59 protein-coding genes and 3 pseudogenes (1 of these 62 only partly in view) are annotated in these 54,648 nt (G+C 56.6%); 37 read left to right on the plus strand and 25 right to left on the minus strand.

Translation table 11 applies throughout. The features are described 5' to 3' along the window. Window positions 1-173 precede the first annotated feature (173 nt). Window positions 174-1,067, minus strand: a complete 894-nt coding sequence (locus AC2FLU_RS00810) for a LysR family transcriptional regulator (protein WP_480521479.1) — start codon at window positions 1,065-1,067, stop codon at window positions 174-176. Between the two features lie 106 nt (window positions 1,068-1,173). Here AC2FLU_RS00810 and AC2FLU_RS00815 point away from each other — a divergent pair, with 106 nt between their 5' ends. From AC2FLU_RS00815 to AC2FLU_RS00845, 7 genes and pseudogenes are all read left to right on the plus strand, one after another. Continuing rightward, entirely contained in the window at window positions 1,174-2,142 is a 969-nt protein-coding gene (locus AC2FLU_RS00815) for an NAD(P)-dependent oxidoreductase (protein ID WP_496809260.1), read from the plus strand. A 66-nt stretch (window positions 2,143-2,208) separates the two neighbouring features. Next, on the plus strand, window positions 2,209-2,808 hold the full coding sequence (locus AC2FLU_RS00820; protein ID WP_496809261.1) for an HD domain-containing protein: 600 nt from the start codon (window positions 2,209-2,211) through the stop codon (window positions 2,806-2,808). Window positions 2,809-2,813: 5 nt separating this feature from the next. Further along, window positions 2,814-3,656: a 3-methyl-2-oxobutanoate hydroxymethyltransferase gene (locus AC2FLU_RS00825; RefSeq protein ID WP_480521485.1), complete on the plus strand. Its 843-nt coding sequence runs from the start codon at window positions 2,814-2,816 to the stop codon at window positions 3,654-3,656. 95 nt (window positions 3,657-3,751) lie between these two features. Beyond that, window positions 3,752-4,687 (plus strand): sterol desaturase family protein, encoded by a 936-nt coding sequence (locus AC2FLU_RS00830; protein ID WP_480521487.1) that lies wholly within the window; start codon window positions 3,752-3,754, stop codon window positions 4,685-4,687. 8 nt (window positions 4,688-4,695) lie between these two features. Beyond that, the gene (locus AC2FLU_RS00835) at window positions 4,696-6,123 is read left to right on the plus strand and encodes an aldehyde dehydrogenase family protein (protein ID WP_496809263.1); all 1,428 of its coding nucleotides are present in this window, start codon (window positions 4,696-4,698) and stop codon (window positions 6,121-6,123) included. Window positions 6,124-6,149: 26 nt separating this feature from the next. Then, window positions 6,150-7,775, plus strand: coding sequence for an ABC transporter substrate-binding protein (locus AC2FLU_RS00840; RefSeq protein ID WP_496809264.1), 1,626 nt, complete (start codon window positions 6,150-6,152; stop codon window positions 7,773-7,775). A gap of 46 nt (window positions 7,776-7,821) precedes the next feature. After that, window positions 7,822-8,531 (plus strand): annotated as a pseudogene (locus AC2FLU_RS00845) (IS6 family transposase). A 215-nt stretch (window positions 8,532-8,746) separates the two neighbouring features. Here AC2FLU_RS00845 and AC2FLU_RS00850 read toward each other — a convergent pair. After that, window positions 8,747-9,610 (minus strand): LysR family transcriptional regulator, encoded by an 864-nt coding sequence (locus AC2FLU_RS00850; protein ID WP_496809265.1) that lies wholly within the window; start codon window positions 9,608-9,610, stop codon window positions 8,747-8,749. A gap of 123 nt (window positions 9,611-9,733) precedes the next feature. Here AC2FLU_RS00850 and AC2FLU_RS00855 point away from each other — a divergent pair, with 123 nt between their 5' ends. The 4 genes from AC2FLU_RS00855 to AC2FLU_RS00870 all read left to right on the plus strand — a co-directional run bounded on the left by AC2FLU_RS00855 (window position 9,734) and on the right by AC2FLU_RS00870 (window position 11,433). Beyond that, window positions 9,734-10,147 (plus strand): GFA family protein, encoded by a 414-nt coding sequence (locus AC2FLU_RS00855; RefSeq protein WP_480556067.1) that lies wholly within the window; start codon window positions 9,734-9,736, stop codon window positions 10,145-10,147. Window positions 10,148-10,172: 25 nt separating this feature from the next. Further along, window positions 10,173-10,367: a DUF1059 domain-containing protein gene (locus AC2FLU_RS00860; protein WP_480556068.1), complete on the plus strand. Its 195-nt coding sequence runs from the start codon at window positions 10,173-10,175 to the stop codon at window positions 10,365-10,367. A gap of 195 nt (window positions 10,368-10,562) precedes the next feature. Then, window positions 10,563-11,246 carry an IS6 family transposase gene (locus AC2FLU_RS00865; RefSeq protein ID WP_496809267.1) on the plus strand — a complete coding sequence of 228 codons (684 nt, stop codon included), beginning with the start codon at window positions 10,563-10,565 and terminating at the stop codon, window positions 11,244-11,246. A 40-nt stretch (window positions 11,247-11,286) separates the two neighbouring features. Beyond that, window positions 11,287-11,433, plus strand: coding sequence for a hypothetical protein (locus AC2FLU_RS00870; protein ID WP_480520684.1), 147 nt, complete (start codon window positions 11,287-11,289; stop codon window positions 11,431-11,433). A gap of 16 nt (window positions 11,434-11,449) precedes the next feature. Here the strand turns inward: AC2FLU_RS00870 and AC2FLU_RS00875 are convergent, their stop codons facing one another. The 3 genes from AC2FLU_RS00875 to AC2FLU_RS00885 are packed head-to-tail and all read right to left on the minus strand — an operon-like array spanning window position 11,450 to window position 14,040. Continuing rightward, window positions 11,450-12,850, minus strand: a complete 1,401-nt coding sequence (locus AC2FLU_RS00875; RefSeq protein ID WP_496809268.1) for an MATE family efflux transporter — start codon at window positions 12,848-12,850, stop codon at window positions 11,450-11,452. Between the two features lie 12 nt (window positions 12,851-12,862). Continuing rightward, window positions 12,863-13,450: a helix-turn-helix domain-containing protein gene (locus AC2FLU_RS00880; RefSeq protein ID WP_480478040.1), complete on the minus strand. Its 588-nt coding sequence runs from the start codon at window positions 13,448-13,450 to the stop codon at window positions 12,863-12,865. 11 nt (window positions 13,451-13,461) lie between these two features. Continuing rightward, window positions 13,462-14,040, minus strand: a complete 579-nt coding sequence (locus AC2FLU_RS00885) for a carboxymuconolactone decarboxylase family protein (protein ID WP_496809269.1) — start codon at window positions 14,038-14,040, stop codon at window positions 13,462-13,464. A gap of 316 nt (window positions 14,041-14,356) precedes the next feature. On the opposite strand from AC2FLU_RS00885, the gene AC2FLU_RS00890 reads away from it, so the two are divergent. From AC2FLU_RS00890 to AC2FLU_RS00910, 5 genes are all read left to right on the plus strand, one after another. After that, window positions 14,357-15,103 carry an amino acid ABC transporter ATP-binding protein gene (locus tag AC2FLU_RS00890; protein WP_480478035.1) on the plus strand — a complete coding sequence of 249 codons (747 nt, stop codon included), beginning with the start codon at window positions 14,357-14,359 and terminating at the stop codon, window positions 15,101-15,103. Window positions 15,104-15,105: 2 nt separating this feature from the next. Next, entirely contained in the window at window positions 15,106-15,948 is an 843-nt protein-coding gene (locus AC2FLU_RS00895; protein ID WP_496716074.1) for an amino acid ABC transporter permease, read from the plus strand. Between the two features lie 36 nt (window positions 15,949-15,984). Next, window positions 15,985-16,818 (plus strand): transporter substrate-binding domain-containing protein, encoded by an 834-nt coding sequence (locus tag AC2FLU_RS00900; RefSeq protein ID WP_480478031.1) that lies wholly within the window; start codon window positions 15,985-15,987, stop codon window positions 16,816-16,818. A gap of 55 nt (window positions 16,819-16,873) precedes the next feature. Then, window positions 16,874-17,755, plus strand: coding sequence for an amino acid ABC transporter permease (locus AC2FLU_RS00905; protein WP_480496294.1), 882 nt, complete (start codon window positions 16,874-16,876; stop codon window positions 17,753-17,755). 110 nt (window positions 17,756-17,865) lie between these two features. Then, window positions 17,866-18,387: a glutathione S-transferase N-terminal domain-containing protein gene (locus tag AC2FLU_RS00910; RefSeq protein ID WP_496809305.1), complete on the plus strand. Its 522-nt coding sequence runs from the start codon at window positions 17,866-17,868 to the stop codon at window positions 18,385-18,387. A 12-nt stretch (window positions 18,388-18,399) separates the two neighbouring features. On the opposite strand, the gene AC2FLU_RS00915 is transcribed toward AC2FLU_RS00910, so the two are convergent. The 3 genes from AC2FLU_RS00915 to AC2FLU_RS00925 all read right to left on the minus strand — a co-directional run bounded on the left by AC2FLU_RS00915 (window position 18,400) and on the right by AC2FLU_RS00925 (window position 20,902). Beyond that, window positions 18,400-18,717: a non-heme iron oxygenase ferredoxin subunit gene (locus tag AC2FLU_RS00915; RefSeq protein ID WP_480520678.1), complete on the minus strand. Its 318-nt coding sequence runs from the start codon at window positions 18,715-18,717 to the stop codon at window positions 18,400-18,402. A gap of 3 nt (window positions 18,718-18,720) precedes the next feature. After that, entirely contained in the window at window positions 18,721-19,662 is a 942-nt protein-coding gene (locus AC2FLU_RS00920) for a fatty acid desaturase family protein (RefSeq protein WP_480520676.1), read from the minus strand. Window positions 19,663-19,816: 154 nt separating this feature from the next. Next, window positions 19,817-20,902, minus strand: coding sequence for a hypothetical protein (locus AC2FLU_RS00925; protein WP_480520674.1), 1,086 nt, complete (start codon window positions 20,900-20,902; stop codon window positions 19,817-19,819). 96 nt (window positions 20,903-20,998) lie between these two features. Here AC2FLU_RS00925 and AC2FLU_RS00930 point away from each other — a divergent pair, with 96 nt between their 5' ends. Further along, window positions 20,999-21,928 (plus strand): LysR substrate-binding domain-containing protein, encoded by a 930-nt coding sequence (locus AC2FLU_RS00930; protein ID WP_496809270.1) that lies wholly within the window; start codon window positions 20,999-21,001, stop codon window positions 21,926-21,928. Between the two features lie 96 nt (window positions 21,929-22,024). After that, window positions 22,025-23,071 carry an aromatic ring-hydroxylating dioxygenase subunit alpha gene (locus AC2FLU_RS00935; RefSeq protein ID WP_480623852.1) on the plus strand — a complete coding sequence of 349 codons (1,047 nt, stop codon included), beginning with the start codon at window positions 22,025-22,027 and terminating at the stop codon, window positions 23,069-23,071. On the opposite strand, the gene AC2FLU_RS00940 is transcribed toward AC2FLU_RS00935, so the two are convergent. Both AC2FLU_RS00940 and AC2FLU_RS00945 read right to left on the minus strand, forming a co-directional pair. Beyond that, window positions 23,049-23,573, minus strand: coding sequence for a GNAT family N-acetyltransferase (locus AC2FLU_RS00940; RefSeq protein WP_480623851.1), 525 nt, complete (start codon window positions 23,571-23,573; stop codon window positions 23,049-23,051). The genes AC2FLU_RS00935 and AC2FLU_RS00940 overlap by 23 nt on opposite strands. A gap of 214 nt (window positions 23,574-23,787) precedes the next feature. After that, window positions 23,788-24,576 (minus strand): phytanoyl-CoA dioxygenase family protein, encoded by a 789-nt coding sequence (locus AC2FLU_RS00945; protein WP_480555231.1) that lies wholly within the window; start codon window positions 24,574-24,576, stop codon window positions 23,788-23,790. Between the two features lie 308 nt (window positions 24,577-24,884). On the opposite strand from AC2FLU_RS00945, the gene AC2FLU_RS00950 reads away from it, so the two are divergent. The 7 genes from AC2FLU_RS00950 to AC2FLU_RS00980 are packed head-to-tail and all read left to right on the plus strand — an operon-like array spanning window position 24,885 to window position 31,212. Continuing rightward, window positions 24,885-26,135: an FAD-dependent oxidoreductase gene (locus AC2FLU_RS00950; protein WP_480496288.1), complete on the plus strand. Its 1,251-nt coding sequence runs from the start codon at window positions 24,885-24,887 to the stop codon at window positions 26,133-26,135. Window positions 26,136-26,149: 14 nt separating this feature from the next. Next, the gene (locus tag AC2FLU_RS00955; RefSeq protein WP_480496286.1) at window positions 26,150-26,407 is read left to right on the plus strand and encodes a sarcosine oxidase subunit delta; all 258 of its coding nucleotides are present in this window, start codon (window positions 26,150-26,152) and stop codon (window positions 26,405-26,407) included. Next, window positions 26,394-29,264 (plus strand): 2Fe-2S iron-sulfur cluster-binding protein, encoded by a 2,871-nt coding sequence (locus tag AC2FLU_RS00960; protein WP_496809272.1) that lies wholly within the window; start codon window positions 26,394-26,396, stop codon window positions 29,262-29,264. The genes AC2FLU_RS00955 and AC2FLU_RS00960 overlap by 14 nt, the downstream gene beginning before the upstream one ends. Before the next feature lies 1 nt (window position 29,265). Continuing rightward, a complete protein-coding gene (locus AC2FLU_RS00965) occupies window positions 29,266-29,763 on the plus strand; it encodes a sarcosine oxidase subunit gamma family protein (RefSeq protein ID WP_496809273.1) in 498 nt (165 codons plus the stop codon). 13 nt (window positions 29,764-29,776) lie between these two features. Continuing rightward, window positions 29,777-30,190 carry a RidA family protein gene (locus AC2FLU_RS00970; protein ID WP_480555228.1) on the plus strand — a complete coding sequence of 138 codons (414 nt, stop codon included), beginning with the start codon at window positions 29,777-29,779 and terminating at the stop codon, window positions 30,188-30,190. Window positions 30,191-30,241: 51 nt separating this feature from the next. Next, window positions 30,242-30,994, plus strand: coding sequence for an AEC family transporter (locus AC2FLU_RS00975; protein ID WP_496811763.1), 753 nt, complete (start codon window positions 30,242-30,244; stop codon window positions 30,992-30,994). After that, on the plus strand, window positions 30,976-31,212 hold the full coding sequence (locus AC2FLU_RS00980) for an AEC family transporter (RefSeq protein WP_480520656.1): 237 nt from the start codon (window positions 30,976-30,978) through the stop codon (window positions 31,210-31,212). Before AC2FLU_RS00975 ends, AC2FLU_RS00980 begins: the two co-directional genes overlap by 19 nt. Before the next feature lie 8 nt (window positions 31,213-31,220). On the opposite strand, the gene AC2FLU_RS00985 is transcribed toward AC2FLU_RS00980, so the two are convergent. The 7 genes from AC2FLU_RS00985 to AC2FLU_RS01015 are packed head-to-tail and all read right to left on the minus strand — an operon-like array spanning window position 31,221 to window position 38,824. Beyond that, window positions 31,221-32,504: an amidase gene (locus AC2FLU_RS00985; protein ID WP_480520654.1), complete on the minus strand. Its 1,284-nt coding sequence runs from the start codon at window positions 32,502-32,504 to the stop codon at window positions 31,221-31,223. Continuing rightward, window positions 32,501-33,691, minus strand: a complete 1,191-nt coding sequence (locus tag AC2FLU_RS00990; protein WP_496715901.1) for a YlbE family protein — start codon at window positions 33,689-33,691, stop codon at window positions 32,501-32,503. The genes AC2FLU_RS00985 and AC2FLU_RS00990 overlap by 4 nt, the downstream gene beginning before the upstream one ends. After that, complete coding sequence (locus AC2FLU_RS00995; RefSeq protein ID WP_496715899.1) at window positions 33,691-34,317, minus strand: hypothetical protein; 627 nt, start codon at window positions 34,315-34,317, stop codon at window positions 33,691-33,693. Before AC2FLU_RS00995 ends, AC2FLU_RS00990 begins: the two co-directional genes overlap by 1 nt. After that, entirely contained in the window at window positions 34,317-34,949 is a 633-nt protein-coding gene (locus AC2FLU_RS01000; RefSeq protein WP_496809275.1) for a hypothetical protein, read from the minus strand. Before AC2FLU_RS01000 ends, AC2FLU_RS00995 begins: the two co-directional genes overlap by 1 nt. After that, window positions 34,946-36,316 (minus strand): Rieske 2Fe-2S domain-containing protein, encoded by a 1,371-nt coding sequence (locus AC2FLU_RS01005; RefSeq protein ID WP_480520646.1) that lies wholly within the window; start codon window positions 36,314-36,316, stop codon window positions 34,946-34,948. The genes AC2FLU_RS01000 and AC2FLU_RS01005 overlap by 4 nt, the downstream gene beginning before the upstream one ends. A 24-nt stretch (window positions 36,317-36,340) precedes the next feature. Next, the gene (locus AC2FLU_RS01010) at window positions 36,341-37,801 is read right to left on the minus strand and encodes an aldehyde dehydrogenase (RefSeq protein WP_496715896.1); all 1,461 of its coding nucleotides are present in this window, start codon (window positions 37,799-37,801) and stop codon (window positions 36,341-36,343) included. After that, window positions 37,802-38,824 (minus strand): succinylglutamate desuccinylase/aspartoacylase family protein, encoded by a 1,023-nt coding sequence (locus AC2FLU_RS01015; RefSeq protein ID WP_496715895.1) that lies wholly within the window; start codon window positions 38,822-38,824, stop codon window positions 37,802-37,804. A 129-nt stretch (window positions 38,825-38,953) separates the two neighbouring features. Here AC2FLU_RS01015 and AC2FLU_RS01020 point away from each other — a divergent pair, with 129 nt between their 5' ends. Genes AC2FLU_RS01020 through AC2FLU_RS01030 form a run of 3 tightly spaced genes read left to right on the plus strand, consistent with a single transcriptional unit; the run spans window position 38,954 to window position 41,165 of the window. Next, the gene (locus AC2FLU_RS01020) at window positions 38,954-40,048 is read left to right on the plus strand and encodes a pyridoxal phosphate-dependent aminotransferase (protein ID WP_496809276.1); all 1,095 of its coding nucleotides are present in this window, start codon (window positions 38,954-38,956) and stop codon (window positions 40,046-40,048) included. Further along, window positions 40,048-40,596 carry a decarboxylase gene (locus AC2FLU_RS01025; RefSeq protein ID WP_480477985.1) on the plus strand — a complete coding sequence of 183 codons (549 nt, stop codon included), beginning with the start codon at window positions 40,048-40,050 and terminating at the stop codon, window positions 40,594-40,596. Before AC2FLU_RS01020 ends, AC2FLU_RS01025 begins: the two co-directional genes overlap by 1 nt. Beyond that, window positions 40,593-41,165, plus strand: coding sequence for a thiamine pyrophosphate-dependent enzyme (locus AC2FLU_RS01030; protein WP_496715892.1), 573 nt, complete (start codon window positions 40,593-40,595; stop codon window positions 41,163-41,165). Before AC2FLU_RS01025 ends, AC2FLU_RS01030 begins: the two co-directional genes overlap by 4 nt. Here the strand turns inward: AC2FLU_RS01030 and AC2FLU_RS01035 are convergent. The 5 genes and pseudogenes from AC2FLU_RS01035 to AC2FLU_RS01055 form a co-directional block, all read right to left on the minus strand. Beyond that, the gene (locus AC2FLU_RS01035) at window positions 41,152-42,042 is read right to left on the minus strand and encodes a LysR substrate-binding domain-containing protein (protein WP_480520636.1); all 891 of its coding nucleotides are present in this window, start codon (window positions 42,040-42,042) and stop codon (window positions 41,152-41,154) included. The genes AC2FLU_RS01030 and AC2FLU_RS01035 overlap by 14 nt on opposite strands. Before the next feature lie 119 nt (window positions 42,043-42,161). Next, window positions 42,162-42,740 (minus strand): helix-turn-helix domain-containing protein, encoded by a 579-nt coding sequence (locus AC2FLU_RS01040; protein WP_496715891.1) that lies wholly within the window; start codon window positions 42,738-42,740, stop codon window positions 42,162-42,164. 380 nt (window positions 42,741-43,120) lie between these two features. Beyond that, window positions 43,121-43,612, minus strand: coding sequence for a formylglycine-generating enzyme family protein (locus tag AC2FLU_RS01045; RefSeq protein WP_496715890.1), 492 nt, complete (start codon window positions 43,610-43,612; stop codon window positions 43,121-43,123). Further along, entirely contained in the window at window positions 43,612-43,923 is a 312-nt protein-coding gene (locus AC2FLU_RS01050) for a formylglycine-generating enzyme family protein (protein ID WP_496809277.1), read from the minus strand. Before AC2FLU_RS01050 ends, AC2FLU_RS01045 begins: the two co-directional genes overlap by 1 nt. A gap of 11 nt (window positions 43,924-43,934) precedes the next feature. Beyond that, a pseudogene (locus AC2FLU_RS01055) lies at window positions 43,935-44,117 on the minus strand (DDE-type integrase/transposase/recombinase); the annotation flags it as partial. A gap of 106 nt (window positions 44,118-44,223) precedes the next feature. On the opposite strand from AC2FLU_RS01055, the pseudogene AC2FLU_RS01060 reads away from it, so the two are divergent. The 5 genes and pseudogenes from AC2FLU_RS01060 to AC2FLU_RS01080 form a co-directional block, all read left to right on the plus strand. Beyond that, window positions 44,224-44,408 (plus strand): annotated as a pseudogene (locus AC2FLU_RS01060) (DDE-type integrase/transposase/recombinase); the annotation flags it as partial. A 616-nt stretch (window positions 44,409-45,024) separates the two neighbouring features. Next, a complete protein-coding gene (locus tag AC2FLU_RS01065; protein WP_480607040.1) occupies window positions 45,025-46,653 on the plus strand; it encodes a peptide ABC transporter substrate-binding protein in 1,629 nt (542 codons plus the stop codon). A gap of 66 nt (window positions 46,654-46,719) precedes the next feature. Further along, window positions 46,720-47,643 carry an oligopeptide ABC transporter permease OppB gene (gene oppB / locus AC2FLU_RS01070; RefSeq protein ID WP_496811764.1) on the plus strand — a complete coding sequence of 308 codons (924 nt, stop codon included), beginning with the start codon at window positions 46,720-46,722 and terminating at the stop codon, window positions 47,641-47,643. Between the two features lie 10 nt (window positions 47,644-47,653). Continuing rightward, window positions 47,654-48,583: an ABC transporter permease subunit gene (locus tag AC2FLU_RS01075; protein ID WP_480478073.1), complete on the plus strand. Its 930-nt coding sequence runs from the start codon at window positions 47,654-47,656 to the stop codon at window positions 48,581-48,583. Window position 48,584: 1 nt separating this feature from the next. Further along, on the plus strand, window positions 48,585-50,390 hold the full coding sequence (locus tag AC2FLU_RS01080) for an ABC transporter ATP-binding protein (RefSeq protein WP_480520627.1): 1,806 nt from the start codon (window positions 48,585-48,587) through the stop codon (window positions 50,388-50,390). A gap of 92 nt (window positions 50,391-50,482) precedes the next feature. Here AC2FLU_RS01080 and AC2FLU_RS01085 read toward each other — a convergent pair whose 3' ends face one another. The 3 genes from AC2FLU_RS01085 to AC2FLU_RS01095 form a co-directional block, all read right to left on the minus strand. Then, window positions 50,483-51,544 (minus strand): YeeE/YedE family protein, encoded by a 1,062-nt coding sequence (locus AC2FLU_RS01085; protein ID WP_480555211.1) that lies wholly within the window; start codon window positions 51,542-51,544, stop codon window positions 50,483-50,485. Between the two features lie 42 nt (window positions 51,545-51,586). Beyond that, window positions 51,587-51,895, minus strand: coding sequence for a metalloregulator ArsR/SmtB family transcription factor (locus tag AC2FLU_RS01090; protein ID WP_480478211.1), 309 nt, complete (start codon window positions 51,893-51,895; stop codon window positions 51,587-51,589). 100 nt (window positions 51,896-51,995) lie between these two features. Next, window positions 51,996-52,370 carry a hypothetical protein gene (locus tag AC2FLU_RS01095; RefSeq protein ID WP_496809278.1) on the minus strand — a complete coding sequence of 125 codons (375 nt, stop codon included), beginning with the start codon at window positions 52,368-52,370 and terminating at the stop codon, window positions 51,996-51,998. 80 nt (window positions 52,371-52,450) lie between these two features. On the opposite strand from AC2FLU_RS01095, the gene AC2FLU_RS01100 reads away from it, so the two are divergent. The 4 genes from AC2FLU_RS01100 to soxY form a co-directional block, all read left to right on the plus strand. Next, window positions 52,451-53,191 (plus strand): cytochrome c biogenesis CcdA family protein, encoded by a 741-nt coding sequence (locus AC2FLU_RS01100; RefSeq protein ID WP_480520621.1) that lies wholly within the window; start codon window positions 52,451-52,453, stop codon window positions 53,189-53,191. Between the two features lie 14 nt (window positions 53,192-53,205). Then, window positions 53,206-53,784, plus strand: coding sequence for a thioredoxin family protein (locus tag AC2FLU_RS01105; RefSeq protein WP_480520688.1), 579 nt, complete (start codon window positions 53,206-53,208; stop codon window positions 53,782-53,784). A gap of 131 nt (window positions 53,785-53,915) precedes the next feature. Further along, window positions 53,916-54,392 (plus strand): sulfur oxidation c-type cytochrome SoxX, encoded by a 477-nt coding sequence (gene soxX / locus AC2FLU_RS01110; RefSeq protein ID WP_496809279.1) that lies wholly within the window; start codon window positions 53,916-53,918, stop codon window positions 54,390-54,392. A gap of 46 nt (window positions 54,393-54,438) precedes the next feature. Further along, on the plus strand, window positions 54,439-54,648 hold the 5' portion of the coding sequence (soxY, locus tag AC2FLU_RS01115) for a thiosulfate oxidation carrier protein SoxY (RefSeq protein ID WP_480520617.1). 207 nt of this gene lie beyond the right edge of the window; the window shows 210 of its 417 coding nt (coding positions 1-210); its start codon is at window positions 54,439-54,441; its stop codon lies off the right edge, out of view.

The raw sequence follows: 54,648 nt of genomic DNA on the forward strand, positions 1-54,648 counted from the left end.
GCGACCTATGAACGTGTCGCATAACGAACCGGGGAAAGGGGCAAATGCGGCCCAAGCGCTATTCGTGCAACGCGGTCTCGGAGAAACGAGACGCGGGACAAAGCAGACACTCCGCTCAAATAGTTGGATGTTTTGTTTCGCACTTATTTCTCTATCGAGGCTGGGCAGAACTACTAGCAGTTCCGCAGATATTTTCGAAACAGTTCAACTTCGGGGACAAGCGCTTTGTTGGCGTCTGGGGTTACCAGATACAGCCCCTGCCTGGACGTGATTGTCAGGTTTGACAGCTGCACAAGAAGCCCGGTTTCGACAAAGAACGCCGCAAATCTCTCAGCCAGCAAGCATATGTGCGGGCCATGCGAGGCAATGACTGCTGCCGCAACAGAACTATCAGTGGATATCCGGTTTTTGTGCGCTTTTGGCCGTTCTCCCAATAGGTGGCTACGAAAAAAGTCCCCCCATTGATCCTCGATACCAACGATATGAACGAGAGGTCTAACTGCAAGATCTTCAGCAGTTACTAGCGTTGGCATTGTTTCCCGAGTCTTGGGAGAACACAAGGGAACGAGATCATCATGAAACAGCAGTTCGGCTCTGTAGCCCGGCCAATTCCCATGCCCTAGGCGCAGTTCTATATCCGCTTCGTCCGCCTGATTATCAGCCCAAACGGAAGAACTCATTCGGATTTCGATGTTTGGAAACTCACGGGAGAACTCCTGAACAATGTTCGACACCCAGATCGCTGAGTACGACAATGGAGCGCGAACTGATAGCCGGGTCGGCTGTCGAAGGCCGAAAATGCTGGTAGTTGATCCCATTATTTCCGCAAACGCACGTCGAATTGAAGGCAAGTACGCCTTTCCGTTTTCAGTCAATCTCAGCCCTCGCGGCAAGCGCACGAACAGCGCATAGCCCAGATGGGCCTCCAACGCTCTTACGCGGTGGCTTATTGCAGATTGAGAAAGGTTCAATTCCTCAGCCGCGGCCATGAAGTTCTCATGCCGGGCCGCAGCTTCGAAAGCCTGCAGTGCGGGAAGTGGCGGCAAGCTGGTTCTGGTGTCAGACATATAGCCTCCAATTTTTAGACCCCTTAGGGCACAAAGAGTTCTTTTGACTGATACCCAATTGCCCCGCATCGTCAAGAGAACTGTCACGTTCAAGAAAGAATCAAGAATGCGCGTCGGATTTATCGGTTTGGGAAACGTAGGGGCAAAACTGTCGGGCAGTCTGTTGCGCAACGGGTTTGACGTCATCGTCCGCGACTCGGATCAAGCTGCGGCTCAACCCCTTCTGGATCAGGGAGCGATCTGGGCTGAAAGCGGCCGCGCGTTGGCCGAAGCCTGCGATGTGATCATCACTTGCCTGCCGTCACCCGTGGTTTCCGCCAAGGTGCTGGAAGAAGAAAACGGCGTGTTGGAAGGCATCTCAAAGGGCAAGATCTGGCTGGAGATGTCCACCACCGAAGCCGAAGACGTGCAACGTCTGGGGGCCTTGGTTGAGGCCAAAGGCGGTATCGCGATGGACAGCCCCGTTTCCGGCGGCTGCCATCGTGCCTCAACCGGCAATATCGCCATCTTTACCGGCGGCAAACGCGAGGCGTTTGAACAGGTGCTGCCGCTGTTGTCGACCATGGGCCGTCAGATCGTGCATACGGGCAAGCTGGGGTCGGCCTCGGTGCTGAAAGTGATCACCAACTACCTGGCGGGCGTGCAGCTGGTCTCCACCGGTGAGGCCTTTATGGTCGCCAAAAAGGCAGGCATTGATCTGGCCGTGGCCTTTGACGCGATCCGGGTGAGCTCCGGCAATTCCTTTGTGCATGAAACTGAAGGCCAACTGATCCTGAACGGCAGTTACAACATCAACTTCACCATGGATCATGAGGTCAAGGATGTGACCCTGTTTGACGATCTGGCCAAGTCATACGGCGTTCCGGTCGAGCTGTCGCCGGTCTGTGTGGCCGCGATGGAGGACGGGCTGAAACGCTATGGCCCGCGCGTGTGGTCCAGCCAGGTGGTCAAACGGCTTGAGGATGATTGCGGCACCGACCTGCGCGCGCCCGGTTTCCCGGAATATCTGGTCGATCACGAACCCGAAGGCGCAGGTGCCGAAGTCGTGGTGAAACACCGCGCCTCTTACGAGTGATCTGCGCTGGCGACCGAAGCTTCTCCCCCTTCGGTCGCCAAACTCAAAATTGGAAAGGGCATAGCCATGGATAAGTCGCATAAATCCAGCTGGACCAGTTTCGGAAATGCCACCAAAGAAGATTTTCTGGCGGTGATGGACTATGAGGACACCTACAACGCGGCCCTGCCAGACCAGATACTGGACGCGCTCCGGTCGCTGGACGAAGAGTGGACCCCTTACCCCGTCAACCGCTATCAACACAGCTTGCAGGCCGCGACCCGCGCCTATGAGGACGGCGCAGACGAGGAAATCGTGGTTGCTGCTTTGGTGCACGACACCGGCGATATCCTGTCACCCTACAACCACGGCGAACTGTCTGCAGCGATGATGAAACCCTATGTCAGCGAGCGGACATACTGGATCCTGAAACATCACTGCGTTTTCCAGGGGTATTATTACAATCACTATCTGGGCGGGGACCGGAACGCGCGCGACAAGTACAAGGACAGCCCCTATTGGGAAGACTGCCGGTACTTCTGTCATGAATATGACCAATGCGCCTTTGATCCGGATTACCCAACAAAACCGCTGGAATTCTTCGAGCCAATGCTGCGCCGTATTCTGTCCAAGGGCGAAGGGCATATGGAGCTGAATGAGACTGCGGATGAACCGGTTGCGGTGTAACAGGCATGGTCAAGTCCAGACGCATATACACCTATGGCGGGCACGAAGCGTTGCGCAACCACACGGTAGCGGATTTTGTCGCCGGCAAGGGCGCACGCAAGTTTACGCAAACCACCTCCTATGATCAGGAAGAGGCCCGCGCGGCGCAAGCGGCGGGCATCGACCACCTGTCGATTTTGGACTCCGACGTAACTGAGATCCGTGCAGGCGCTCCGAACACGTTCATTACCGCCTGCCTGCCCGCAACGGATTTCGCAACCCATGACGAAATACTGCGGGCGGCGATCAAGGCCGCCGAAGCGGGTGCGGATGCTGTGTATACGATACGTTCGCTTGATGTTGTAGAAATGCTGGCCAAAGAGGGACTGGCTGTACAGGGCCATCTTGGCCTTGTGCCGAGACTGTCCACCATGATCGGCGGTTTAAGAGCTTATGGGCGCACAGCCGACGAGGCATTGAGCCTGCACCATGCGATGCGGCGGCTCGAAAATGCGGGTGCCTATGCCGTTGAACTGGAATGTGTCGCGCATGAGGTGATTGCCGAGCTCAGCCCCAGAACCGGGCTCGTCACCCATTCCATCGGGTCCGGTGGGGCCGCTGATGTGATTTTCATGTTTCAGGAAGACATCTGCGGCGACATCGACAACCCGCCACGCCATGCCAAGGCATTTGCCAACATGGCACCGATCCGCAAACAACTACAGGCCGAAAAACACAAGGGTCTCACGGCGTTTCGCTACGCGGTGCAGGATGGATCCTTCCCCGACGCCGCCCATTCGATTGCGATGATAGACGGGGAACTAACGAAACTCTGCGAGGCGCTGGAAGCGCTTTCTGCTGAAACCTGAGAAAGTTTGATCTGATGTCCGACACAGCGCACCAGCCTCAAGACGCAGAACCGGCCTCCATGAGCTGCGAATGGCACTACCATCCGGACTTGCCCGTGAAGTATGCACCCTATTGGGATTGGCCTCCGAAACCGATGAAGCTGTTGAAATGGCTGTGGAATACCTATTTTCAGTTCTCGGATCGCGCGATCTATCTCGCGCTTGCCTTCGTGGTTGCATATTGGCTGCAGCCAGTTGCTCCGGATCAGACCTCGTTCGGTTTTGGGTGGGCGGCCTGGGTTGTCCTGCGCAACTATCTGGCGGTGATTGCGGTGGCGGGTGGTTTGCACTGGTGGCTTTATATCCGCAAAGGGCAAGGCAACCGGTTCAAGTATGATCCGCGCCCGATACTGCCGCGCAAGAACGCATTGTACAAATTCGACTATCAGCTGCGCGACAACATGTTTTATGCGCTGGCCTACGGTGTCCCGATCATGTGCGGCTTTGAGATCGGTATGCGCATGGCCATTACCAATGGCTGGGTTGCGCCGGTGAATTTCTGGGATCACCCGATTTATTTTGTGCTGCTGTTCCCGGCTCTGGCAGTTTGGCAGAGCTTTCATTTCTATGTCATTCACCGGGCGATCCACTGGCCACCGCTCTACCGGCATGTCCATTCGATCCACCACCGCAATGTCAACACGACGTCGTGGTCGGGCATGTCGATGCACCCTTTGGAGCAGCTTCTCTATATCAGCTCGGTGCTGATCCTGTTGGTTATCCCGGCCCATCCGGTGCATCTGATGTTCCTGCTGTACTGGCTGGTTCTGGGCGCAATCTCGGCGCATGCCGGATACGAGACGCTGTTTGTCAAGAACAAGGAGCGGCTGGATATCGGGTCGTTCTTTCATCAGCTGCATCACCGTTACTACGAGTGCAACTACGGCAACTCTGAAATGCCGTGGGATAAGTGGTTCGGCACCTATCACGACGGGTCCGAAGACGCGACGCGCGTCACGCGCGACCGCAAACGGAAAATGCACGCGAAATGAGCAACTTCATGACACCAGAGAATTACTATATCAACGGCGACTGGGTCACCCCACTTTCTACGTGCGCATTTCCTGTTCTGAATCCGGCCACAGAAGAGCGGATCGGGACGGTCTATCTGGGGAACGAGCATGATCTGAACAGGGCAGTGGCCGCCGCGCGCGCAGCGTTCGAAGGCTATTCACGAACCTCGCGTGACGAGCGGTATGCACTCCTGGAACGATTGCTGCAGATCAGTGAATCCCGGCGCGAAGATATGGCGCAGGCGATGAGTGCGGAAATGGGCGCACCGATCACAATGTCGCGCGACGCCCAGGCAGATACCGGTATCGGGCATCTGCGGGGCATTCTAGAGGCACTGAAGGCACAAGATCTGCGTGAGGTCTTGACCAATGGGGACGTTTTGGTGCGCGAACCCATCGGCGTTTGCGGATTGATCACACCCTGGAATTGGCCAATCAATCAGATCGCCCTCAAGGTGCTTCCTGCGCTGGCGGTCGGCTGTACCTGCGTTCTGAAACCTTCGGAACACACCCCTCTTTCTGCCACTGTTTACGCACAGATGATCCATGACGCAGGGTTTCCTCTTGGTGTGTTCAACCTGATCCATGGTGACGGGGAGAAAATTGGATCGGGCCTTTCGCGCCACCCCGATGTGGACATGATGTCATTCACCGGATCGACGCGCGCCGGGATTGCTGTGACCAAAGATGCCGCCGATACGATCAAACGGGTGACACTGGAACTGGGCGGAAAATCTCCCAATCTAGTCTTTGCCGATTGCGGCGACGATCTGAACGAGCGGGTCACAGCATCAGTTTTGGAATGCATGTACAACACCGGTCAAAGCTGTGATGCGCCCACCCGGATGCTGGTCGAGCGCCATTGCTATGATCGTGTGCTGGAGTTCGCAAAATCCGCCGCCGAGGGGCAAATGGTCGGCGATCCGGTGCAGGAAGGCGATCATATCGGACCATTGTTTGACCGGATTCAGTTTGACCGGGTGCAGGACATGATCGAAACGGGCATTGCCGAAGGAGCGACCCTGTTGGCTGGCGGGCCCGGTCGCCCTGGCGGGTTTGATCGGGGGTGGTATGTGCGGCCCACAGTATTTGCCGATGTCACCAATGATATGGCCATCGCCCGGCAGGAAATCTTTGGCCCGGTGCTGGTGATCATCCCCTTTGAGGATGAAGAGGATGCGATCCGCATCGCCAATGACACGCCCTACGGTCTGGCCGCATATCTGCAAACCGGTGATCCGGACCGTGCCGAGCGTGTTGCCGCCCGGCTAAGGGCCGGCGCCATCCATATCAATGGCGGGGGTTTCAATTATGGCTCGCCCTTTGGTGGATACAAGCAATCGGGCAACGGCCGAGAGGGCGGGATGTTCGGGCTTGAAGACTATCAGGAAATCAAGACGCTTCACTTTGGGTGAGGCGCAATATCCAGGGAGGATACCAAATGAACGAATCCCGTGAAACCCGCCCGATAGTGGCCAAAATGGCGGACGCTGTGCGCCGCGGTGAAATGAGCCGCCGCGAATTCATTGCGACGGCCAGTACATTTGGGGCCAGCGCAGCAACAGCTTATGGCTTGCTGGGAATGAGTGCCCCGGCGCAGGCGGCAACCGGCATTCCGCAAAAGGGCGGCGTTGCGAAAATCGAGATGCGGGTTCTTGCTCTGACTGAGCCGCGCTTTCAGGATTGGGACCAAGCCAACAACGTAAGCCGCCAGTTCCTTGAGCCTCTGGTGCGCTGGGAACTCGACTACAGCTTTGGCGGTGTATTGTTGGCAAGCTGGGAGGTTAGCGATGATGCTAAAACTTATACGCTAAACCTGCGACAAGACGCGATCTGGAACAACGGCGACCCGTTCACTGCCGATGATGTAGTCTTCAATATCGAACGCTGGTGTGACAAGTCCGCCGAAGGCAACGCAATGGCATCCCGTTTTGCCAGCCTTATCGACGAAGAAACGCAAAGGGCGGGCACAGGTGTCATCGAGAAAGTTGATGAATACACCGTGCGCCTTAATCTGCCCCGCCCCGATATCACGCTGATCGCGGCGATGGCTGATCATCCCGCGCTGTTGGTCCATCCAAGTTTCTCGGGCAGTATCGTGGATACGCCTATCGGCACGGGACCGTTCGAATTAGTGTCCCACATGGTTGGGGAAAAGGCTGTGTTTAAACGGCGGGATAACGGTTGGTGGGGTGGTCAGGCTCATCTCGCCGGAATTGAATTCGTCGATTATGGCACCGATCCTTCGGCAATCGTCGCTGCATTCGAGGCTGGTGAAATCCATGTCAACGACAATACGTCTGCCGATTTCGTCGAAGTCCTGGACGGGCTTGGCTTGGTGCGGAAAGAAAAGGCGACCGCAAACACCATCGTTGCCCGCATGCGCGCTGACAGCGCCCCTTATGACAATGCCGATGTTCGGCGCGCCATTCAAACGGCGGTGGACAACAATGTCGTGTTGGAACTAGGCATCAACAATACCGGCGTCGTCGCTGAAAACCATCATTGTGCGCCCTTTCATCCGGAATACGCGGAAATCAGCAAGCCCGAGTTCAACCCAACCAAGGCCACGGAACTGCTTGACGCCGCCGGCCACGCCGATACGGAGTTTGAGTTGATCTCGTTGGATGGTGACTGGCGGCAAACCACGACTGATGCGATTGCGGCGCAGCTTCGTGATGCCGGTATCAACGTGAAACGAAAGATCATTCCCGGCGCGACTTTTTGGAATGACTGGACCAAGTATCCGTTCTCGACAACCAATTGGGGTGCCCGCCCGCTCGGAGTCCAGATATACGGTTTGGCCTACAGGTCCGGAGAACCTTGGAATGAATCCGGTTTCAGCGATGCGGATTTCGATGCAATACTGAACGAGGCGGTCGGGATTGCCGATCCTGAGAAACGTCGGCCTCTGATGGCAGAGATGCAGAAAATCCTGCGAAACAGCGGCGCCATCATTCAGCCTTTCTGGCAGAGTCAGTACCTGCACCATGTTCCGGAGTTGAAGGGCTATGAGCGGCACCAGCAGTTCGAGGCACGCTTCGACAACGTTTGGTTGGAACAGTAGGCATTGTCAGGTTGTTGAAGCGGTCTCGTCGTTGTAGCGCGCTGCCATGTTGAATCTGTGTGATCTTTCCCGCCTCAAGGGTTTTCGTTTCCCGCGCTCGGTCATTGGCTGCGCGGTCTGGGCGTACCATTGGTTTGCACTCAGCCTGCGTGATGTTGAGGATCCTTTGGCCTCTCGCGGGATCGCGGTTTCTTACGAAACTGTCCGGGACTGGGTGGCACGCTTTGGGGCTCAGTTTGCCGTAAAGGTCCGACGGGATCGACCGCTTCCTGCTTGTAAATGGCATCTCGATGAGGTCGTGGTGCCAATCAAAGGGCGTAAACACTGGCTCTGGCGCGCGGTTGATGCCAACGGTGACTTCTGGACGTTTTGATTCAATCCCGCCGGAACAAAGCTGCCGCAAAGCGCTTTTTCAGGAAACTATTCAAGGTTTGGGGCCGACCAAGGGTAATTATCACCGACAAGCTGCGCTCCTACGGGGCGGCAATAGCGGAACTGGCCCCAGGGATTGAGCATCGCCAGCACAAGGGGTTAAACAATCGCGTCGAGGCTTCACACAGACATACGCGACGGCGAGAGAAAATAATGGGCTGGTTTAAGTCGTCCGGTAAGGCACAACGGTTCTTGTCGGTCCACGATCAAACCGCCGCACTATTCCGCCCCAAACGCCACCGTCTTTCAGCCGGTTCCTACCGCCACGCCCGAACCGATGCCTTCGAGCTTTGGACCGAATATGCAAACGACTTGGCCGCTTGAATCCAGCACTCCACCCCGCTCTTGCCCGGCGCAAAAAACAACCTGACAATGCCCCACCGAGACCAGCCGTCCGATGCTGCGACTAATTCTTCGAAGTTTTTTAGGCAAATCGGATTAGCAGCCCTTGGGTATCGTCGAGCCGACGCTCATGCGAAAAGCGGCGAAACCGTGGTGAGAGCCCGGAGCAGCCGTTCGCTCGTAAAGCTCAGGCGACTTCAGTCCGACACTGTAATGACTTCGGCTTTCGAGCGGAGCCACTTGATGAATGCCTGCACTTCGGGGCGTTGCTGTCCTGGCGAGGTTTCGATGTGGTAGACACCAAAGAGCGTCTCAGAAGCGAGCACAGCGATCCGGCCAGTCGCGATGTCTTCCGTAAAAAAGGCGCGGGCAGTATAGGTGATGCCATCGCCGCGTCGGACCGCTGGCATGATCAGGTTGCCCGGCATGTGGTTAATCGCCAAAGGTCGCTTTAGGACGATGCCATGAAAAGTGAACCACTCCGCCGCCTCGTTAGTCCCTAATTCCTGCAGCCAAGGTAGGTCGGCAAGCGACTTGTAGTCTGAAAGATCACGTGCCTCGATCAGCGATGGCGCACCGATGACAACCATGTCTGTCTTGAGGACAGCCTCGACATCCGGCTCGGCTCGCCTTTGATCACGATACCTTATGGCGACGTCGATCCCACCCGGCCTGAGCTCAACGATCTGTGACGTCGGATTGAGCATCAGGGTGATTTCTGGATTCGCCCGCTGGAACTCGCCGACCCTCGGCATGAGCCACTCAACAGCGAAGGCTGGTGGCATAGTCACTTGTACCGGCCGGAGTGCGGCTTCTTCACTTATGCGCTCCACGCCGCGGCTGATGATATCGAAGCCTGCTTCCAGATCTCGTGCTAATCGGGCGCCTGAACGCGTCAGCTCAATGCCGCGACCGACCCGATGGACTAACGCAATACCAATTCGGTTTTCGAGCGCTTTGACCTGCTGGCTAACAGCGGCCTGTGTAACGTTCAGGTGGTCTGCGGCACCTGCATAGCTGCCTGCAGTAGCTACGGCAGCAAAGGCGCGCAGGCTGTTCAATGGCGGGAGTCTCAACCAATCCATATAATAGATTTTCTAATGTTACGACAGGATTAATGAGTCGCATGAAGTCAAAAATTTAGCAATATGCCTATCATTGGGGCAGTGCAGTTGGAGGATAGGATGATGGAAAAGCTAAAGGGTGGATGCTATTGCCGCGCCGTACGATACGAGATTTCCGGTCGGCCGGAATGGTCAGCGCATTGTCATTGCCGGTCCTGCCAGTTGGCGCTTGGTGGCGCCTTCGTGACTTGGGCAAAAGTGGCCGCGAAGAATTTCGAAGTCACCAGCGGTACCATCAAAACGATCGAGAAGACCCCCGGAGTTCGCCGAGGCTTTTGTGGCGATTGCGGGACAACACTGACCTATGCCGCAGAAGGTGAGGTGGACGGTCAAGATTGGAGTTCTGACGCTTGGTTTGCTGCCGCCACTCTCGACGACCCATCGGAGGTCGAACCGAAGTCGCACGTCTTTGTCTCGCATCAGCAGCCATGGATCAAGCTCGCCGATGGGTTGCCGACGTTCCAGGAGTTTTGATGCGACCAACCAAGAAAGGGACACTATGAGCGAAGCCTACACATACGCCTGCCGTGATTGCGAGGGCATGGAGACCTGCCCCGGCGAGGTCACCGCCGGTTCGAAGGATGAGGTCTGGAAGCTGATGGAGCTTCACGCCGTCATCGCGCATGGGGAAAACCCCAGTTCGTGGGACAATGAAACGCGTGATTATCTGAGCACATTGATAACGTCCAAATGACAACTGACCTAGTTGGGCAATTCTTTTTGACGGATGGGCAAGCGTTGCCAAGCCGACCCAAAGATTAAACCTCTAGGGTGGTTTCTGTGGGTTAACCGGACTCTTTGGTTGTGTCGAAAATTTTGAACTGAGATTGACGAGCACTCAAGTTTAGTAGTCTGTTCCCGTCGAATAGTTTTCGAACAGTTTTTAAGTATGATCTCTCTGAAAGGCTGCCACTTTCCCAAGGATGCAGTTCTTTACGCTGTGTATTTCTATTTGCGGTACACAGTGTCGTATCGTGATTTGGAAGAGATCATGGCCGAACGCGGCGTGCAGGCGGACCACGCCACTCTCAACAGGTGGGTCGTTAAGTATTCGCCGATGATCGCCGCGAGCGCGCAATCGAAGAAGCGACCAACGCTGAGTTCCTGGCGCATGGACGAAACCTATCTCCGCGTGCGCGGCAAGTGGATGTATCTTTTTCGAGCGGTCGACAAAGCGGGAAACACCCTTGATTTCATGCTGTCTGAGCGACGAAATCGTCCAGCAGCAACCAGGTTCTTTGCCAAAGCACTGTCGTCCAACGGGATCCCAAACAAAATCGTCATCGACAAAAGTGGCGCAAATGCAGCTGGCATTCGAGAAGTGAACAGGATCCTGAAGCGGTTCGGTTGCCCAGCCAAAGTACAGACGATCAGGTCCAAATTTTTGAACAACATGATCGAACAGGATCATCGGTTCATAAAGCGGCGTGTTCGGCACATGTGTGGGTTTAAGTCGTTCGAATCCGCTTCCGCCACTTTGGACGGCATCGAGGTCGCCAACATGACCCGGAAGCAGCAATTCTCTAGTGATACGACTTCCGGCTTTCGGTTGTTTGCTGAGATCGCAGGATAACTGCGTCTAGCATATCGCTGGCTTTCGTCGTTCCAAAAGTTTGCGACACTACCCACCCAATGGCGATAAACTGATCGTAGAAGAGCGCGAAGATCAGCGCAGTCGGAAAGGTGAGAAAATCGGCATCTCGATCCGGCCCGAGCGTGCGATGCTGTTTGATCCGGAAACCGGATTGCGGCTGCGGTAGGAGATTTGCGGCGGGATCAGTTTTGGATTCGATTTAAGTCCTGGTGACGCGAAACCCATAACCCGCCCATTTCATGCCGTGCCACGTGACTCGCCGTCAGAATTGCGATGATCCAACCCGTGACGACTGCGGTAGCCGTTCCGAACCAGACACCGATCTCGTTGAAATGCCACAGGCCGACGAAGACCCAGACAAAGAATGCGACCCCGAAGCCCTGGCGGTAGAGGCTGATCCAGACCGTCCAGATGGGTCTTTTGAGGGCCTGAAGCAGCGAATTGATGGAAAAGAGCATCATGTAAAACGGCAGAATCAGGCTGTCGACGCGCAGATAGCTGACGCCTACTCGGACGACTTCGGGGTCGGTGGTAAACAGGCGCATCAGATGCGGGCTCAGGCCCCACAGGATTGGGATGGCCATCGCCGTCATGATAAATCCGACTTTCCAGCAATAAAACAGGGCCGCCCGCACGCGCTGAAAATCCCGGGCGCCGAAATTCCGCGATGCGATTGGCAGCACAGCGCCGGTAACACCCAGCACAGGTAAAAGCAGAATTTGCTCCAGCCGAATGGCGACCCCGAAGCCTGCAATGGCATGTTCCCCGAATATTTTCAGGGCAAACTGCATGACAAATCCTGAAAGCAGCATCACCATGAAAGACACCGCCGTTGGCAGGACCTGAACGGAAATCACGGTAAAGCGATTCAGGCGCGGGGCGAAATAGGCGATCCGCATTCGCTGCATCCGGCGTCGTCGCAGCACCTGCCGGATCATGTAGATCATGACACCGGTTTGACTGATAACGGTAGAAATGGCCAACCCGTCAAAACCGATCCCCGGAATCAGCCCGGGGATGCCAAAAATAAGCAGAGGATTCAGGGCGATATTGGCGAAGAAGGCCACGATCAGGGCGCGCTGCATTGATACCGCATCCCCATGAGCCTGGAGGATTCCGTTGCACCCATGAGCCAACAGAAATCCGGGCAGTGCCAGAAGAAGCCAATAGAAATAGCGTAGCCCCGCATCACGGTATTCGCCGGGGTCGGATACAAGATGTATCAGCGCGGGGCCGTACCAGAGGCCTGACAATGCCAGAAGCCCGGCGGCGATAAAACCATATGTCAGACCCTGCGCCACCAATCGCCGGGCCATGCGGTGGTTGCCTGCCCCCAGTGCGTTGCCGACAAGGGCGCTCATGGCGGCTCCAAGACCAACCCCAACAGACAAAGTTATAAAGAAGGCCTGAAACCCAAGGGCCAGCCCGGCCTGTGCGCTTGTCGACAACAGCCCGGCAAAAAAGATGTCCACGACATTATAGAGCGTGTTGAACAGCATTCCGATTGCAGCAGGCACTGCCAGTGTCCGGAAATGTGCCGGAATAGACCCTCGGGTCAGGTCAAGATCGACTGGCTGAGCCATGTCACGCAGGCATCACGGGCGCTCGGCCTGAACAGTCAGAAAGACGAATTCCGGGGTCAGAACCTCTTCGAAGCCGTGGTTCAGTTCAGCGTCGACGCTGATCGTGTCGCCTGCGGTCAGCTTGAACCGGGCCTCGCCATACCGATAGACCGCCTCACCTTCGAGCGCCTGAACAAAAACTACGCCGTGACCGACATAAGTCGGAGGATGACCACCCTCGCGCAGAAGGGTTACGCGCCGGGCTTGAAAACGCAGGTCCTTGCGTGAATGCAATGCCAGATTGACATATTCATGGCTATGGCCTGCGGCGATACGGGTGGATTTCAAGCCTTCGCCGTGGCGGACGAGCGTATAGTCGGTGTGATCGGTGCGGGCTTCGCGGAACAGTGACACAATCGGGACTTCAAGCGCTTCGGCCAGCGCAGCCAGGGTGTCGATCGAAGGAGAGACAAGCCCGTTTTCGATACGGCTGACCATTGCGGCGGAAATACCCGATTGCTCGGCCAGTCGGCGGGCCGATTGCTTTCGGCTTTGGCGCAGCTCTTTCAGCGATGCTCCAATTGCGCGGTCGATCTGTCTTCCCGGCGGGTCTCCCTGCATGGCTTCTCCCATCACTCGCTGCCGTAATAGCCCACAACATCTCCGTCCGTGGTCACGCCAAGCCCGTTCAACAAGCGGTTCACGTAGTTGAAATAGCCGACGATCTGATTGATTTCGAGTATCTCACCATCATCCCAACCAGTCTCTTTTAGCCCGGCCACATCAGAATCGACCATCGTACCCGGTGTCAGCGTCAGTTTTTCTGCGTAGGTCAGCGCGGCAAGATGGGCGCCGTCAAAGGCATCCTGCGGACGATGCGCCTTGAGCGCCGCCTCAATCTGGTCGGCGCGGGCGTCATCATCAATTAGATGTCGGGCGTTGGACCAGTGGTTGGCGTAAGAATAGGTGCAAGTGTTGAGGGTGGATACATAGGAACTGATGACTTCCTGAAACCACATCGGAACCGTGTTTGCCTCATCATGCAGGCAGGCCCGGTACAAAATCACGTGCCCCTTCATTGTGTTGGGGCGCAGGGAATGAACACGCATGACGTTGTCCACTGTGCCATGTGGCGTCCGGGCCAGATCCAGAGTGGCCTTCAGATGCTCGTCGGCGTCTTCGTCAGATATCATCCTGATCCAGGCAGACATTTTTGGTTCCTTCCTTAGTCGTCAGCACAAATTATGGGTCGTGTTGTACGGCGCGCTGAGTTTTTTATTGACGAGTATTGCATATTAAGCAACCATATTAATTAGCGCGCAACAGATTTAAGGATTCTCAGGCCTTGCCCGACTGCCTCACTCAGTCAAAGCGCCAATCTGGCACTAGCTTTCAGGACGGTTTCGCTACCGCCCTTTGTCGGCCCGCGCGCGCTACGGTTTCGGAGAGGCCAACTGAGAAATCACGGCGCAATTTTCACCGCAAAAGACTGCCAGGTATGGTGTCCCGAACCATGACAGGCGCGACATGACACACGCCACTCCGATGATTGAAGTGACCAATCTGGACAAGTATTATGGCACGTTCCATGCGCTGAAAGACGTTAGTTTGACGGTTCATCAGGGTGAAAAAGTAGTGATCTGCGGACCCTCTGGTTCGGGAAAGTCCACACTGATCCGTTGTTTCAATGGTCTGGAGTGGCACAATTCGGGCCGTTTGGTGATAGATGGTATCGAAGTTTACGAGGGGGCCAAGGAGATACGCGAACTGCGCCAGGAAGTTGGGATGGTTTTTCAGCAGTTCAATCTGTTTCCGCATTTGACTGTGCTGGAAAATCTTATGATCGGCCCAATGAAAGTGCGCAAAGTTTCAAAGGTACAGGCCGAAGAGACCGCGCGAAATTATCTTGAGCGCGTGCATATTCCGGAACAGGCCGACAAATATCCGGCACAATTGTCTGGCGGTCAGCAGCAGCGCGTGGCGATTGCGCGTTCTTTGTGCATGGAAACCCGGATCATGCTGTTTGACGAGCCGACCTCGGCGCTCGATCCGGAAATGATCAACGAAGTTCTGGACGTGATGGTCGAGTTGGCCGAAACCGGCATGACCATGGTTGTGGTTACCCACGAAATGGGGTTTGCCCGCAAGGTCGCAGACACGATGGTCTTTATGGAGGCGGGTCGGATCGTCGAGATATCGCCGCCTGAACAGTTCTTTACCAACCCTTCCAGCGAACGGTGCCGCCTGTTCCTGGATCAGATTCTGGCGCATTGAACGTGAGCGATCTGGGCATATCCGGGCCAAAGGGCCAGCCGTTGCCAAAGCCACCGTTTCACAAGCGGTTTTTCGACTCGGTCCTGATTTCCGTTGTCATTTATTCCATTATTGTTGGTCTAATCGCCTATGGCGCTTACGCTGGGGCGCAGAGTATGGGTTATAACTGGCAATGGTATCGTGTGCCGCAATTCCTGTACCGCAATACCGAGGTCGGGTTTGAATGGGGTGAAATCCCAATTGGGCTTGTAGCCACCATCCAACTGTCGGTGACCGCCTTTTTTCTGGCAACGGCGATAGGCCTTTTGGTGGCTCTGTTGCGGCTATCGGGGTTGGTCATCGGGTCAGCGGTTGCCGTGGGGTACCTGGAACTGATCCGCAATATTCCGCTGCTGGTTCTGCTTTATCTTTTCTATTATGTGCTCGGGCCGATCTTTGGGTTTGACCGATACACGGCAAGTATCCTGACACTTGCCGTTTTTCATTCGGCCCTGATTTCCGAGATTTTCCGCGCTGGTATCAACGCAATTCCCACGGGTCAGTGGGAGGCGGCAAAATCCATCGGGATGACACCGTATCAGACCTATCGCTATATCATTTTGCCGCAATCAGTACGGTTCATGCTGCCACCGATGACCGGTGAGGTAGTTCACCTGATCAAATCCTCAGCGATTGTAAGCGTGATCGCGGTGGCTGAACTGACCACGTTTGGACGCAACATCATATCCGATACCTACATGAGTTTCGAAATCTGGTTCACCATTGCACTGGTCTATCTGGTGGTGACCCTGATCCTGTCGATTGGCGTAACCCACCTGGAGAAGAAATATGCCGTCGACCAATAAAACTGAAAACTATGTCGGACAACAAGGAGAACCAAGATGAAGCTTTCTCGCAGAATGTTGGGGGCGGCGCTGAGCGCGGTCGTTGCAACAGGCGTCGCAACATCAGGTTGGGCGCAAAGCACAACGCAGAACCTGTCCAGCGAAAGTGTGATTGAAACCATCAAGCAGGATGGAGTGATCCGCATTGGGCTGTCGCTATTCGTACCGTGGTCGATGCGCGACAAGAACGGTGACCTGATCGGTTTCGAACTGGATGTCGGTCGCAAGCTGGCCGAAGACATGGGGGTCGAAGTTGAATTTGTTCCCACCGCATGGGACGGTATCATTCCGGCGCTGGTTTCGGGCAATTTCGACGTGATCATCTCGGGCATGTCTGTGACGCCGCAGCGAAACCTGACTGTCAACTTTACCGATCCATATGCTTTTTCCGGTCTGGCCATCTTGGTAAATAAGGAACTGACAGATGGAATGACTCAGGCTGATCTGAATTCTGCAGACGTGACGTTCGCAGCCCGTCGCGGTGCAACGCCCGCTGTCGTGATCGCGGAAAACTTCCCGGAAGCAAACTTGTTGCTATTTGATGAAGATGGCGCGTCGACGCAAGAAGTTCTTAACGGAAATGCACACGCAACAATGGCTTCACAGCCTACGCCCAACCGGGAAGCAGGGCGTAATCCTGAAACTCTGCGCGTGATGGAAGGCGATCTGTTTGATCCGCGTGGCGAAGCCTTTGCTATGCGCAAAGGTGATCCGGATGCATTGAACTTCTTCAACAATTGGATTGCTCAGCAATGGCGTTCGGGTTGGCTGGAAGAGCGTCACAATTATTGGTTCGCAACAGAAGAGTGGGCCGACCAGGTTGCTCAGTGACTAAAACAAAGGGCGGCGGCATTGCCGCCCCCGACCCTGAGGCGGAGCAATCCCGGTGCAAGATTTCCTGAAGAAACTGAGATGGCCAGATTATCTGATCGTGGTGACTCTGATCGCTTTCTTCGGGTATATCTGGCTGTCGATCGAAGGCACGCTGAACTACAAATGGCGCTGGGAATTGATCCCGGGCTATGTCGTTGGCTGGCATTCGGGCCGCGAAGAGTATTTCGCGAACCTGTTTCTGCAGGGGCTTATGGCGACAGTCCGTATCAGTATTTACTCGGGCATTCTGGCCTTGTTGCTTGGCACCATTCTGGGGGTTGCGCGGTGTTCAGCAAACCTGACGATCCGGATGCTGGCACGGACGTATCTTGAATTTCTCCGCAACGTGCCGCCGGTTGTGGTCGTTTTCATTTTCTTTTTCTTCCTGTCACAACAACTGATTGACGCGCTCAACCTCGAACGTTGGGCTCGTGGTATAGCGCGGCAAGAGGACAAAGATATCTGGACCTTCTTTTTCGGCGAAATGCGCCGTTTTCCCTCACTGGTTTCTGGTGTCATCGTTCTGGCCCTGTTTGAAAGCGCCTTTGTCGGCGAGATTGTCCGGGCTGGTATCCAGTCGATCCCGAAAGGCCAGCGCGAAGCGGCGCGCTCGATTGGTATGAGCAAACTACAGGAGATGCGTTACGTGATTCTGCCGCAGGCGTTGAAGAAAGTGGTGCCACCGCTGGCAAACCAATTCATCTCGCTGATCAAGGATAGCTCGATCCTGTCGCTGATCTCGGTGCAGGAACTGACCTACAAAACAGTCGAGCTTGTGGCCTCGTCCCGCATGATCTTTGAGGCGTGGATCACCACGGCCGGGTTCTATTTTGTTGTGTGTTTCGGCCTCAGCCGATTGTTTGCACGACTTGAAAAGCGGTCAGACAGGCGCTGACGCGAACGGCCCGGGGCAATGCGGATATATGATTTCCGGTTCTCGGGCAGTTGCCATAAAGCTCGGCTGCTGCTGTCCATGCTGCGGCTGGATCATCAATTCATCAAATCATCAATGTCAACCTGCTGAGCGGAGATCAGAACCAGGTTACATTCTTGCAGGTCAACCAGCTAAACAAGGTCCCGGTGCTGGACGACAACGGCTTTACCCTGCGCGACAGCACCGCAATCATGATGTATCTGGCACAGAAGTATGGCGCTGCAGATTGGGCGCCGGATTCGCCAGAAGAGCATGGGGACATACAGCAATGGCTGTCCTATTCGGTAAACGAGATTTTCCACGGCGTTGCAACGGCCCGCGCGATTGTTCTGTTTGAACGCGACATCGATTTGACCGGGCCACAGGCACTTGGGCAGAAATCCCTGCAGAATATGGAGCAGCACCTGTCACGACGACGCTGGCTGGCATGTGATCGTCCTACGATCGCCGATCTGGCCTGTTACCCCTACAAAGCACTGGCTTATCAGGGAAAGTTATCGCTGGCTCCTTACCCGGCAGTCCGTTCGTGGATCGCGCGTGTTGAAGCTCCGTCGGGATATATCCTGATGCCGGGGTTGCCGGCACCGGACTAGGACTGTTCGGGGCTACGCCCTAATCTGCACCATGCCGTTTTTGATGCGGGTTTCGAATACCTTCATTGGTCGTGTCGCAGGGGCCGAAACCGCATGTCCGTCACGCACATCGAATGCGCCCTGATGCAAAGGGCACTCGATGACGTAGCCATCAAAATACCCGTCACACAGATCAGCACCGCCATGATTGCAAAGTGCCAACGAGGCATAGACGCCGCCGGGAGTGTCGTAGACCGCCAGGATACGTGAGCCGATCTCGACCCGTGTGACCCAGTTCTTTTCCAGCCGAGTTGTCTCGATCACGTCTTTCCAGGGTTTTTCATCCGCCATGAGTTACGCCTCCGCCTTCTGCCGGATCTGCCTCAAGATCTCGCGATGGGCGGCCAGATACCCCCCAGGCTCAACATGAATGTGGTCTTTCAGCTTCTCATGAAGGCGAGGTAACGCGTGGAAAGGAACTGAGGCCACGTAGTGATGCTCTGCGTGGTAGTTCATGTTCCAGCACAAAAAGGACCAGGGGGCGGATACCAGATTGGTGCGCGTATTTTCGGACATCTGCGCCACGGTGGGGCGTCCGACATGTTCGGTCATCCGGATAAAGCGCATCACAGGCTCACCCAAAAACAAAGGGATTATCCAGTACCAGATCAGTCCCCACCAGCCGATGATGGCCATGCCCAGAAAGATGGCCGTATAGATGGCCAGCATTCTGCGCGCATCGCGATACACCGCCTGATGTTCCACTTTCGGGATGAATCGCAGCTCGGTCTCGCTGAGGTTGCCGCTGGCATGGCGAAACAGTTCCGTGAATTTACCGCGCCAGTAGGGCAGGGCGGACAGGTACATAAGGTACTCCCTCAACGTCTCGGGCAATGGGATCAGTTCAGGGTCGTCCCCGGTCAGTTGCGTATAAGTGTGGTGATCGCAATGTTCATAGCGAAAGAACCGATGCGGCAGGATAATGATCAGGCCGCAGATCTGACCAACCAGATCATTCAGCCACCTTGTACGGAATACGGTATAGTGCACGCATTCATGCTGCAGCGAGAAGTGGTGTACCAGAACGATGCCCTGGAGTAACATTGCAGGCCATATCAGCCAGTTGTTCCATGCCAGAGTAACAAGGGTGGTCGTGCAGGCCAGCACCAGAACCCAAAGCGCCAGATGGCATAAGCCGGGACCGTTAGACCGTTGCATGAAACCTTTCAGCTCTTCACGCGTGAGCTTGCCTTCGGCCAATGCCTGAGACAGGGGCGTTACGATTGCTTGTGACATGTGAGTTCCACACAATTTGCCGGTGCGGGGGCCGCGCCCTCATCGCATTTTCCGGCACCGGAGACGGGAGTGCTCCGCACCATAGGGTCCTGTCGGGTGGACTCTATTGCTACCAGATTAGCGTGATGGCACGCGTTCGATCAAGCTTGAATGATCAGCCGGTTCGGCGAAGGCCGATATCCGGATCGGGGTCGGCAAACAGTGCTGCCGCACAGGGGTGTTTGTCCAGAATGGAAGCTCCGCCGGGCAGGCGGTCAGCATGAAAAACCCCATCTTCCCAATAGGTCACACCATCGATCTTGATTGTCGGATCAAACACGTTCCAGCTGATTTCTCCGGGAGCATATGCGCCGCAAGTGTGGAAGTGCAGGATACGCGGATTGCCAAAAGCAGATCCGCCCCAGCGTTCGAAATTCTCGCGCATATCCCAAGGGTATCCGCAGCCCGGATGAATGCCAGCATGCCATGAATGCACGAAATTTCGGTCAATACCGAACTGGCCCGCGACCCGGTCATATTGTACTTCGGCCCGGGCGACATCGGTGGGCTCGCCCGTGAACCCGGTCAGGCGCCCGTTCTCAAGTGACGCAAACACCGGGCTGTCGAACTCGATCGTATAGTCTTCATAGTATCTTGATCCGGTTCCGGTTAGAAACTTCAGCGCCACACGTCCTGAAAAACTGTGCGCCGGGACTGGCGTGAAAACTGACATGGGGAATCTCAGGATCGACGTATCGCCCGCCGGATCAAGGTTCATCTTCGGCTTCCCCTGAAAGGCCGTGCCCAGAGGGCAGGTGACCCGCACATCGGTTGCCTCGTTCAGGACGGCATTGATCGCCGCCTTGATGTCGAGAAAGGCATCATGGTGCCCGTTGGAAAAGCCCGACCCGAACAGCTCACGGTTCAGCGCAAAGCTGACGATGATTTTTTTGCCCCGGGGCATCTCCGAAAACCGTAGTTGATCCCCAAGACGGGCAAGAAAGAGGATTATCTCGGCTGCTTCGAACCGCGCCAGAAGATCCGGGGACAGGTGAGGATTGTCCGGATTGAATCCTACATCCACTGCATCAACCGACAACCCCATGGATTGCGCGACGTCCGATACGATCTTGACACTGTCCGCGTCAAAATAACCAAACTCGGGGGGTTCGTAAGCGATCAGAAGTCGGTCACCCGCCGCTGCGTGAGCGCAGTTCGTCAAAAGATTTCGCGCGCCGCGCTCGGGTGTGATGTCCGACATTCGCGTTTCCTACGGATTCAAGCCCGTACAGATTAGGCCTGCACCATGCGCCTAATCTATTTGAAAGTGATTATGTCTGACATTAGGGTGACTAATATGATTGTAAATCTGCCCTATTCAGCTCTGCGTGCCTTCGAGGCAGTTGTCCGTCATTCTGGCTTTTCCCCTGCCGCGGCCGAACTTGGTGTTAGCCAAAGTGCGGTCAGTCAGCATGTGCGGACGCTTGAGGAATGGTTGGGTCGCGATCTGCTGGTACGCGGCGCGCGGTCATCGCGCCCAACCCGCGAGGGTGAGTTGCTGGCGTTGGCAATTTCTGAAGGGTTGGGGCGAATTTCAGACGTATGCACCCAATTGAGGGACAAGACCCGAAACGACCGGACCATCGTGATTTCCTGCCTGCCGGGTTTTGCGTTCAACTGGTTGTTCCCGCGTCTTTTAAACTTTGATCTGGCCCACCCGGACCTATCGATTTCGATCGCTACGGATACTGGTCAATATCCGTTCTCCGGCGCGGATGCGGATATCGGAATCCGCTATGGGCTGGGTGATTACCCCGGCTACCAGGTGGATCTGCTGATGACCGAGCAGTTGTTTCCTGTTTGCGCACCATCTTTGATACCCAACCTGCGCGGGGTCGAGGATCTTGCGAAGCACACGATGCTGGTGGATGAGAATCTGCATCATGGTCCTGCAAGCCCAACCTGGGATTTCTGGGCACGGCAATGCGGTCTGACGCTGCCGTCACCCTTGCGCACACGGCGATTTGGCCAATCCAATCTGGTGGTTCAGGCTGCAATTGAAGGGCTGGGTGTCGCGCTGGGTCGGGAACCCCTGGTGATCGATACGTTATGTGACGGGCGTCTGGTTCGACCCTTTCCAGAACTGACCGAGTCCCCTTTGTCTTACTGGCTGGTTCGGCGACACGAAACCAAGGACAGTCCGAAAGTCGGTGAGTTTCTGAACTGGATCAGTGCTGAAGTAGAAGCGCAACCGGACATCCCGCCATCCGCCGACGCTTATAATTAGCCTGGCTTATATGAGTCATTACCATTCCGACATGGCGCAAGGACGTCTCTCTGCCCATACTGGTACAAGCCATCTGACGATCTGGAGAGCATTTCAATGTATCTGAGAAACTGCTGGTATGTCGCTGCCTGGAGTAAGGATATCGGTCGCGAACTGAAGGCCGAAACGTTTCTGGGTGAAAACATCGTGCTTTACCGGCGGGAGGACGGCACTCCGGTCGCATTGGAAGATGCTTGCCCGCATCGTAAGCTGCCGCTGTCCAAAGGCAATCTGATCGGTGATGTGGTGGAATGCGGTTATCACGGCCTGAAATTCGACTGCTCGGGCAAATGCACGGACAGCCCGACCCAGCGTGGCATGACCCCGCGGCGGGCAGTGGTAAGATCATATCCGGTAGTGGATCGGTATCGGTTCCTGTGGATCTGGATGGGTGATCCGGAACAGGCGGACCCTGACAATATTTTCCTGATCGAGAATTTCGACGATGCCAGTTGGGGCATGACTGATGGTGGAGTGATGGATATCGACTGCCACTACCTGTGGGTTTGCGACAACCTGCTGGACCCCAGCCATGTAGCCTGGGTGCATGTCTCGTCCTTTGCCGGGGCTGGCACGGACGAAGAGCCGCTGAATGTCGAAAGAACGGACCGCGGCGTGATTGTCTCGCGCTGGATCGAGAACAAGCCGCCGTCGCCCTATTATGCGAAGCTGGTGGCCTTTGACGGTGATTGCGACAGGCTACAGCATTACGAGATGTGTATGCCCGCGATAGGGCTGAACAAATCCATCTACACGCCCGTCGGAACCGGCGGCTATGACAAACCGCCCGTTGCCGAGACTTTCATCAACGTCTCTTACAATTTCATGACCCCGATTGATGAGGATCGGACCCGGTATTTTTGGTTCCAGCACCGCAATTCCGATCCCGATAATGCTGAGGTGTCCAAATTCATGAATGATGGCGCGCGGATGGCGTTTCTTGAGGACAAGGAGGTTTTGGAGAAGGTTCATCTGGGCATGAAAAACGCCAAGACGCCAAACATTGATCTGGGATTGGACGCTGGGGCCAAACTATTCCGCAAAGCCTTGGACCGCGCGATTGAGGCTGAGGCTTTTCCGATCAACATGGTTGAGCGGGCGTAAGGTTTGTTGGCCGGTTCCGAAACCCACTAGGCATCGAGGGGGACGTGAAGCCGGGGATGCGCTGCGTCCTGTCGTTCGAACCCTCAGCCAGGTAGGCGGCTTGGGCTTCTGAATTGTCGGGGTGGGTGCCGACCATCATGTAAGAGCAGGACAGAGCGCGCGCCTTTTGTTTTGCGCTTTCGATAAGTTGCCGCCCGACACCCATGCGGCGATACAGCCGTCCAATAAAAAGGTGGTGCATGACGATACCGCGACGGCCTAGCTGCAACTGTGTGAGCGGGCTCAGGGCGACATAGCCGATGACCTCGCCTTTCGTTTCGGCAACCAGCACATAGACCCATGGCTGATTGCCGAACACATCCCGCTCTAACACTGCGGCGTTGATGTTTGGGACATCACCGTGATGTGCGGCTAGAGCGCGGATCATTGACAGTAGAAAAGGCATGTCATCGGGCTCTGCGTCCCGGATATGTACCTTTGCGTTAGGGTTGGTGGGTTTCATCTTTGCCTCCTGTTTCTTTGCCACAGAAGCGAGATGAAAAATGCCGCACTGTGGCGGCACTTTCTAACTACACATCAACGGTCGCACTGCTTAGGGCGCGTTGGAATATGTGCCGCGGGGTTGGGCCAAGACGATAGTGGCCTAACCCTGTGACGATAGCAGAATAACGTCAAGTTATTCACTGTGCGGTCAGAGGACCGGTGTCCGCCGCCGGTTACGCCGCGCCGTAGATCACTGGGAAACGCCCTCCGGCAAAAGGTGCGCCGGGGCGCAAACTGTCGTCATGCAGCCACTCTGTCACGGCATCGCGTGGCTGGTAGATGGCGCCCTCTACCGCAAATCGGACGGCATAGCCGCGTCTGCGCCGAGTTGAGGTGCGGTTGCCCATTGCCGAATGCACTGTCATGCCGTCAAATGCCAGCGCATCGCCGGGCTCCATCTTTGGGTAGTGAAAGATGTCGTAGGCGGCGCGGTTGGCCTCGAAATCAGGCATGTCGATATAATCGGGGTTGTCTTCCTCAAGATAGTGCAGGAACGCCCCAAGCTGGTCGGTTTTGAAAGGCCGGTACTTGGCACCCCAAGCGTGTGATCCACGAACGAACTCCAGCGCGCCATTGTCTGGGTCAACCGGGTCCAGAGCGATCCATATGGTCATGATTGGTCCGGCCACCGGCCAATAGGGTTGATCGGTGTGCCAGCCCGTCTGGGTTTTTGTCCCCGGCTCTTTGGCAAAAATCTGGTCATAGATAAGCGAAGTCCACGGGCTGCCCGCCACCTCAGCCACGCGCTGGCCGATATCCGATGTCAGGCAATAATCCTGAAATACGCCCGGGTTTTCGCGCATGTTCTTGTAGGCAAAATAGCGCTCGCCTTTAGAAACCTCTTCATCTACGGCCTTGCGTAGTTTGGTAAGCCAATCCTGCGACAGAATTTGTTTCAGCAGCACGACTCCGTCGCGTGCATAGGTTTCCTGAATGATCTTCAGGTCAGATGTCTGTGTCATGTAACGTCCAATTCAACGCCTCTTCCATTGAGGCGGTTGCAGTATGCAGGCGCGTTGCACCCGGTTTGTCCGGCGTTACGTGATGGGTGAACTGCGGCAGTTTATAATGAAACAGGGCCAAAGCGATCGGGCCGACCATTTGCCGGCAAGACGTCGATGGAACTGTTCAATGCGAAGGCTCATTGCGGCACCTTTCACCAGCCAACTTAACCTAATTTTTCGCATTGGCATAGAACACATGACGGATCGTTTTACATGGCCATAAGTCTATTGACGGAATGTGCGTATTAATCAATATTATTACTACCATGCAAAAGTATTCCATCTTCTCGCTCGCCCGGAACGCACTGACCGGGCATAAGAACTGGCCCAGAGCCTGGCGTAGTCCGCCGCTGAGGAATCGGTACGATGTAGCGGTGATCGGGGCGGGGGGGCACGGTCTGGCCACCGCCTATTATCTAGCCAAAGAGTTTGGCATCACCGATGTGGCTGTGCTGGAACGTGGTTGGTTGGGTGGCGGCAACATTGCCCGGAACACTGTGACTATCCGATCAAACTACATGCGGGATGAATCGATCCCATTCTACGTCAAATCCGTCGCCATGTACGAAGGTCTCACGGATGAGCTGAACTTCAACATGATGCATTCCAAACGAACCATGGTGGATGTGGTTCAGACCTGGCCCAAGCTGCGCGAACTGCGGCGGCGACAGCTGGTGATGGATATCTATGGATCGACCTATGAACAGATCAGCACCGAGGAATTGCGCCGCCGCATTCCGGCGCTGACTGGCGGCGGGCCGGATGCGCGGCTGCCGGTGATCTGCGGCATGGTGCATACGGATGCCGGCGTGAACCGGCATGATGCCGTGGCCTGGGGCTATGCCCGTGCGGCTGACGCGCTTGGAGTAGAGATTCATCAGCAGACGGCGGTGCAATCCCTGCTGCGCGGGGCAGATGGCTCGATCGAAGGGGTTGAGACCAACCGGGGCGTTGTCCGGGCAAAGAAGGTGGTTGTGGCCGTCTCGGGTCACACAACCACGCTCACTGAAACTGCCGGGTTGAAACTGCCGCTACGGACGATGAACCTGACCGCGTTTGTGTCCGAACCGGTCAAGCCGTTGGTCGATGTGATCGTGAACTGCCCGGACAGCGGGTTCTATTTCAGTCAATCCGACAAGGGCGAGATGGTGATCGGCGGTGCGCCCGACATGGGGCAGAGTTTCCGCCGTGACATCAAGCAACACGTATTCGAAGACACGGTGACCGCAATGCTGTCCCTGTTCCCGAGTTTCAAGAAGCTCAAACTGATGCGGCAATGGGGCGGGCATCTGGATATTGCCCATGATGCCTCGCCGATCATGGATCAGACAGAGATTCCGGGGCTGTTTGTCACTGCCGGATGGTGGGGCGGCTACAAGGCCATTCCAGCAGGGGGGCTGACGCTGGCTCATCTGGTGGCAAAGGGGGAACCGCACCCGCTTATGGCGCCCTTCACTCTTGGCAGGTTCCGGCATCTGGACTTCGTGATGGAAGCCGGAACCACTACGGCGCGATAGGAAAGGTCAGGATCATGATGCTTTTACCCTGCCCATTCTGCGGCAAGCGAAACGAAAGCGAGTTTATTTTTGGCGGCCCGGTCGGGGCGGAGCGCCCTGACGCCAATGCCGTCAGCGATGAACAATGGGTCGAATATCTGACGGTGACGCCGAACCCATTGGGTCCGGTTGAGGAGAAATGGTGGCACGCGCGCGGATGCGGTGAATGGTTCACGATCTGGCGGGACACACGGACCCATGACATTGTGGAGGCGTCCGATGGCACAAAGTAACCGCCGCGCTTCGGGCGGGCGCATCGACCGAAACCGCCCTTTGCGATTCACATTCAATGGCAAACCCTATGAAGGGTTCGAGGGAGATACGCTGGCTTCAGCCCTGTTGGCAAACGGGGTTCGGGTCACGGCCCGCAGTTTCAAGTATCATCGCCCGCGGGGTATCATGGGGCACGGGCCCGAAGAACCCGCAACACTGGTGGAACTGGATGGCGAAGATGCTTCGGGCAACCGTCCCGCGACAACGGTGCCGCTGCGCGACGGGCTGAGCGCGCGGTCGGTCAATTGCTGGCCCTCGCCCGAGTTCGATCTGGGTGGGATCAATCAGCTTTTGACGCGCTTTATCCCCGCAGGGTTCTACTACAAAACGTTCAAGTGGCCGGACTGGCACCTGTTTGAACCCTCGATCCGTCGGGCCGCAGGGCTGGCGGCGGCCCCAGCCAACCCTCCCGCTGCGGGTCATTTTGAGGCCCGGCACGCCCACGCCGATGTACTGATCGCCGGAGCAGGCCCAGCCGGTCTGCAAGCTGCGCTTGAGGCCGGTCGCGCGGGTAAACGTGTGTTTCTGGCGGATGAGGGCACCGAGGCGGGCGGTAGTCTGCTCAACCGCAATCTTTCGATCGGTGCCTGTCCCGCAATGGACTGGGTCGCGGATGCGGTGGCTGAGCTGCGCGGTATGGACAATGTCACCCATCTGCAAAATGCAACTGTCTGGGCCTATCGCGAACACAATCTGATAATGGTGAACGAACGCGAGCCGGAACAGGACAGTATTCTGGAACGCAGCTGGCGCGTGCGGGCCGGCGAAGTTGTTATTGCTACCGGAGCCACTGAACGCGCCATGGTTTTTGGCGGCAATGACCGGCCCGGTGTGATGTTGGCCTCATCCGTGCAGGCTTACGTCAACCGGTGGGGCGTGACGCCTGGGCAGCGTGTGGTGCTGTTTACCAACAACAACAGTGTTTATGCTGTGGCGGCTGATCTGTCAGCGGCAGGTACGCAGGTTATGGCCATTCTGGACAGCCGCAAGACTGTCCCGTCTGAGGTATTGGATCAGGTTCCGAATGTCCCGGTTCACACTGCAACAGTTGCAAGTGATGTACGTGGTCATAAAAGGGTTCGCGCGGTCAAAGCCGTTCCCATGACCGGAGGAGCAGGTCACTGGATCCATTGTGATGTGCTGGGCTGCTCCGGTGGGTGGAGCCCAACTGTGCACCTGTGGTCGCAATCCCGCAGCACGTTGCGGTTTGATGGGGATCTGGCAGCATTTGTCCCTGATCAGGCGGTTCAGAAGTGCCGCGCGGTGGGGGCAGCGGCAGGAGATCTGACGCTGAACAAGATCGTTGAGGGTGGCGACGATCTGCCTTATGCAATTGAAGCGCTCTGGCGGGTGGATGTTCCGGGCCAGCACGGCAAAGCCTTTTTGGATGTGCAGAACGATGTCTCGGTCAGTGATGTGCATTTGGCCTTGCGCGAAGGCTATGACAATGTCGAACACGTCAAGCGCTATACCACCGGCGGCATGGGGATCGACCAGGGCAAGACCGGCAATATCAACATCATCGGCACCGTTGCGATGCAAAAAGGCGTGCCGCTGCAAGAGGTTGGAACGACCACTTTCCGGTCTCCCTATACGCCTGTTTCCTTTGGTGCGATTGGCGGGTTGCGGGAGGGCTGGGGGCTGTTCCCCTATCGCCATACCCCTGTGACCCAGTGGAACAAGGACAACGGCGCGGTCATGTATGAGGCTGGCGCGCGCTGGCGGCGACCGGGATACTTCCCGAAACCGGGCGAAGGTCTGCAAGAGGCCGTCAATCGCGAATGTCGGGCGGTGCGGGAAGGCGTTGGCATCTATGATGGCTCGCCCCTTGGCACCTTTGAACTGAAGGGTCGGGATGTTCCGCAATTCCTCGATTTCATCTACTCCAACATCATGTCCAGCCTGAAACCGGGCAACGGGCGCTATGGGCTGATGCTGTCGGATGACGGGCTGATCCTGGATGATGGCGTTGCCTTCCGGCTGGACGAACACCGCTGGCTGGTTTCGACCTCGACGGGGCACGCGGATGCGGTCAATCAGCATATGGAAAAGTTGCTGCAAACCGAATTCCCCGGCTGGCAGGTGATGATCACTACAGTCACAAGTCAGTGGAACAACGCCACCATTTGCGGCCCCAAGGCCCGCGAAGTGATGCAGGCGCTGGGTACGGATATCGACCTTTCACCCGAGGCGTTCCCGTTCATGTCCTTCCGCGAAGGTACTGTCGCAGGCTTCCCGGCCCGAGTGGTGCGGGTGAGTTTCACCGGCGAATTGTCCTATGAAGTCAACGTTGCCACCCGCCACATGGCAGCTCTGTGGAATAAGGTGATGGAGGCCGGTGCGCCCTTTGGCATCCTGCCGGTTGGTTCAGAATCCAGCCACGTTTTGCGGGTCGAAAAAGGGTTCCTGTCGCTGGGGCATGAGGTCGACGGCACGGTAGACGCCTATGATCTGGGAATGGGCTGGGCGATGTCGAAGAAAAAGCCGGATTATCTGGGTAAACGCTCGGTCGCGCTACGTCGCGCAGGTGGCGGAACCCGACGCGAGCTGGTCGGTATTCTGGCGGATGATCCAAACCGGCAAATCCCCGAAGGTGCGCCGCTGACGCCCGGTGGCCGGAAAGAGGCTACTGACGGGTTGGTCACCGCCTGCGTCTGGAGCGTGGTGAACAACCGCTGGGTCGGCCTGGCATTGCTGGAGGATGGCCACGCGCGGCAGGGTGAAACGGCTCATGTGCGGCTAAAGGACGATGTGATCCCGGTCACGGTCACGAAACCGGTCTTCCACGACCCCGAGGGCAAGTTGCTTAGGTCCTGAGATGAGTTATGACGTAAAAATAGAACGACGCAGCCTGATGGCCCTATTCGACCTCAAAGGAGCGCCTGACGCGGTTTCGAATTGGGTCGGGGACGCTCTGCCGTTATTGCCGGATCGCCCGAACACCCGCGTGAATAAAGACAACACCGAGCTGTTTTACATCGGTCGTAACCACTGGGTCACCCGGGCCCCGCTGGCACAGGAAGATACGCTGGAGGCAAAGCTGAAGCCAACGGACTGCCCGGCGGATATTAGTATCGTGCGTATCTCGGACACCATGACATTCTTTCGCATTACAGGAACGGATGCGGATCAGGTGATGGCAATTGCCAGTCCGATGGACCTGCATGACAGCGTGTTCGGGCCAGATGCAGTTACCTATACCGAAGTTTTTGGTCTGAAGGCTTTGGTGATGCGGTGTCGGGATGGTATTGAGTTTGCGGTCGAACAGAGTTTTGCGGATATGATTGACGACTTTCTGACCCGCGCAACGGCCTGAGGAGGCAACTGCCATGGCCCGGACACACATCCACAAGTACCAGACGCGCTATCACGCGAAAGCAACCTATTCCAAGGCAATCCGTGCCCGGGGTGATTTTGTTTTCATGCAGGGGCAGGTTGGTACTTTGCTGGATGGAACACTGATTGGCGAAGGCGATCCCGGTGCCCAGGCGGATCAGGCCTGCCGCAATATCCAGCGCTGGATGGAAGAGGCCGGAGGCAGTTTGGCAGATGTCTGCAAGCTGACAGTTTACGTCACCGACATCTCGTACCGCCCTGCCGTTTACGAGGCCATCAATCGATGGTTCGAGGGCGTGCATCACTGCTCGACCGGTGTGGTGGTACAGGGGTTGGCCGACCCGTCGCTGTTGGTTGAGATCGACGCGATGGCTGTCATCGACGATGATGTGGGCGCTACCGGATAGGGATTTCGGCAAATCCCGATATTACGTTGTGTTGGTATTCAGGTCGTGAGAATGTCCGGTCAAACTTGTCCGGTTTTGTCTGCGAATAGTAATGCGGTCGACGCTAACCTCAATTCTTCCGTTCTTTTTGATCATTGCGCTGGGTCTGGCCCTGCGAAAGGGGGAATTCCCAGCACGGATTTCTGGAACCTGAATGACAAGCTTGTCTACTGGGTTCTGATGCCTTGCCTGCTGTTCAGCAAAATCTCTCTGTCCTCTTTGGATAAGTCGGCGCTGGGATTGTACTCGGTTGCCATTCTGGGCGGGTTCGTCGCGGCGCTGTTGTATGCCGTTTTCACTGCCAGCCTGATGGGCTATGCGGCGCCGCAGGCGACCTCGATCCTGCAGGGCAGTGCACGGCACAATTCTTTCATAGGGCTTGCACTGGCGGCGAACCTGTATGGTCCTGCCGCGCTGGATATCGCTATCCTTGCGACCGCCATTCTGGTGCCCACCACCAATATCGTTACGGTTATCCTGATGGTCGGCGCGCTGAAAAGCGACCGGGCCAACAGCCTGCCCGTGGCCATCCTGCGGGAGCTGGCGCGCAATCCTTACGTGATCTCGATCTTTCTGGCGGTCAGCGCCAATCAGGTGATCGGAGATCAGATACCGGTCGTGCATGATGTGACGGATGTTCTGGGGGTCGGGGCATTGCTGATCACTTTGCTTGCGGTCGGGGCGAACCTGCGGGTCTGGCCATGGCGGCCAGAGCATTGCCTCTGGTTCTTGCCATTGCCGGAAAGATGGTTGTCTTCCTTGTGACTGTGCTGGTGATCGGATTGACCGTTGGTTTGCCAAGGGATGTCCTGCAGATCGCCGTAGTCTATTCGGTCATTCCGACCGGGGCGTCGTCGTACGCATTGGCCAAACAACTGGGCGGTGATGCGCCATTGATGGCGGCAATCGTAACCCTGCAGACGTTGATTGCGGCTATCAGTATTCCGGTGTCGCTTGCTTTGCTGTTGCCGCTTATCCCATAGTCGGGCGACTACTGCGCCAGAACACCGTGTGCCCAATGAGCAATATCCAGCAGCCGGGTATCGTCACCTTTTCGGCCGATCAGCTGAAATCCCAGTGGTAACCCGCTCTGATCCGCGCCAAAGGGCAAAGCGATCGAAGGCACCTGCAACAGGTTCCACATCCGCGAATACAGAGGGTTTCCGGTGGCCCCAAGTCCTTCCGGTGCCGGGCCCGGGGCGGATGGCACAAGCAAGGCATCCGTGTCCCGGAACATCTGATCCAGCATTGCTTCTGCCCGATGCCGTACCGCCAATGCTGCGTGATATTCCACATCGCTGACTTCCAAACCGGCGGTGATAAGGTCGTAAAACTGTTGGCTGATCTTCGGCACTCCAACGGCGTGCTCGGCGGCGCGCAGACGGGCGGCCTCGTATCCCATAACGGTGATATGAGCTTGTGTCAGATCTGCGAAGACATGCGGATGAGTAATTTCACCAGTGTCGGCGCCCAAGGCGGCAAGTACGGACAGGGCGCGCGTGCAGGTGTCGCGCATCTCAAGCGAACCATCTTGCCAATAGGGCCCCCGCATCAAACTGATGCGGGGAAGGGCCTCGTCGAAATCTGCCGGGGGCAGCAGATCGGTGCCGCACAGTACAGCATCGCTCAGCGCGAGGTCGCGGGGATCGCGTGCCAGAATGCCCAACGTATCGAGGCTTAGGGACAGACCCATGACACCGGTCAGATCGTAGCGTCCGGTAGTTGGCTTGAAGCCGCAGACCCCGCAATAGGCGGCTGGGCGGATCAGCGAAGCCGCGGTTTGAGATCCAAATCCCAAAGGGGCCATGAAATCAGCCACAGCCGCGGCCGAACCGGATGATGATCCACCTGGTGTATGCGCCGGGTTGGCCGGGTTTGCAGTCTTGCCGGGTCGGAAATAGGCGAATTCGGTGGTTACCGTCTTGCCGATCGGAATGGCACCTGCGTCCAGAAAGGCCTGCACACAGGTCGCGTTCCGATCAGGGCGGCGATCCGAATAAAGGTCGCTACCCCAACCGGTCGGCATGTCATCGGTGTCGATGATGTCCTTGATCACAAATGGCACGCCATGGAGCGGTCCGCCAACGGGGAGTGCGTCGGCAGATCTTGCACGCTCCATGGCGCGCTCGGCATCGAGGGTCTGAAAAGCCCCGATGACGGGTTCACGGTTTTCGATCCGGTCCAGATGATCCGCCATCACTTCGGATGGTTTCACCTCGCCAGCCCGGATCATTGCAGCCAGTGCGTGGGCGGAGTGATGGTTCAGCTGCGTCATGCCTCCAGCGCTTTCAGGGCGTCGGCAAAAGGCGTGACAGGCATGTCATAGATGCCTCCGCCCAGGCGTCCGGCTTCGCCCAGCCGGTCAAGAATGCCCAGGCCGATCACGGGCCCTGAACCCTGTTCTACTGCGCCGCGCGCGGTGCTTCCCAATTGAACATCCAATGCGCGGAAATAGGGATGCGCCCCGACCGACAGGCCGGACATGCGTGCCTGCGCATCTTCGGGCAGATAAGCCCCCAGACCCTTTTTCTGCTCCGGGCTCAGATCGATGGCCATGGCCCCCAACCCGAAGGCTTCGACGACGGCGCTGTCACCGATAGCACCAAGCGCCCGCTCCTGTGGCAGGTCTACCTCAAACGTCCCTTTGGGCGGGCTGGCCGGGATTGTGAACCACTGGCCCGGCAGACCGGAGATCTGAATGCCTGTTTCGCGCCCATTGCCACCTGCCGCGGTGACGAAGCTGGAGCCGTCAATCCCTTCGGCCAGTTTCATCATACATTTAGTTGCCGCCATCCACAGGTTCAGAAACAGCGAAGGTGAGCTATCCATAAAAGCCAGCACATCGTCATCCGTGATCACGCCCGGCGTGCGATCCTTGAGTTCGGCAATCAGCGCCTGCGCGGCTACAGATGTGCGCCCGTGGCAATCATCCCCACCCGTCAGGCCGATCACGGCGAGTGGGACCAGAGCAATCCCTTCAGCGATCCCTTTCTCCAGCACGTCTAGAAACCGGGTATTGAGCCATTGGATATGGTCCAGCACCGCCTTGGACCGCAGTCCAAGCCGCATTGCCGGACGGCTACCCCCATTGATCGGCGCATAAACCTGCTGCCGACCGCGCCACGCGTCATAAACCGTGTGCAGCGGCATATCCGCCGAGACCACGGCGGCCAGCGGCGTCACCACATTATGATCCTGTGCAGGTCTCAGGAGGATTTCACCTGCGTCGATCATCCCCTCGGCCTGATCGAAATCCTTCGCAAGCCCCTGCCAGACAGCAGCGACGCAGGCAGAATTCAGGATCGGTGCAGTAATCTGATCGAAGCTGGCAAAGGCGGGGCCTGCGTGCAGCAGAACGTTCTCGTCCAAACCCAGCGCATCAGACGCGGTATTGAACCGGTTCCAGACCGGTTGGGTCACCATGGCCTTGTCAAAGGCCAGCTGATCTGCGGCGTGCAGCATCACGTATCCTCCGGCGGGATGATCCATGTTTCCGAGAAATACAGGAATGCCGTCGTCGTCTCATATCCGGCCTGCACCCGTGTACCCAGTTTGCCCGGCAAAGCATGGCCATTGACAATGATCTGCGCCGAATGGGCAGGCACCAGCAGCGAGAACATGTTCTGCTCGCCCGAGGCGACCTCATGCGGCGACAGTTCCAACGCGCGGGGTGGTTCGAACCCTTCCCAGACCAGCTCAACGGTCAGGTTCACGCCTACGATGGTCTCGGTGTAGCGATGGCTCATCGGATCGCCTGAGGAACGCACAACCTGCGCGCCAATCTCGGGCAGGGTGGCGAAAGCAGGGGCGTTGGCGAAAGCGGCCAGTTTGCTGATGAAGTTGGTCTTCAGAAAAGCCGTGAGATCAGGATTGTCGCTGAGAATTACGTTCGGAGCCTCAGGTGGTCCTTCCACCTGATCCGGGGTTCCGTAAAGCAAGAGCACCTGACCTTGGCCGACCGGAGACCATGCCACGCGAAAGAACAGCGCCATGGCTGAGAAGTTGTCAATGTCGTCTTTGAGCAGGATGCCCGGGTTTTCGCCTGTCCAGTCGACGATGCCGGGTGTGATGGGTTCGTTCAAAGGCATCACAGATATTCCTGCGGGGTTACCCAGGTTTCCGAGAAGGCGAGGAAGGCCGTCGACATGGTGCGGCCAAAGAACTGGCGGCTAGCGACCTGACCGGGCAGGCGGGTGCCGTTGATGACAACCTGCGCCGCCTTGGCCTCCAAAAATACCGAATACATTTCATGCGCTTTAGTAGCCGAGTTCTCCTTGGTCACCTCTACCGGCAATGGTGGACCCATGTCCTGCCAGATCATCTCGACCGTAACGCCCGAGCCGCGCAGGGTTTCGGAGTATCGGGACTTCAGATCGCGGGGGCGCTTTTCGACGCTGTCGCAGTCCAGCCAGCTCATCGCGCCGAGACCCGCCTTGCCAATGAAGGTCGGCATCTTTGTCACCCATCCATCGACGATCCAGCGCATCATCCGCTGGTTATCGGTCATGACCAGGTTTGGCACACGCGGCCAGCCCTGCGCCTGATCGGGCGCCCCGAGGATCAGTGCTGCGTGTCCACGACCATAAGGTGACAGAACCACCCGAAAGAAAAGCGCCAGCGTGTCATAGTGATCCTGGTCGGGGTCCTGTTTCAGATAGATGCCCGGGTTTTCACCGGACCAGTCCACTCGGCCGGGGTTATGGGGGATGCGCGCTGTCATGACCAGCTCGCTTCATACTCTTTCAGCGCATCAACGATGAACGACTTGCGAGCCTCACCCTGCAGGTGGTCACCGGATTTGTAGATTTCAGCTACCTGATGCGAGATCTCTTTGAGTACTGCCCCGTCGTCCCGCCCCACCTGCAATGGAATGCGCAGCATGGTGTCACCAGCATATGTCGGTATCACCTTGCCGGCGAAATTGTCAGAGGGTTGAGGCGGTCTTTCGCCACTCTTCAGAGCGCGAATGGCGTTGCGCAGCAGGCGACGCGCTTTGGCCACGCCCCGGTCGGTAAAGCTGAGGTTTTCGCGGGCGTGGATATTCTTGGGCCCCTGACTGACCCAGGCGTCATAGTCCCCCGGATCGCGTTGCCGCATCTCATACGGTCGGTCGGGATCCTGGCCGTAGAAATCGGTCATTCCAAAACCCACCTTGCTTTTATCAGTCAGACCCTTTGGATCGTCATTCGCCACAGCATCCCGGAAATGCCGCCAGGCGATGACCATCGTGTTGGTGTCGTCAATTGGAGTAATCCAGCGCGACAGCCCGCAGCGTCCAAAATAGCGCGGCCCATCCGGCACCGGGAAATGACCGCCGTTCTGGGTGAACGAGGGCAACATATGATCATGGATGCGGACCCAGACGATATCCTCCACACGCCGGACATTCGTGTAGAAATCGCCGGTCTGGCTTTCGTGAAACTCGATCATCGGCATTTCGGCAAAGGCGTCGATGAACTGGCTGCGCACAGCCAGAGTGTGCAGGTAGACCACATGGAACGGATCCCAGGCATTCTCCATCACTTGCAGCCAGTTGCAGGGGGACTTGATGAGATAGGGCACCAACTCGTCACCTTCGTCATCGAAGGTATCCATGACCGGGAAGGGGGGCTGCGCGACGGCCGGACCCATATAGGCAAAGGCCAACCCTTTGTATTCGATCACCGGATACGCCCCCAGGCAAGCCTTTTTCTTGACCTGAGAGGCAGGTGGTTCACACGGGGTTTCCAGAATGGTGCCGTCAAGTCCGTATTTCCAGCCGTGATAGGAACACCTGATGCCGCCTTCCTCTACAATGCCAAACTCAAGGCTCATATTGCGGTGGCAGCAATGCAGATGGGTCAGGCCTAGCTTGCCTTCTTTTTTTTCGCGAAACAGAACCAGATCTTCGCCCAGAATGCGCAGACGATAGGGCAGGTCGCCGATCTGGTCAGTCATCGCCACCGGCATCCAGAACCGGCGCAGATATTCGCCGCATGGCGTGCCGGGGCCGACTTCAGTCATCTCCGGGTCGGGCTCTTGTTGCCAAACGCTCTGCTGGTCGTGACCGCGGAAATTGCCCTCGGGGGTTGAGAAATGATCGTTCATGGCATCCTCCGTGCGTATCGGTGGTCAGGGGAATGGATCGGGGACTGGCGCGGTGCCGGTCCATATCGATTTGACCTGACAGAAATCCTTGATGGCGTTCGGGCCAAGTTCACGCCCATAGCCCGACAGCTTGATCCCGCCGATGGGGCTGGCAGGGTCTACGCTGCGATAGTGGTTGATGTAGACCGTGCCTGCCGCAATAGCCCCGGCGATACGCGCGCCCTTGTCGGCATCGGTCGTCCACACCCCTGCAGCCAGCCCATAGTCGCTGTCATTGGCCAGCGCGATGGCTTCGTCTTCGGTAGTGAATGAGGTTACGGCAAGAACCGGGCCGAACACTTCTTCACGCCAAAGCTGCATGTCGGGGCTTACATTGTCGAACACCGTCGGCCCGATATGGAATCCGTTCCGACCCGCTGCCGTAGCGGTTCCATCCAGCAGGCAGGCTGCGCCATCGGCCTTGGCACGTTCGATCATCGCCGTCACCTTGCGCAGATGCGGCTCGTTGGCCAGTGGTGCGATCTGAGTGTCTGGGTCCATCGGGTCACCCATCCTAAGCGCTCGCGCCCGGTCGACCAGGCGTGATACCAGCTTGTCTTTCAACCCGGCCTCAACAATCAGCCTTGAACCGGCGACGCAGGTTTGACCGTTCGACAGGAAGATGCCGGACAGGATTCCGTTGACCACATTGTCCAGATCGCAGTCGGCAAAGACCACCTGCGGAGACTTTCCACCCAGCTCCAGCACCGCAGGGATTACTCCGGCTGAGGCAGCCTCGGCCACTTTACGACCGCCAAAATCCGAGCCGGTAAAAGTGACCTTGCGCGTCAGGGGGTGACGAACCAACGCCTCGCCCACTTCGTGACCCAGTCCGGTGACCACGTTTAACACCCCGGGCGGCAGTCCTGCTTCGTGCGCCAGCCGTGCGAATTCCAGAGTCGAGGCCGAGGCCATTTCAGAAGGTTTCACAACCACCGTATTGCCCGCCGCCAATGCCGGTGCCAGCTTCCAGGCAAGGATCATCAACGGAGAGTTCCATGGCGTGATGGCGACCACGACGCCATAGGGCAAATGGTACCCAACGCTCTGCACGCCTGGGACGTTGTTGGCTTGCGGTTCGGGTTGTAGTTTGCGCGCCTCTGCCGCGAAATACCTGAACCAGCTGTGCAGCCCGGAAAATTGTCCGCGCACCTCGGCTATGCGCTTTCCGTTGTCGCGGATTTCAGGCGTTACAAGCTCTTCCCAGCAGGTTTCCAAGATGTCTGCCAATCGGTCGAGCGCATCCGACCTCTCTGGCGGCCCCGACTTTGCCCATGGCCCGTTCCGGAAAGCATGATCGGCATCCCGGATAGCCTGATCGGCGGTTTGAGCGTCGCAACGGGCGACCTTGCACCAGACCTGACCAGTGGCGGGGTCGACGCTGGGCAGGGTTTCACCATCCCAATCAACAAAGGCACCGGAAATGAACGGAGAGCAGGTTTTCATTCAACGTCCCTCGGGCACGGGTTGGGCAACCAGCGCCAGCAAATCGCCCCGGCGTACAATGCCGCGATTGCCATGGGCCAGAACATGGCCCGTTGCGGGAAAGGTAAGCTTGACAGCTGCGCGTTCCGGTTCGGTCGGAAAGTGCAGAGTACCCGCCAGATCACCTTTGATTACCTGTTGCCCGGCAGCGCAGCGGCGGTCGAACAGGCCATCCGCAGGCGCATGGATCGAATGCAGCGGATCGGCGACTTCCACACATTGCGCCGGTGCTGGGGCAGGAGAGCCGCCCGGCAGAATGCCCAGATGTTTCAGGCAGCGTATCAGCCCGGCTTCAGCAAGGTCAGTGGCATGAGGATCGACACCCCCTCCGCCACTAAGTTCTGCTGCGATCATCGGAACTCCGGCGCGGGCAGCGGCAGCATTCACCGAGCGGTTGTCGTTATGCACGCCCAGTACCCAGATCAGCGGAAGCCCAAAGGCGCGGGCCAAATCCATGTTGGCTGCGGTCAGGTCTGTGTCATCCCCCCTTGCCGCCAGTGCGCAAGGATCGAAAACGGACGCCTTACCACCTGAGTGCAGGTCTATGGCTGCGTCAACGCGGTGCAGCAGTACGGTTTCGACAAAATGCGCCAGCATGGCCGTCGGGCCACCATCCGCATCGCCCGGAAAAGCGCGGTTCAGGTTCTGACCATCCAATGGCGAAACCCGCGACGAAGCCTGAAAGGCGGGCGCGTTCAGGGCCGGGATCAGGATCACCTGCCCGGAGAGTTCGGCAGGGTTCAGCCGTTCCGCCAGACGCAGGATTGCTGAGGGCCCTTCGAATTCGTCCCCATGTGTGCCGCCCAGAATCAGGACAGACGGCCCCGGTTTGCCCCGCAGGCTGATGATCGGGATGGGATGGTATCCCAGCGGTACGGTATTGTCGGACCATTTCAGCATAAGATCGCCAACCTGCCGACCCGGCGCATCCAGATTAATGGTCAGGTGAAGCCTGCTGGGTTGGGGTGAAAGCGTGTGGGTCATCCGGGTTCTTCTACTGGGCTGCGACTTTCATAACATAATTTTTTTGAAAGTGAATTGTCTAAAATTATATGTTGTGTGATATATGTATGAAATTGCCATTGCCGTCACTGGCGGCGCCGGAGGATTTGGATGGTCATAGCCCGTGCTAAAGCTGGAATAGACAGGATCAAACCTCATATGATGGGTGCGGCGTCCATGGACGTTCCGCCGCCTGCGATCCTTCTGAACTCGAATGAAAGTGTGTTTGGTCCCAGCCCGACGGCCCGCTCCGCCGCCTGTGCGGCCATCAGCAGTGTCGAACGCTATGTTGAAAACCCCGATCACATTCTGGCCCCAGCAATCGCCGAGAAATTTGGGCTGGACGCCGCACGGATCACCACCGGGCAGGGATCGGACGATCTGCTGGCCCGCCTGGCCCGCGCCTATCTGGGGCAGGGCACCGAGTTGATCCGCAGCGCAAACGGCTATCTCAAAGTACCGAACTACGCCTATGCCAATGACGCCGAGGTGGTGTCGGTCGCGGACGATGCCTTCAAACCCTCAGTCGACCGAATGATCGAGGCGGTGACTAAACGTACCCGGATCGTTTACCTTGCCAATCCCGAAAACCCGGCAGGTACATATCTGAACGGATCAGAGCTGCGCCGTCTTCATGCTGCGTTGCCTGAAAATGTGCTTCTGATCATTGATGCCGCCTACGAGGAATATGTCGATGCGGTGGATTATGAGCCTGCGCACAAGCAGGTGGAGGCTGCGGACAATGTTGTCATGTGCCGGACGTTTTCAAAGATTTTCGGACTGGCGGGCGCACGCGTCGGCTGGATGTTCGGGCCTGAGGATGTGGTCGACAGCGTGCGCCGGATCAGTCTGACCTTTCCCGTGGCGTCTTCTTCGGTTGCGGCAGCAGTTGCAGCACTGGAAGACACTGTGCACACCCGTTTTGTGCGAGAGACCAACCTGAATAATCGAAAATGGCTTTCGACCGCACTAACGGAACTGGGCCTGTATGTGGTTCCAAGCCAGACCAACTTTGTGCTGGTTCAGTTTCCAGATCCCAGGAAATCTGCCGAAGCGGTGGATCGGTTCTTGCGGCAGCGCGGCGTTGCCGTCCGCCGGTTCGCCTCGCCCGCCTATCGCGACTATATCCGCATTACCATTGGCTACCGCCATGAATTGCAGGCGGCACGGGACGGGATCGCTGCGTTTCTGGCCGGAGGTGCCTGATGGTCGCGTCCCCTCAACCAGCAGAAGATGCTCCGCAGGTCGCGCATCCATCCGGCGCCGCAATCATAGCCGCAATCAAGGTGGCGGGTGTTCGTGAAATAGTTGCGCTGCCGGATATTGTTACCAGTGATGGACTTCTCTGGCCGATCTCACGCGATCCCGTATTTCGCCTGACCCGTATCTGTAAAGAAGATGAGGGCGTCAGTATTTGCGGGGCGATGTCATACAACGGTACGCGGGCGGTCTTGATGATGCAGCAAACCGGGTTGATGGATTCCCTGAATGCGATCCGGGCCATTGGCGTCGACTATGAACTGCCGGTGGTCATGATGGTTGGACTGCAAGGCAAGGAGCCACATATGCACCCGGATCAGTCAGCCTCTTACGGGGTGCGGATCGTCCGGCCGGTGCTGGACGCTATGGAGCTGTCACATTCCCTGATCGAGGAACCGGGAGATGAAGACCATATCCCGCAGGCGATCGAAGCGGCCTATGCGGCCTCAAGACCTCATATTTTCCTGATTGGCCGCGCACCGGAGGCGCCATGACAATGCACCGCGATGCCGCGTTGAAAGCCCTGATCCCTCATGTCCGCGAGGAGGACATCGTGGTCGCCGTGTATCAAAACTGTTTCGACTGGCTTGCCCTAAACCCGCGCGATCTGAACTATGTGGCTGTCGGCGCAATGGGACAGGCATCCTCTCATGGTTTGGGTCTGGCACTGGCCAATCCTGATCGGCGTGTGATCGTGCTGGATGGCGACGGCAGCCTGCTGATGAATCTGGGAACTTTGGTGACGATTGCCAATGCGGGAGTGACAAACCTTTACCATTTCCTTTCGGCCAACCGCGTCTATGAGGTGAACGGCTCGCACCCTTTGCCCGGCGCGGACAGAGTGGAATTTACTGCTATGGCATGGGCCGCCGGTTATGCCGGAGTGCAGCGATTTACCACGCTGGATCAGTTTTCTGCGGCGCTGCCGCAGGTGCTGTCATCCAACGGTCCACAGTTTGTTTCTATGGAACTAACGGCAGGTGCCCCCTATCCGCGGGACTACACGTATATTCACAGCGCACAGGCGCGTGCCAGTTTCCGCGAGGCGCTTAATCGCCGTTGATCTGAGATTGCACGATCTTTAGAAAGGATTGCCCGACGGCAGACAGGGGCTTGTTTTTGGACCAGAACAGAACTGCCCGAAAGGTCAGAGGTGCCGCAAAGGGCAGGGCGACACAGTCAGGAATTGTTCTGAGGTAATCCAGGCTGGCCCCGACAACCGAGACGCCCAACCCACGCGCAACAAGACGGCATACTGCGTCGGTAGTGCGCGTCTCATACTGCATCTGCCGTTGAATGCCTTTTGCCTCGAAAAACTGATCCATCTCGAACCGGAACCGCGATGAAGGCATGTATGAGATAAAATTCTCACCAGCCAGATCCTGCGCCTGTACAAGGGTTTTCCCGGCCAGAGGGTGACCAGTTGGAACGACGCAGCACACATCGCTGTTCCGGATAACCAGACTATCAAAGGACGGGTTGGCGGGTTCGGTCGTCGTGACCCCGAAATCGTAATTCTGCGAGACCATCCATTCGACCGCATCGTCGCTGGGCGCGATTTCCATCCGGGCCATGGCCTGCGGCCAGGTGGCGGCGAATTCCTGAATCAGATCGGGGGCCAGTTGGGACGACACCCCCGGGGTGATCACAAGGCTAAGCCGCGCGTGGCCGAATTTCCCGATGGCAGTCGCAGATTCCTTGATGTGTTCCATGCCGCTGACGGCCTGCCGCACCTCTTCCACCAGCAGACGGGCCTCATCCGTGGGCACCAGCACCCGGCCCGAGCGTTGAAACAACCGAAATCCAACTTCGGCCTCAAAGTCCGAAATCAGGCGACTGACCGCGGGCTGTGAGATACCCAGCATCGCCGCCGCCTCGGTCACGGTTCCGGTCGAAACCACGGTTCGAAAAGCGTCAACCTGTTTGAAAGTGATCTTCATGCGGGGACTAGGCCTGATTGAGATTTACGGTCGGATTATTCATAGTTTCACATAATATAGGAATATGAAATGGTTCCGGTGGGTTATACGGCCCGATGCCGCCGGAATGTGATGCCTGCTTACTGCGGACGTGTTGAAACGGTGATGAATTCAATCGCATTTGACAGGATTTGATGAAAGCCATGAGGCAGCTTGGCGTCAAAGCTCAGCGTATCTCCGGCGGCCATCGTAAAATCCTCGGTCCCGCATCGATAGACCGCCGTGCCCCTGATCATATAGAGAAAGACGTACCCTTCATGCTGATAGCTTGGCAGGCTTTCTGACTGGTCACGTGAGATGGTGATATGGGCAGACTGAAACGTGCCACCGGGCCCGCCATGTTTGCCCAGCAACATGTAATCATGTGCGTGGCCCTGCGTGATGCGCCGCGATGGCAACCCGTCGCCCGCTTTGACATGATGCACATCAGCTGCCACTTCGGAATGTGCAAACAGCGCCATCAGCGCGACGTCCAGAGCATCCGCCAATGATTGCAACGTGCCAAGTGAAGGGGATACATGCCCGTTTTCGATCCGGCTGATCATCGCGGTTGAAATCTGCGCCCGGGTGGCCAGATCCGCCAGCGTCAGATTACGCTCCTGCCGCAACCTTTGCAGAGTCTGTCCGACTTCTTTTTCAGTATCCGTTTTATTTACCATCAAGCGATCGCCATTCATCCTTGTCTGGATGTTGATAGCGGTTGGCAGGAATGGCCGCAAACTTTTCCCGACCCGGTTCTGCGGGGAATTGTGGGTCAGTTGTAAGGTCGTTCTGGCTTAGGTTTTAATCGTACCATCCTCAACCCAGGCGTCGAACTGTGCAAGAACAGCGTCGCAGAATGCAGCGTTGTTGATGTGTGCGTCCAGTACGGTCATCGAAAGAATCTGTTGGTAAGCTGCTTAGGAATCTCCGTGTATGACCGCAAACCCTACCGGAAAGGGTACTCATTTTCTATCGCTGTTCGCATGTCCTGATCCCGATTTTCAGATCGGGTGAAAAAACGGGCGAACTCATCATGCGGCTCGATCGGCGTTCGGAATCATCCTGAGTCATCGCGCACTACGCGAAAGCCTACATCGAACGATCTGAGGTTGGGATCAAATGCAGATCGGTTGGCGGATCTGGCGTAGGTCATTGAGTAGTGAGAGGTTCCTCCTCTCGCAACACGGCGGCAACCCTGTTCTCCTGTTCGAGGCTTTGGGTAGTCACTGAATTCGGCATAGGCAGATTCGTCATAGCAATCCTGCACCCATTCGGAAACATTGCCGTGGATGTCGTGCAGTCCGAACGCGTTTGGCGCATATTCCCCAACCGGGACGGTCTTGGCCACGGTTGTATTGGCGATCCGGTCAGCGGTTGTTCTGATATCCCAGTTTGCGTCAGTTGCCAGTAATTCTGTGCCAGTATGATAGGGGGTGGTTGTGCCAGCGCGGGCGAAATACTCCCATTCGGCTTCGGTCGGCAGCCGGTAGAGATGTCCGGAAACCCCCGTCAGCCAGCTTAGGTATTGCGCAGTGTCATACCAGCTCACTAGATGACGGGCCTTGCGCCTCGACCCCAGTCGACATCCGCCGGGTCAAGCGTGCAGGTGCCTGCATCCTGGCAGAATTGCCAGTCATCAAAGGTGATCTCGAACTGGCTGACCGAGAGTCCATCCGGAACTGTGACAAGATGTACCGGCCCTTCGTCCACGCCGCGACCGGCTTCGCCGTCTGGAGATCCCATATGGTATTCTCCGCCAGGCAGAGGCACCATGCCCGGACATTGGACGCAATCCTTGAAAACGCGCGCATCATCATGGTTCTGTTGCAAAGATTTGAGCCCGCTGAGTTGTTTCAGCAATCGCTTATGAGTCAGGTGGCGAGCTCAGCGAACTGCTGAAATGGACAGAGTCTGGGTGTGAATTGGACCTTGTGGATCATATGCGACGCTTCGATTCCGTCGAGCGTTGCCGCCGCTGAAGCGAAGGCCTTGAACCCCATCATTGGCCGCGTGCGTCTCTTGATGAAACGGTGGTCCTGTTCCACGATATTGTTATCCGCCATTCGTGCTCCCAACGCCCCAATCCCGGTGGTTCAATAATAAACCACATTGAAGTCTTCGGAACCTCCGATTGAAGCGTCGCGATCATTCATGCCGGATAATAACCTGATCGAACAGGATCATCGGCTTATTAAGCGTCGCGTACGACACATGTGCAGGTTCAAATCATTCAGATCCGCATCGGCGACTTTGGACGGTATCGAGGTCGCCAACATGATCCGGAAGCGGCATTCTCAGGCGATACGACTTCCGGCTTTCAGCTATTCGCCAAGATAGCAGGATAAGTATATCCAGTAAGTCGCTTACTCTGGCCGTCCCAAAAATTTGCGACACATCCCACACGGTTCGGGGTCGAAAGCCACTTTCGGTTCAGCTCTGCCCTGCCGGAAGACCACTTGCGAGAGGGGCTTGCAAAGCTCAACGTTCTGACCGGTGATATTCTAAACCACGCGTGACGGGTAACGGATTGCAGGATTGTTAAAACGTCGCCACTGATTCGCGCCGTTTTGGTTTGTCGGAGACCGGGATGCGGTTGCCATTCGGGCACGAGGGATCGTTCGGAACCCGCGTGGCTTCACGAAAATGTCACGAAAACCGGGCCGATCCTCAGAAAATTGCCAGCGACAGGTCGTTGGGGATATTTCTGCTTATGGTTGCTTGAAATTTCATCAAGGCTTTATCCCAGAGCCAAAAGATGTCACGGTTTGCGGCAGCGAAAGACAACTTTCGCAACTTCTTTACTGACAGAAACCAAGAAAGCTGCGACGCAGTGTTCCTTGCGAATTGGCAAAATCAAAATCGAAATGAACGAAGTCTCAGCGGGCGTCGGTCTAATCCGGCTGCTGCGTGCGACCCCGATCAAGTGGGGCCGCGCAGCGACGAACTTATGGGAGAGAAATCATGAACAGATACATTCGGAACTCAGTGGCGGGGCTTTTGTCGTCGACCATGATCACAGGTGCCGCGTTTGCCGCTGGCACGCATCCTGAAACCGGCGAAGCGCTGGCGGACGATCAGACCTTTACCTACCGCATTCTGGACGAGCACAGCTCGGTCGATCCGCAGGTTGTCGAAGACGTTTCCGGTGCTGAAATTGTACGTGACCTGTTTGAAGGGCTGATGAACCAGGATGAGGATGGCAATCTGGTTCCGGGCGTTGCAACAGGTTACACCGTCGATGACAGCAAGAAGGTTTACACCTTCACACTGCGCGACAATGCGAAATGGTCGAATGGCGACCCGGTAACCGCCGGAGATTTCGTTTTTGCATGGAAACGCGCAGTTGATCCGGCACTGTCCTCTCCTTACGCGTGGTTCATGGAGCTGATGTCGATCGAAAACGCTTCGGCAATCATCGCAGGCGAAAAGCCGATTGATGATCTGGGCGTCAAAGCCATCGATGACACAACCCTGGAAGTCACGTTGAGCGCGCCGCTGCCGTATTTCCCGCAGATGACGACGCATTCGACAACCTTCCCGGCACCTCAGAAGGTGATAGCGGAATTTGGTGACGAATGGACCAAACCGGGAAACATCGTGTCGAATGGCGCGTATGTTCTGACCGAGCACTTGCCGCAGGAACGTTCGGTCCGTGAGCGCAACGAGATGTACTGGGACAATGACAACACCATCATCGACAAGGTTGTGGCACTGGTCATCAATGATGAAAACGTAGCCCTGACCCGCTATCTGGCCGGTGAACTGGACCGGACCGAAGTTCCTGCCGGTCAATTCCCGCGTCTGCAAGAAGAGCATCCGGGCGAGGCCATCAGCTTCCCGCGCCTGTGCAACTATTACTACACGTTTAACGTGTCTGACAGCGGCCCTGAAGAATTCAAGAACCCCAAAGTTCGTCAGGCTCTGTCGCTAGCCGTTGACCGGGACATCATCACCAAGAACATCAAGGCCGGTGGCGAGCCGCCCGCGTATACATTTGTGCCAGAAGCAACCGCAGGCTTTACGGTTCCGGTCGTTGAAATGGCGTCAATGAGCCAGGCCGAGCGCGATGAGCTGGCCAAGGAACTGTTGGCTGAGGCCGGCTTTGGTGCGGATAACCCTTTGACCTTCTCGATGGTCTACAACACTTCGGAAGCCCACAAGAAAGTTGCTGTCGCGCTGAGTCAGATGTGGAAGCAAAAACTGGGCGCCAATGTTGAACTGGCCAACATGGAATGGAAAGTCTTCCTGGAAGAGCGGGGCAACCAGAACTTTGATCTGGCCCGCGGCGCGTGGTGTGGCGACTATAACGAAGCCTCAACCTTCCTTGACCTGTTGCAGTCGGATTCGGGCTACAACGACGGCAAGTATAACAATGCCCGTGTGGACGAGTTGTTGGCCGAAGCCAAAACTTCGGACGATCCGGCACCGCTGTACACCGAGGTCGAGCGTATTATCGCTCAGGAAACCCCCGTTATCCCGATCTATCACTATGCTGGTGTCTACATGATGGACAGCGATGTCGGAAACTGGCCGGTCAAAAACGTAGAGCAAAACTGGTATTCCAAGAACCTCTACAAAATCGCCGAGTAATCATCTTCTGACCATGACCTGCCCCGAAGTTTTCTTCGGGGCAGCGCCATCTATTGGGGGCATTGAATGCTTGCCTATGTCATTCGGCGGGTGCTGACCGCCATACCGACGATCCTGCTGCTGATCGTCGCCTGTTTCTTTTTGATGCACTATGCGCCCGGTGGGCCCTTTACCTCGGAACGGACATTGCCGCCGCAGGTTCTGGCCAATATCGAGGCGCGGTATGGTCTGGACCAGCCGTTGTGGAAGCAACTCTGGGACTATCTGTACAATATCGTTGTGCATTTCGATTTTGGACCGTCCTTCAAGTTCAAGGACCGCGATGTGAACGACATCATCGCGCAGGGCTTTCCGATCTCGCTGACCTATGGGTCGCTGTCCTTTCTGGTCGCTACTGTGATTGGCATCGGGCTGGGGATTGCCGCCGCGATCCGGCACAACAGCTGGATCGACTACTTTGCGGTTGGGCTGGGGATTGCAGCGCAGGCGCTGCCCAACTTCATCATGGGTCCGATCCTGATCCTGACCTTCACCCTGTGGCTGGGATGGTTGCCCGGCGGTGGGTGGAATGGTGGTCAATGGCCCTATCTGATCATGCCGGTTATCGCCCTTGCGACATCTTACATGGGATCGATTGCACGGATCACCCGGTCTTCAATGCTGGAGGTTCTGAATTCGAACTTTATCAGAACCGCCCGTGCCAAGGGCCTGCCGACAAGAACCGTGATCTGGCGCCATGCGATGAAGCCGACCTTGCTGCCGGTCGTATCTTATCTGGGGCCGGTGTTTGTTTATGTGCTGACCGGATCCGTCTTTGTTGACATCTACTTCTCGACCGGTGGTCTGGGGCAGGCTTATGTCGGCTCGGCCTTGTCACGCGACTATGCTGTGCTGCTTGGGGTTACGATCCTCTATGGCGTTCTGACCGTTCTGGTAAACCTGCTGACCGATCTGGCCTATGCCTGGTTCGATCCGAAGATCCGCTACTGAGGGGCTGGATATGCTAGGAAAATCACAAAAAGCCGCGCATCTGGCCGAAGAAATCACCGATTATACAGCCGTTCAGGGGCGTTCGCTCTGGCAGGACGCGCGCATGCGCTTTGTAAGAAACAAAGCGGCAATGGCCAGTGTGTTCATTTTGCTGCTTATCGTGTTGTTCACAATCCTTGGCCCGTATTTTGCGGTCTGGAGCAATGAAGAGATCGACTGGAATGTCATGGGCGATGTCCGGGGCATGGGAATGCCGTCGATGGAAACGGGTCACTATTTCGGTGTCGATGATCTGGGGCGCGATCTGTACAGCCGCGTCATTCAGGCTACCACGACGTCCCTGCTTGTGGGGTTGATCGGGGCGGCGACCGCTCTGATCGTTGGTACGTGTTATGGCATTACTGCCGGTTACTTTGGGGGTCGGACGGATGGCGCCATGATGCGTTTTGTCGACATCCTTCTGGCTATCCCGACAACTCTGATCATCATCCTTCTGCTGGTTGTTGCCGGGCGATCCTTCTTCACGCTTTTCATCGCACTGGGCGCGGTTGGATGGCTGACCATGTCACGTATCGTTCGCGGGCAGACGCTTGCCCTGAAGAACCGCGAATTCATCGAGGCTGCTCGCGCCGCGGGCGTCAGTGAATTCACGATCATGTATCGCCATATATTGCCTAATCTGCTGGGTGTCGTGATCGTCTATGCGTCGCTTCTGGTGCCCGAAATGATCCTGACCGAAAGCTTCATCTCATTCCTGGGTCTGGGAATTTCCGAACCTTACACGTCGCTGGGAAGACTGATCGCAGAAGGGGCGGGAACCATGGGCTATGGAACGCTGTGGCAATTGATGTTCCCGCTGACATTCTATGTCGCCATTATCATCACGATGTTCTTCATCGGCGATGGTCTGCGTGACGCTTTGGACCCGAAGGACCGCTGATATGAGTCTGTTTTCCGTAAAGAACCTGAGCGTCCGGTTTGACACCCCCGATGGTGTCGTCGAGGCGGTCAAGGATATCAGTTTTGATATCAATCCGGGCGAATGCCTTGGTATCGTTGGTGAAAGTGGATCCGGCAAAAGCCAGACTTTCATGGCCGCTATGGGTTTGTTGCCCTCTGCCGGACACGCCAGCGGGTCAGCCAAGCTGAACGGTCAGGAGATATTGAACCTGCCAGTGAACAAGCTGAACCAGATCCGCGGCGATGATGTTGGCATGATCTTTCAGGATCCTCTGACCGCTTTGACACCACATCTGAAGATTGGGCAGCAGATGCGCGAAGTGCTGCAGGTCCACGAGGGCCTGAAGGGGTCCGCGGCGCGCGCGCGCTGTCTGGAGTGGTTGGACAGGGTGCGAATTCCCGAAGCGGGCCGTCGTCTGGACCAGTTCCCGCACGAATTATCCGGCGGAATGCGGCAGCGTGTGATGATTGCGATGTCGATGCTGTGCAGCCCCAAACTGCTTATTGCGGACGAGCCGACGACAGCGCTGGATGTTACTGTTCAGGCAGACATCCTTGACCTGATGGTTCACCTGCAAAAAGATGAGGGCACCGCAATTGCACTGATCACGCATGACATGGGCGTCGTTGCGCGCATGTGCGACCGGGTTCAGGTCATGCGGATGGGTGAATTCGTCGAAGCCGGTGAAACACGCGCGCTGTTCCGAAATCCGCAACATGAATACACGCGGGCCCTGCTGGAGGCGATGCCCCGGATTGATTCCGGCGACGCACCGCGCGCTTTGGAAAAGGCCGAAGAACCCCTTCTCAAGGTCGATGATGTCAAGGTTCATTTCCCTATTCATGTCTCTGGCGGGTTGTTCGGGCGCAAGGTTCCGCTGAAAGCTGTCGACGGTGTCAGCTTTGATATTCGCAAGGGCGAAACTCTGGGTGTCGTGGGCGAATCCGGTTGCGGAAAATCGACACTGGCGCGCGCGGTCTTGCAACTGATCGAACCCAGCGCGGGCGGCGTCAGCTGGTTGGGCCATCCGATCGTCGGCTTGAAGCGATCCGAGCTGAACAAATACCGCAAGGACCTGCAGATCGTGTTCCAAGACCCGTTGGCCAGTCTTGATCCACGCATGACCATTTCAGCGTCGATTGCTGAGCCGCTGAAAACCTACCGCCCCGATCTGACGGACCGGGAACGCAAACAGATGGTCGCCGAGATGATGGAGCGGGTTGGTCTACAGGCCAACATGATCAACCGTTACCCGCACGAGCTGTCCGGAGGGCAGAACCAGCGCGTCGGCATTGCACGGGCGATGATCAACAAGCCCAGGCTGATTATCTGTGACGAAGCGGTTTCAGCGCTCGACGTTTCCATTCAGGCACAGATTGTCGAGCTGCTAAAGGAACTTCAGCAGGAATTTGGCCTGTCGATGATATTCATCAGCCATGACTTGTCGGTTGTGCGTGCGGTATCGAACCGGATCATGGTTCTGTATCTTGGTCGGATTGTGGAAATGGGTGATGGAGAGGTGATCTGCTCGGAGCCGATCCATCCTTATACTCAATCACTGATCTCGGCCGTGCCGATACCGGACCCGGATGTAGAGCGGACGCGGCAGCGCCTTAAACTGCCGGGTGAGCTGCCATCGCCGCTGGATCCCAAAGCCGCGTTGCGGTTTTTGCCCAGCCGACTGGTCAACGGTCACAGTGATTATGTTCCAAAGCTGCAAGAAGTCGCACCAGACCATTTTGTAGCGGAACACGACACGCTGGATTCCATCATGGCCAATGGCTGATCGAAAGGTCTGTTGCAGGTTTTCGATGCTTGGTGCGTGCACCGAAAACCTGCGCAGGGACTGTTCGAAGAAACCGCAGCGTGTGGTGGGGCTTAACGTTCGGGAATGAAAGACAATCCTGACACAAGCTGTCGCAGGCCAAGAGCTGCTCCGGCAAAGATCGCCGCAAAGGTTATGGGCGCGCTATAGGCCAGCAGAGAAAAAGCGGAGATGCCTTGCCCGACACTGCATCCAACCGCAATTATTGCCCCGGGCCCCATTATCGCCGCCCCCAACATCTGCCGCTTAAGCTCACGTGGATCTTCGCAGGCTTCCCATCGGAAATGACCTTTTGACCATGACCCCAGGAAAGCACCAATCAGAACCCCTGAAACCGAACCGACCGCAAACGAGAGCGTGTTGCCTGAGGCGGTCATGAGATAGAACACGGTATCACCCAAAGGCGCGGCAAACGTGTGTGTCTGCAAGGTCTCACCGTCAAACCCGTGTGTGGCTACCCAATTGGTGCCAAGCCAGCCTGAAACGACTGCCAATCCGACCGCCGCACCCCAAAAAACCTGCGCAGGTGATTTACGAAAACGATCATTTGTCAGGGCAAACACTACTATGGCAGAGCCGACAAGCGTTCCTGTAACCCATGCAGGTATCGACGTCAGCCGTTCGGCAAGGAAGCTGACGCTTTGTGGATTACCGAGATCCATGGCTTCGGGAAAAAGCCAGATCCTGACATAGGCCAGAGGGCCGGACATGACCACATATGCGGAAAGGCCCACGATCAGGACAATGACGAATGACCGAAGGTCACCGCCGCCAAGGCGCGCGAGCGCGCCATAGCCACAGTTTCCGCTGATGGCCATGCCATATCCGAACATCAATCCGCCAATGACCGATCCGATCGGATTCCACGTCTGCGCAATATAGGTCGTGCTGAGTGGATCAATCCACCCTAACGCCATGCCCAAATGGCTGCCGACGATCGCAACACCAATCGCGACGGCCCACATACGCAGGCGCCGGTCGTCATTTGCATAAAGATAATCTTCAATCGCACCCAAGGTGCAGAACCGCCCAATGCGCGCGGCAAGCCCAAGTACAATGCCGCCGACCAGACCGACCAGCGCAACTGTATTGGCGTCTCCCAGAAGTTCGAACATGGCCAGTCTCCTCCCAAAGCTGGCGGTGTTTCTCTCGGGCTTCTACTTGTCCCGACAGAAAAGATTGTAGACGACTTCCAGAATCTGAGTCGACCGGTCGTCCGCCAATCTGTAGTAGATCGTTTTGCCTTCGCGTCGTGTCTTGACCAGCCCTTCAAAGCGCAGGCGGGACAACTGTTGGGAAACGGCGGCCTGTCTGGCCGACAGCATTTCCTCCATCTGCGTGACGGATTTCTCGCCAGATGACAAATAACACAGAATCATCAGCCGCCCCTCATGGCTGATCGCCTTGAGGAAATTGGACGCCGTCTGGGCGTTATCCATCATCCTGTCCAAGTCCTCGTCGCACATGTCCTTGGTGAACACGGGCAGTTTCGACTGTTTGTCCAACAAGATCCTCTCGCTTTCGTGGCTTCACGTATTCAAAACAGTATATGTAAATCCTGGGGATTTAACCAGAGCTCTCGATCATTACTCCGGCGTCACGTAGTAAAACACCCAATAGCCCCCAGAAAAAGTCTTCGCCAGGATAACCCTCGATCCGGCCGATTTCTTGACCGTCCTCCAGCAAAACAAAGGTCGGCGTATAGAAAAGAGGCCGATCCAGGGTAATCCATTCGGGCGTGGTTGCGTGGATGTCCGTTCGTTGCAATGGGGCAGCTTTACCTTCCGCTGTCAGCGGGTAGATTTCGGAAATTTCGGCGTCCCAGCGGGCGCACCACATGCACCCGTCTTCTTCGGCCATCAGCAACACCATTTCGGCCCGCGACGCAGCAGGCCAGATCAGCAATGTGATGACGACCAATGTTTGAATTACGTGACGCATCAAAAGCTCCGATTGACCGAGGTGCTATATCTTTATTATTTTGAATGTATGAATAATAGCCTGTCAGGACGGATTTGACCATGCTCGACATCACGTTTGCAGGGGCTCTGATCGCGGGGCTTTTGTCTTTCCTGTCCCCCTGCATTCTGCCCATAGTCCCGTTCTACCTAAGTTATCTGGCGGGTGTCGGGATGGAGCAGATTTCGGCTGGTTCGACGATCACCCCGGATGTTCGCCGCCGGGCGACCCTGTCAGCGATAGCTTTTGCCGCCGGGATCATCACGGTCTTCATGGCGCTTGGGGCCACGGCGTCGATCTTTGGTCAGATGGTACGCGCGTATTTCGACATTCTGCGATGGATCGCTGCGCTCATCATCATCGCGATGGGCCTGCATTTTCTGGGTCTTTTCCGTATCGGGTTCCTGTATCGACAGTTCCGTGCAGATAACGGCAAGACGACAAATGTAAGCGTGATCGGGGCATATGTTCTGGGGCTGTCTTTTGCCTTTGGCTGGACGCCTTGCGTCGGGCCGGTTCTGGCGGCGATCCTGTTCATGGCGGCCGGAACCGAAACCGCTTGGCGCGGTGCCGCGCTTTTGTTTGTCTATGGGGTTGGCATGACGGCGCCGTTTGTTCTGGCAGCCTTTTTGGTTCGACCCTTCATGCAATGGATGGCGCGCTTCCGGAAACATCTGGGAATCATTGAAAAGGCGATGGGTGTCTTGCTGATTCTTTTTGGCATCCTGATCGCGACCAATACCATAAATCTAATCGCACAATGGATGCTGGATCACATGCCTTGGCTGGCGGCCATCGGCTAATTCGGGAGGACACCATGACACGGGTAATACTGTTCTTGATTACAGGGCTGTTTGCAGGGGCGGTTTCCGCAGCTGAACTGGGGGATGACGGTCTGCATAAAACGCCGTGGATGCGAGACACGTTCAAAGACCTTCGTGAAGACCTTGAAGAGGCGAGGGGGGAAGGTAAGCGGCTGGTTCTGTTCATTGAACAACAGGGCTGCATCTACTGCAAAAAAATGCATGAAGAGGTTTTCCCCCAACCCGACCTGTCTTCGTATATCGAAGAAAACTTCTTTGTCGTTCAGCTGGACTTACACGGAAGCACCTTGGCCACCGATTTTGACGGAGAAGAAGCCGAGCAAAGATCACTGATGCGCAAATGGGGGATTCTGTTCACCCCTACATTGGTTTTCTTACCGGAGGACGTATCAGAGGATGCCACAGCAATCGAAGCGGCCGTTGCGGTCATGCCCGGGGCGTTTTCGAAGGGAACGACCCTCGATCTTTTTACCTGGGTCAATGAAAAACGGTACGAGCTTGATAATGGAGAAGATTTTCAACGGTATCATGCGCGCCGCATTCAAGAGCGAAACAATGTTTCGCAAGATTGATGCGGCGCAATATAAATAAAAAAATTCATTAAGATGAATTTAATGTTGCGATGAACCCTGCCCGTCGACTACGGTACACAGAGGCTTTGGGTCGCAAAGCGCCATCGGCGCGGTAGCAAATGGGAGGGATCATGAAGCTGAGACACTTGACTTTGGCTTGTATCATAACAGGCAGTGCCGCCATCGCGGCAGAAACAGGACCAAAAGACGTACAGTTTGACGATTATGGCGCGGTGGAGGCTTCATTGACCGGCGTCGCTGGCGATGCGGCAAACGGTGCGATCATCGTGGGCGAGAAATCCAAGGGCAACTGTGTGGCCTGTCACCAGGTCACGGCCTTGGCGGATATTCCGTTCCATGGCGAAGTCGGTCCGCTGCTGGATGGGGCCGGGGATCGGTGGTCCGAAGCGGAGCTTCGAGGACTGGTCGCAAATGCCAAGATGACGTTTGACGGAACGGTCATGCCCGCCTTCTACAAGGATGACGGATATATCCGCCCAGGCGACGCCTATACGGGCAAAGCCCCGTCAGGGCCTTTGACGTCAATCCTGACTGCACAGGAAATCGAGGATGTCGTCGCGTTCCTCGCAACCCTTAAAGAACAATAATCACGCTTTCAGGCGTGAATTCGTGAGGATCCAAAGGAGATTGAAAATGGAACTTTCTCGTCGCGAGACTCTGGCTCTCGGTCTGGGCGCTGCGGTCCTGACCCTGATGCCGTTCCGCGCAAATGCGGCTGCGGAAGACGCGATAGCTGCGTTTACTGGCGGTGCAGACATGGCCGACGGCGGTGTGACACTGACGGCGCCGGAAATTGCCGAGAACGGAAACACCGTTCCGATCGAAGTCAGCGCGCCGGGTGCG

It is taken from the genome of Ruegeria sp. SAZD013 (assembly GCF_059612525.1).

Bases quoted from the DNA above. Each gene is read 5' to 3' on its own strand.
- AC2FLU_RS00810 (WP_480521479.1), bottom strand. From the start codon at position 1,067: ATGTCTGACACCAGAACCAGCTTGCCGCCACTTCCCGCACTGCAGGCT.
- AC2FLU_RS00815 (WP_496809260.1), top strand. From the start codon at position 1,174: ATGCGCGTCGGATTTATCGGTTTGGGAAACGTAGGGGCAAAACTGTCG.
- AC2FLU_RS00820 (WP_496809261.1), top strand. From the start codon at position 2,209: ATGGATAAGTCGCATAAATCCAGCTGGACCAGTTTCGGAAATGCCACC.
- AC2FLU_RS00825 (WP_480521485.1), top strand. From the start codon at position 2,814: ATGGTCAAGTCCAGACGCATATACACCTATGGCGGGCACGAAGCGTTG.
- AC2FLU_RS00835 (WP_496809263.1), top strand. From the start codon at position 4,696: ATGACACCAGAGAATTACTATATCAACGGCGACTGGGTCACCCCACTT.
- AC2FLU_RS00840 (WP_496809264.1), top strand. From the start codon at position 6,150: ATGAACGAATCCCGTGAAACCCGCCCGATAGTGGCCAAAATGGCGGAC.
- AC2FLU_RS00855 (WP_480556067.1), top strand. From the start codon at position 9,734: ATGATGGAAAAGCTAAAGGGTGGATGCTATTGCCGCGCCGTACGATAC.
- AC2FLU_RS00860 (WP_480556068.1), top strand. From the start codon at position 10,173: ATGAGCGAAGCCTACACATACGCCTGCCGTGATTGCGAGGGCATGGAG.
- AC2FLU_RS00865 (WP_496809267.1), top strand. From the start codon at position 10,563: ATGATCTCTCTGAAAGGCTGCCACTTTCCCAAGGATGCAGTTCTTTAC.
- AC2FLU_RS00875 (WP_496809268.1), bottom strand. From the start codon at position 12,850: ATGGCTCAGCCAGTCGATCTTGACCTGACCCGAGGGTCTATTCCGGCA.
- AC2FLU_RS00880 (WP_480478040.1), bottom strand. From the start codon at position 13,450: ATGCAGGGAGACCCGCCGGGAAGACAGATCGACCGCGCAATTGGAGCA.
- AC2FLU_RS00885 (WP_496809269.1), bottom strand. From the start codon at position 14,040: ATGTCTGCCTGGATCAGGATGATATCTGACGAAGACGCCGACGAGCAT.
- AC2FLU_RS00890 (WP_480478035.1), top strand. From the start codon at position 14,357: ATGACACACGCCACTCCGATGATTGAAGTGACCAATCTGGACAAGTAT.
- AC2FLU_RS00900 (WP_480478031.1), top strand. From the start codon at position 15,985: ATGAAGCTTTCTCGCAGAATGTTGGGGGCGGCGCTGAGCGCGGTCGTT.
- AC2FLU_RS00915 (WP_480520678.1), bottom strand. From the start codon at position 18,717: ATGGCGGATGAAAAACCCTGGAAAGACGTGATCGAGACAACTCGGCTG.
- AC2FLU_RS00920 (WP_480520676.1), bottom strand. From the start codon at position 19,662: ATGTCACAAGCAATCGTAACGCCCCTGTCTCAGGCATTGGCCGAAGGC.
- AC2FLU_RS00925 (WP_480520674.1), bottom strand. From the start codon at position 20,902: ATGTCGGACATCACACCCGAGCGCGGCGCGCGAAATCTTTTGACGAAC.
- AC2FLU_RS00930 (WP_496809270.1), top strand. From the start codon at position 20,999: ATGATTGTAAATCTGCCCTATTCAGCTCTGCGTGCCTTCGAGGCAGTT.
- AC2FLU_RS00935 (WP_480623852.1), top strand. From the start codon at position 22,025: ATGTATCTGAGAAACTGCTGGTATGTCGCTGCCTGGAGTAAGGATATC.
- AC2FLU_RS00940 (WP_480623851.1), bottom strand. From the start codon at position 23,573: ATGAAACCCACCAACCCTAACGCAAAGGTACATATCCGGGACGCAGAG.
- AC2FLU_RS00945 (WP_480555231.1), bottom strand. From the start codon at position 24,576: ATGACACAGACATCTGACCTGAAGATCATTCAGGAAACCTATGCACGC.
- AC2FLU_RS00950 (WP_480496288.1), top strand. From the start codon at position 24,885: ATGCAAAAGTATTCCATCTTCTCGCTCGCCCGGAACGCACTGACCGGG.
- AC2FLU_RS00955 (WP_480496286.1), top strand. From the start codon at position 26,150: ATGATGCTTTTACCCTGCCCATTCTGCGGCAAGCGAAACGAAAGCGAG.
- AC2FLU_RS00960 (WP_496809272.1), top strand. From the start codon at position 26,394: ATGGCACAAAGTAACCGCCGCGCTTCGGGCGGGCGCATCGACCGAAAC.
- AC2FLU_RS00965 (WP_496809273.1), top strand. From the start codon at position 29,266: ATGAGTTATGACGTAAAAATAGAACGACGCAGCCTGATGGCCCTATTC.
- AC2FLU_RS00970 (WP_480555228.1), top strand. From the start codon at position 29,777: ATGGCCCGGACACACATCCACAAGTACCAGACGCGCTATCACGCGAAA.
- AC2FLU_RS00975 (WP_496811763.1), top strand. From the start codon at position 30,242: ATGTCCGGTCAAACTTGTCCGGTTTTGTCTGCGAATAGTAATGCGGTC.
- AC2FLU_RS00980 (WP_480520656.1), top strand. From the start codon at position 30,976: ATGGTTGTCTTCCTTGTGACTGTGCTGGTGATCGGATTGACCGTTGGT.
- AC2FLU_RS00985 (WP_480520654.1), bottom strand. From the start codon at position 32,504: ATGACGCAGCTGAACCATCACTCCGCCCACGCACTGGCTGCAATGATC.
- AC2FLU_RS00990 (WP_496715901.1), bottom strand. From the start codon at position 33,691: ATGCTGCACGCCGCAGATCAGCTGGCCTTTGACAAGGCCATGGTGACC.
- AC2FLU_RS00995 (WP_496715899.1), bottom strand. From the start codon at position 34,317: ATGCCTTTGAACGAACCCATCACACCCGGCATCGTCGACTGGACAGGC.
- AC2FLU_RS01000 (WP_496809275.1), bottom strand. From the start codon at position 34,949: ATGACAGCGCGCATCCCCCATAACCCCGGCCGAGTGGACTGGTCCGGT.
- AC2FLU_RS01005 (WP_480520646.1), bottom strand. From the start codon at position 36,316: ATGAACGATCATTTCTCAACCCCCGAGGGCAATTTCCGCGGTCACGAC.
- AC2FLU_RS01010 (WP_496715896.1), bottom strand. From the start codon at position 37,801: ATGAAAACCTGCTCTCCGTTCATTTCCGGTGCCTTTGTTGATTGGGAT.
- AC2FLU_RS01015 (WP_496715895.1), bottom strand. From the start codon at position 38,824: ATGACCCACACGCTTTCACCCCAACCCAGCAGGCTTCACCTGACCATT.
- AC2FLU_RS01020 (WP_496809276.1), top strand. From the start codon at position 38,954: ATGGTCATAGCCCGTGCTAAAGCTGGAATAGACAGGATCAAACCTCAT.
- AC2FLU_RS01025 (WP_480477985.1), top strand. From the start codon at position 40,048: ATGGTCGCGTCCCCTCAACCAGCAGAAGATGCTCCGCAGGTCGCGCAT.
- AC2FLU_RS01030 (WP_496715892.1), top strand. From the start codon at position 40,593: ATGACAATGCACCGCGATGCCGCGTTGAAAGCCCTGATCCCTCATGTC.
- AC2FLU_RS01035 (WP_480520636.1), bottom strand. From the start codon at position 42,042: ATGAAGATCACTTTCAAACAGGTTGACGCTTTTCGAACCGTGGTTTCG.
- AC2FLU_RS01040 (WP_496715891.1), bottom strand. From the start codon at position 42,740: ATGGTAAATAAAACGGATACTGAAAAAGAAGTCGGACAGACTCTGCAA.
- AC2FLU_RS01065 (WP_480607040.1), top strand. From the start codon at position 45,025: ATGAACAGATACATTCGGAACTCAGTGGCGGGGCTTTTGTCGTCGACC.
- oppB (WP_496811764.1), top strand. From the start codon at position 46,720: ATGCTTGCCTATGTCATTCGGCGGGTGCTGACCGCCATACCGACGATC.
- AC2FLU_RS01075 (WP_480478073.1), top strand. From the start codon at position 47,654: ATGCTAGGAAAATCACAAAAAGCCGCGCATCTGGCCGAAGAAATCACC.
- AC2FLU_RS01080 (WP_480520627.1), top strand. From the start codon at position 48,585: ATGAGTCTGTTTTCCGTAAAGAACCTGAGCGTCCGGTTTGACACCCCC.
- AC2FLU_RS01085 (WP_480555211.1), bottom strand. From the start codon at position 51,544: ATGTTCGAACTTCTGGGAGACGCCAATACAGTTGCGCTGGTCGGTCTG.
- AC2FLU_RS01090 (WP_480478211.1), bottom strand. From the start codon at position 51,895: ATGTGCGACGAGGACTTGGACAGGATGATGGATAACGCCCAGACGGCG.
- AC2FLU_RS01095 (WP_496809278.1), bottom strand. From the start codon at position 52,370: ATGCGTCACGTAATTCAAACATTGGTCGTCATCACATTGCTGATCTGG.
- AC2FLU_RS01100 (WP_480520621.1), top strand. From the start codon at position 52,451: ATGCTCGACATCACGTTTGCAGGGGCTCTGATCGCGGGGCTTTTGTCT.
- AC2FLU_RS01105 (WP_480520688.1), top strand. From the start codon at position 53,206: ATGACACGGGTAATACTGTTCTTGATTACAGGGCTGTTTGCAGGGGCG.
- soxX (WP_496809279.1), top strand. From the start codon at position 53,916: ATGAAGCTGAGACACTTGACTTTGGCTTGTATCATAACAGGCAGTGCC.